General features: G+C 67.4%; 51 protein-coding genes, 2 tRNA genes, 1 other RNA gene and 1 pseudogene. 19 read left to right on the top strand and 36 right to left on the bottom strand.

Translation table 11 applies throughout. From position 1 onward, the window contains the following. The first annotated feature begins 65 nt into the window (after nt 1–65). On the top strand, nt 66–1361 hold the full coding sequence (locus tag NC4_RS02705) for an ammonium transporter (RefSeq protein ID WP_067531818.1): 1296 nt from the start codon (nt 66–68) through the stop codon (nt 1359–1361). 63 nt (nt 1362–1424) lie between these two features. Here NC4_RS02705 and NC4_RS02710 read toward each other — a convergent pair whose 3' ends face one another. After that, the gene (locus tag NC4_RS02710) at nt 1425–2357 is read right to left on the bottom strand and encodes a neutral zinc metallopeptidase (protein WP_067531820.1); all 933 of its coding nucleotides are present in this window, start codon (nt 2355–2357) and stop codon (nt 1425–1427) included. Between the two features lie 437 nt (nt 2358–2794). Here NC4_RS02710 and NC4_RS02715 point away from each other — a divergent pair, with 437 nt between their 5' ends. After that, nucleotides 2795–4381, top strand: a complete 1587-nt coding sequence (locus NC4_RS02715) for a DUF2207 family protein (RefSeq protein ID WP_067531822.1) — start codon at nt 2795–2797, stop codon at nt 4379–4381. Between the two features lie 363 nt (nt 4382–4744). Next, nucleotides 4745–6040: an ROK family protein gene (locus NC4_RS02720; protein ID WP_084528373.1), complete on the top strand. Its 1296-nt coding sequence runs from the start codon at nt 4745–4747 to the stop codon at nt 6038–6040. A gap of 189 nt (nt 6041–6229) precedes the next feature. On the opposite strand, the pseudogene NC4_RS02725 reads toward NC4_RS02720, so the two are convergent. From NC4_RS02725 to NC4_RS02815, 20 genes and pseudogenes are all read right to left on the bottom strand, one after another. Continuing rightward, nucleotides 6230–7363 (bottom strand): annotated as a pseudogene (locus tag NC4_RS02725) (LLM class flavin-dependent oxidoreductase). Then, a complete protein-coding gene (locus tag NC4_RS02730; protein WP_067531824.1) occupies nt 7360–8181 on the bottom strand; it encodes a DUF1684 domain-containing protein in 822 nt (273 codons plus the stop codon). Before NC4_RS02730 ends, NC4_RS02725 begins: the two are co-directional and overlap by 4 nt. Then, complete coding sequence (locus NC4_RS02735) at nt 8178–9542, bottom strand: NtaA/DmoA family FMN-dependent monooxygenase (RefSeq protein ID WP_067531826.1); 1365 nt, start codon at nt 9540–9542, stop codon at nt 8178–8180. The genes NC4_RS02730 and NC4_RS02735 overlap by 4 nt, the downstream gene beginning before the upstream one ends. An 8-nt stretch (nt 9543–9550) precedes the next feature. After that, the gene (locus tag NC4_RS02740; RefSeq protein WP_067531828.1) at nt 9551–10624 is read right to left on the bottom strand and encodes an LLM class flavin-dependent oxidoreductase; all 1074 of its coding nucleotides are present in this window, start codon (nt 10622–10624) and stop codon (nt 9551–9553) included. Next, nucleotides 10624–12225: a dipeptide ABC transporter ATP-binding protein gene (locus NC4_RS02745; protein WP_067531830.1), complete on the bottom strand. Its 1602-nt coding sequence runs from the start codon at nt 12223–12225 to the stop codon at nt 10624–10626. The genes NC4_RS02740 and NC4_RS02745 overlap by 1 nt, the downstream gene beginning before the upstream one ends. Next, nucleotides 12222–13265: an ABC transporter permease gene (locus NC4_RS02750; protein ID WP_084528375.1), complete on the bottom strand. Its 1044-nt coding sequence runs from the start codon at nt 13263–13265 to the stop codon at nt 12222–12224. Before NC4_RS02750 ends, NC4_RS02745 begins: the two co-directional genes overlap by 4 nt. After that, nucleotides 13258–13593, bottom strand: a complete 336-nt coding sequence (locus NC4_RS02755) for a hypothetical protein (protein WP_157554174.1) — start codon at nt 13591–13593, stop codon at nt 13258–13260. Before NC4_RS02755 ends, NC4_RS02750 begins: the two co-directional genes overlap by 8 nt. Continuing rightward, on the bottom strand, nt 13586–14539 hold the full coding sequence (locus NC4_RS02760) for an ABC transporter permease (protein ID WP_067531833.1): 954 nt from the start codon (nt 14537–14539) through the stop codon (nt 13586–13588). The genes NC4_RS02755 and NC4_RS02760 overlap by 8 nt, the downstream gene beginning before the upstream one ends. A gap of 4 nt (nt 14540–14543) precedes the next feature. Beyond that, complete coding sequence (locus tag NC4_RS02765; RefSeq protein ID WP_067531835.1) at nt 14544–16145, bottom strand: ABC transporter substrate-binding protein; 1602 nt, start codon at nt 16143–16145, stop codon at nt 14544–14546. After that, a complete protein-coding gene (locus NC4_RS02770; RefSeq protein WP_067531837.1) occupies nt 16142–17212 on the bottom strand; it encodes an LLM class flavin-dependent oxidoreductase in 1071 nt (356 codons plus the stop codon). Before NC4_RS02770 ends, NC4_RS02765 begins: the two co-directional genes overlap by 4 nt. Then, nucleotides 17209–17712, bottom strand: a complete 504-nt coding sequence (locus NC4_RS02775; RefSeq protein WP_067531839.1) for a GNAT family N-acetyltransferase — start codon at nt 17710–17712, stop codon at nt 17209–17211. Before NC4_RS02775 ends, NC4_RS02770 begins: the two co-directional genes overlap by 4 nt. After that, nucleotides 17709–18686 carry an ABC transporter substrate-binding protein gene (locus tag NC4_RS02780; RefSeq protein WP_084528377.1) on the bottom strand — a complete coding sequence of 326 codons (978 nt, stop codon included), beginning with the start codon at nt 18684–18686 and terminating at the stop codon, nt 17709–17711. The genes NC4_RS02775 and NC4_RS02780 overlap by 4 nt, the downstream gene beginning before the upstream one ends. 28 nt (nt 18687–18714) lie before the next feature. Next, a complete protein-coding gene (locus NC4_RS02785) occupies nt 18715–19479 on the bottom strand; it encodes an amino acid ABC transporter ATP-binding protein (protein ID WP_067531841.1) in 765 nt (254 codons plus the stop codon). Further along, complete coding sequence (locus NC4_RS02790; RefSeq protein WP_067531843.1) at nt 19476–20426, bottom strand: amino acid ABC transporter permease; 951 nt, start codon at nt 20424–20426, stop codon at nt 19476–19478. Before NC4_RS02790 ends, NC4_RS02785 begins: the two co-directional genes overlap by 4 nt. Nucleotides 20427–20602: 176 nt before the next feature. Then, on the bottom strand, nt 20603–21763 hold the full coding sequence (locus NC4_RS02795) for a YeiH family protein (RefSeq protein ID WP_067531919.1): 1161 nt from the start codon (nt 21761–21763) through the stop codon (nt 20603–20605). Next, nucleotides 21763–21909 carry a hypothetical protein gene (locus NC4_RS40920; RefSeq protein ID WP_169814715.1) on the bottom strand — a complete coding sequence of 49 codons (147 nt, stop codon included), beginning with the start codon at nt 21907–21909 and terminating at the stop codon, nt 21763–21765. The genes NC4_RS02795 and NC4_RS40920 overlap by 1 nt, the downstream gene beginning before the upstream one ends. Nucleotides 21910–22020: 111 nt before the next feature. Further along, nucleotides 22021–23565: an FAD-dependent monooxygenase gene (locus NC4_RS02800; protein ID WP_067531845.1), complete on the bottom strand. Its 1545-nt coding sequence runs from the start codon at nt 23563–23565 to the stop codon at nt 22021–22023. 167 nt (nt 23566–23732) lie between these two features. Further along, nucleotides 23733–24440, bottom strand: a complete 708-nt coding sequence (locus NC4_RS02805; protein ID WP_067531848.1) for a DUF8020 domain-containing protein — start codon at nt 24438–24440, stop codon at nt 23733–23735. 132 nt (nt 24441–24572) lie between these two features. Further along, a complete protein-coding gene (locus tag NC4_RS02810; protein ID WP_067531849.1) occupies nt 24573–25271 on the bottom strand; it encodes a DUF8020 domain-containing protein in 699 nt (232 codons plus the stop codon). 219 nt (nt 25272–25490) lie between these two features. Further along, a complete protein-coding gene (locus tag NC4_RS02815) occupies nt 25491–26081 on the bottom strand; it encodes an HhH-GPD-type base excision DNA repair protein (protein ID WP_245721454.1) in 591 nt (196 codons plus the stop codon). 62 nt (nt 26082–26143) lie between these two features. Between NC4_RS02815 and NC4_RS02820 the strand changes: the two genes are divergently transcribed. Continuing rightward, nucleotides 26144–26986 carry a methyltransferase domain-containing protein gene (locus tag NC4_RS02820; RefSeq protein WP_067531923.1) on the top strand — a complete coding sequence of 281 codons (843 nt, stop codon included), beginning with the start codon at nt 26144–26146 and terminating at the stop codon, nt 26984–26986. A gap of 54 nt (nt 26987–27040) precedes the next feature. On the opposite strand, the gene NC4_RS02825 is transcribed toward NC4_RS02820, so the two are convergent. Further along, entirely contained in the window at nt 27041–28330 is a 1290-nt protein-coding gene (locus tag NC4_RS02825; RefSeq protein ID WP_067531852.1) for an aspartate aminotransferase type Ic, read from the bottom strand. A gap of 107 nt (nt 28331–28437) precedes the next feature. Next, nucleotides 28438–28532, bottom strand: an RNA gene (gene ffs, locus NC4_RS02830) — signal recognition particle sRNA small type. Between the two features lie 100 nt (nt 28533–28632). On the opposite strand from ffs, the gene NC4_RS02835 reads away from it, so the two are divergent. Continuing rightward, complete coding sequence (locus NC4_RS02835; protein ID WP_067531855.1) at nt 28633–29643, top strand: hypothetical protein; 1011 nt, start codon at nt 28633–28635, stop codon at nt 29641–29643. A 54-nt stretch (nt 29644–29697) separates the two neighbouring features. After that, nucleotides 29698–29783 (top strand) — tRNA-Ser (locus tag NC4_RS02840). Nucleotides 29784–29805: 22 nt separating this feature from the next. Here NC4_RS02840 and NC4_RS02845 read toward each other — a convergent pair. Continuing rightward, nucleotides 29806–31188, bottom strand: a complete 1383-nt coding sequence (locus NC4_RS02845) for a WS/DGAT/MGAT family O-acyltransferase (RefSeq protein ID WP_067531857.1) — start codon at nt 31186–31188, stop codon at nt 29806–29808. Nucleotides 31189–31285: 97 nt separating this feature from the next. Between NC4_RS02845 and qcrB the strand changes: the two genes are divergently transcribed. After that, on the top strand, nt 31286–32899 hold the full coding sequence (gene qcrB / locus NC4_RS02850; protein WP_067531858.1) for a cytochrome bc1 complex cytochrome b subunit: 1614 nt from the start codon (nt 31286–31288) through the stop codon (nt 32897–32899). A gap of 81 nt (nt 32900–32980) precedes the next feature. Here qcrB and NC4_RS02855 read toward each other — a convergent pair whose 3' ends face one another. After that, the gene (locus NC4_RS02855; protein WP_067531859.1) at nt 32981–33190 is read right to left on the bottom strand and encodes a DUF397 domain-containing protein; all 210 of its coding nucleotides are present in this window, start codon (nt 33188–33190) and stop codon (nt 32981–32983) included. 392 nt (nt 33191–33582) lie between these two features. Between NC4_RS02855 and NC4_RS02860 the strand changes: the two genes are divergently transcribed. The 3 genes from NC4_RS02860 to NC4_RS02870 all read left to right on the top strand — a co-directional run bounded on the left by NC4_RS02860 (nt 33583) and on the right by NC4_RS02870 (nt 35915). Beyond that, the gene (locus NC4_RS02860; protein ID WP_067531861.1) at nt 33583–34077 is read left to right on the top strand and encodes a DUF309 domain-containing protein; all 495 of its coding nucleotides are present in this window, start codon (nt 33583–33585) and stop codon (nt 34075–34077) included. Between the two features lie 158 nt (nt 34078–34235). Beyond that, nucleotides 34236–35150 (top strand): tRNA glutamyl-Q(34) synthetase GluQRS, encoded by a 915-nt coding sequence (gene gluQRS / locus NC4_RS02865; RefSeq protein ID WP_067531863.1) that lies wholly within the window; start codon nt 34236–34238, stop codon nt 35148–35150. A 57-nt stretch (nt 35151–35207) separates the two neighbouring features. After that, on the top strand, nt 35208–35915 hold the full coding sequence (locus NC4_RS02870; RefSeq protein WP_067531865.1) for an RDD family protein: 708 nt from the start codon (nt 35208–35210) through the stop codon (nt 35913–35915). A gap of 78 nt (nt 35916–35993) precedes the next feature. Here NC4_RS02870 and NC4_RS02875 read toward each other — a convergent pair whose 3' ends face one another. Continuing rightward, nucleotides 35994–36641 carry a DUF4190 domain-containing protein gene (locus NC4_RS02875; protein ID WP_067531867.1) on the bottom strand — a complete coding sequence of 216 codons (648 nt, stop codon included), beginning with the start codon at nt 36639–36641 and terminating at the stop codon, nt 35994–35996. A 49-nt stretch (nt 36642–36690) separates the two neighbouring features. Between NC4_RS02875 and NC4_RS02880 the strand changes: the two genes are divergently transcribed. Further along, nucleotides 36691–37464, top strand: a complete 774-nt coding sequence (locus NC4_RS02880; RefSeq protein ID WP_067531869.1) for a queuosine precursor transporter — start codon at nt 36691–36693, stop codon at nt 37462–37464. 46 nt (nt 37465–37510) lie between these two features. On the opposite strand, the gene tgt is transcribed toward NC4_RS02880, so the two are convergent. The 5 genes from tgt to NC4_RS02905 all read right to left on the bottom strand — a co-directional run bounded on the left by tgt (nt 37511) and on the right by NC4_RS02905 (nt 43832). Beyond that, nucleotides 37511–38758, bottom strand: a complete 1248-nt coding sequence (gene tgt, locus NC4_RS02885) for a tRNA guanosine(34) transglycosylase Tgt (protein ID WP_439957472.1) — start codon at nt 38756–38758, stop codon at nt 37511–37513. 70 nt (nt 38759–38828) lie between these two features. Beyond that, a complete protein-coding gene (locus NC4_RS02890; protein ID WP_067531873.1) occupies nt 38829–40796 on the bottom strand; it encodes an ABC transporter ATP-binding protein in 1968 nt (655 codons plus the stop codon). Between the two features lie 70 nt (nt 40797–40866). Further along, the gene (locus tag NC4_RS02895) at nt 40867–42600 is read right to left on the bottom strand and encodes an ABC transporter ATP-binding protein (RefSeq protein ID WP_067531876.1); all 1734 of its coding nucleotides are present in this window, start codon (nt 42598–42600) and stop codon (nt 40867–40869) included. Between the two features lie 69 nt (nt 42601–42669). After that, on the bottom strand, nt 42670–43206 hold the full coding sequence (locus NC4_RS02900; RefSeq protein ID WP_067531878.1) for an RrF2 family transcriptional regulator: 537 nt from the start codon (nt 43204–43206) through the stop codon (nt 42670–42672). 38 nt (nt 43207–43244) lie between these two features. Continuing rightward, nucleotides 43245–43832, bottom strand: a complete 588-nt coding sequence (locus NC4_RS02905) for a TetR/AcrR family transcriptional regulator (protein ID WP_067531880.1) — start codon at nt 43830–43832, stop codon at nt 43245–43247. A 213-nt stretch (nt 43833–44045) separates the two neighbouring features. On the opposite strand from NC4_RS02905, the gene NC4_RS02910 reads away from it, so the two are divergent. Together NC4_RS02910 and NC4_RS02915 are read left to right on the top strand one after the other, a co-directional pair. After that, nucleotides 44046–46349 carry an MMPL family transporter gene (locus tag NC4_RS02910; RefSeq protein ID WP_067531882.1) on the top strand — a complete coding sequence of 768 codons (2304 nt, stop codon included), beginning with the start codon at nt 44046–44048 and terminating at the stop codon, nt 46347–46349. A gap of 129 nt (nt 46350–46478) precedes the next feature. Next, nucleotides 46479–46940: a hypothetical protein gene (locus NC4_RS02915; RefSeq protein WP_067531884.1), complete on the top strand. Its 462-nt coding sequence runs from the start codon at nt 46479–46481 to the stop codon at nt 46938–46940. Between the two features lie 49 nt (nt 46941–46989). Here NC4_RS02915 and NC4_RS02920 read toward each other — a convergent pair. The 3 genes from NC4_RS02920 to NC4_RS02930 all read right to left on the bottom strand — a co-directional run bounded on the left by NC4_RS02920 (nt 46990) and on the right by NC4_RS02930 (nt 48192). Then, a tRNA-Ser gene (locus NC4_RS02920) sits at nt 46990–47080 on the bottom strand. 55 nt (nt 47081–47135) lie between these two features. Further along, nucleotides 47136–47648 (bottom strand): nucleoside deaminase, encoded by a 513-nt coding sequence (locus tag NC4_RS02925; protein ID WP_084528381.1) that lies wholly within the window; start codon nt 47646–47648, stop codon nt 47136–47138. A 4-nt stretch (nt 47649–47652) separates the two neighbouring features. Continuing rightward, nucleotides 47653–48192: a tRNA adenosine deaminase-associated protein gene (locus NC4_RS02930; RefSeq protein WP_067531886.1), complete on the bottom strand. Its 540-nt coding sequence runs from the start codon at nt 48190–48192 to the stop codon at nt 47653–47655. Between the two features lie 58 nt (nt 48193–48250). Between NC4_RS02930 and NC4_RS02935 the strand changes: the two genes are divergently transcribed. Then, nucleotides 48251–49198, top strand: coding sequence for a prephenate dehydrogenase (locus NC4_RS02935; protein WP_067531888.1), 948 nt, complete (start codon nt 48251–48253; stop codon nt 49196–49198). Nucleotides 49199–49237: 39 nt separating this feature from the next. On the opposite strand, the gene NC4_RS02940 is transcribed toward NC4_RS02935, so the two are convergent. Continuing rightward, entirely contained in the window at nt 49238–49840 is a 603-nt protein-coding gene (locus tag NC4_RS02940) for a putative glycolipid-binding domain-containing protein (protein ID WP_281186218.1), read from the bottom strand. 194 nt (nt 49841–50034) lie between these two features. Between NC4_RS02940 and NC4_RS02945 the strand changes: the two genes are divergently transcribed. The 5 genes from NC4_RS02945 to NC4_RS39895 all read left to right on the top strand — a co-directional run bounded on the left by NC4_RS02945 (nt 50035) and on the right by NC4_RS39895 (nt 55364). Next, on the top strand, nt 50035–51177 hold the full coding sequence (locus NC4_RS02945) for a DNA cytosine methyltransferase (protein WP_174566820.1): 1143 nt from the start codon (nt 50035–50037) through the stop codon (nt 51175–51177). A gap of 69 nt (nt 51178–51246) precedes the next feature. Then, the gene (locus tag NC4_RS02950) at nt 51247–51663 is read left to right on the top strand and encodes a very short patch repair endonuclease (RefSeq protein ID WP_281186219.1); all 417 of its coding nucleotides are present in this window, start codon (nt 51247–51249) and stop codon (nt 51661–51663) included. A gap of 137 nt (nt 51664–51800) precedes the next feature. Then, nucleotides 51801–52499: a DUF998 domain-containing protein gene (locus tag NC4_RS02955; RefSeq protein WP_084528385.1), complete on the top strand. Its 699-nt coding sequence runs from the start codon at nt 51801–51803 to the stop codon at nt 52497–52499. Continuing rightward, a complete protein-coding gene (locus NC4_RS02960) occupies nt 52496–53209 on the top strand; it encodes a maleylpyruvate isomerase family mycothiol-dependent enzyme (protein WP_067531892.1) in 714 nt (237 codons plus the stop codon). Before NC4_RS02955 ends, NC4_RS02960 begins: the two co-directional genes overlap by 4 nt. A gap of 583 nt (nt 53210–53792) precedes the next feature. Beyond that, a complete protein-coding gene (locus NC4_RS39895) occupies nt 53793–55364 on the top strand; it encodes a hypothetical protein (protein ID WP_157554177.1) in 1572 nt (523 codons plus the stop codon). On the opposite strand, the gene NC4_RS02965 is transcribed toward NC4_RS39895, so the two are convergent. Next, the gene (locus NC4_RS02965; RefSeq protein ID WP_157554180.1) at nt 55255–56118 is read right to left on the bottom strand and encodes a hypothetical protein; all 864 of its coding nucleotides are present in this window, start codon (nt 56116–56118) and stop codon (nt 55255–55257) included. The genes NC4_RS39895 and NC4_RS02965 overlap by 110 nt on opposite strands. Nucleotides 56119–56525 lie beyond the last annotated feature (407 nt).

Raw genomic sequence — 56525 nt, forward strand, 5'->3', positions numbered from 1 at the left:
CCGAAACGTGAGGAAAAGGTAACTTCCGTGCAACGCGATCACGCGCGGAAGGAGTTCCCCCCAACATGACCTTTACCATCGATCCGGCAGCGACCGCCTGGCTGCTCGCGGCCACGGCCATGGTGCTGCTCATGACGCCGGGACTGGCCATCTTCTACGGCGGCATGGTGCGCTCCAGCGGTGTGCTCAACATGCTCATGATGAGCTTCATCTCCATTCCGCTGGTGACGGTGGTGTGGCTGCTCGCCGGGTACAGCTTCGCCTTCGGCGAGGACGCGGGCGGCGGGCTCATCGGCAATGTCGAGTTCTTCGGGCTGTCAGGCATCGACCCGAGCACCGTGCGGGAGAACACCGCCATCCCGGAACTGCTGTATGTCACCTTCCAGCTGACCTTCGCGATTCTGACCATCGCCCTGGTGAGCGGCGCCATTGCCGATCGCGCCAAGTTCGCGGCGTGGATGATCTTCGTGCCGGTGTGGGCACTGATCGTGTACGCGCCCATCGCGCACTGGGTGTGGACGCCGGACGGCTGGCTGGCGCGGTTCGGCGCGCTGGACTACGCGGGCGGGCTGGTCGTCGAGATCGCTTCCGGCGCTTCGGCGCTGGCGCTGGCACTGGTGCTGGGTCCGCGCATCGGGTTCAAGACCGATGCCATGCGCCCGCACAATCTGCCGTTCGTGCTGCTGGGCGCGGGCCTGCTGTGGTTCGGCTGGTTCGGCTTCAATGCCGGTTCGGCCTTGTCGGCCAATGGAACCGCGGCGGCGGTATTCCTGAACACCTTGGTCGCGGGCTGCCTCGGCATGCTGGGCTGGCTGGTCGTGGAGCAGGTGCGCGACGGCAAGCCGACCACCTTCGGCGCGGCCTCCGGCGCGGTGGCGGGCCTGGTGGCGATCACGCCGTCCTGCGGTTATGTGAACACCTTCGGCGCGCTGCTCGTGGGTCTGGCGGCGGGCGTGTTGTGTTCGTTCGAGGTGGGCTGGAAGTTCAAGGGCGGCTACGACGATTCGCTCGATGTGGTGGGCGTGCACTTCGTCGGCGGCGTGGTCGGCACGCTGCTGATCGGCCTGCTGGCCAATCGGGCCATGACGGGCGAGGACGGCGTGGAGGGCCTGCTCTACGGCGGCGGGCTCACGCAGCTGGGCAAGCAGGCGGTGGGCGTGATCGCGGTGGCGGCCTTCGCATTCTGCGTGTCGTTCGCGCTGGGCAAGGTCATCGACCGGCTGATCGGTTTCCGGGTCAGCAAGGAGGACGAGGTTTCCGGTATCGACTTCGCGCTGCACGCGGAGACGGCGTACGCGGAAGGTGTGAGCGGGCACGGCCACGGGCCGCGCAAGCTCGGTGAGGGGCCGTTCGGGCACTGAGCTCGAACGGACGGATGCCGCGGGGCGGTGGGTCGGAAGACCCGCCGCCCCGCCGCTTTTCGCCTACTTCACCTTGGCGGCGGGTGCGTTGAAGGTATTGCACTCGAAGGTGCGGTTCTCGTCGTAGCCGATCTCGAACCAGGCCCCGCCGTTCTGCGAGGTGCCGTGATCGCGCATATCGCCGGGGGCGTCGCCGCGGCCGTAGGCGTCGTTGCGGGCCACATTGATCTGGGCCGAGGTCAGCGAGCCGCCGCCGGACGAGGACGACAGGTACATGCCGTCGAAGCAGTTGGCCTGCAGTTCGGTGCGGCGGGACATTTCCAGGCCGAGATCGCTACGCGCACCGGCCTGTCGGCGTTCGCTGTGCACCTTGCCGAGAATGCCGGATTGGGCCTGAACGTGATGGCCGTATTCGTGGGCGAAGACCGAGAGGTAGACGACCCAGTTGTCACCGAACAGGTCGGTCTGCAGCTGGCTGATCGGCATGTAGATGGTCTTGTCGGCCGAGCAGTAGAAGGCGGCGAAATTGCTGCTGTTGCCGGTGCACAGCGTGGTGATGCCGCTGGTGTCGGCGGAGACCATGAGCTTCGGCGGTTCGAAAGCCAGTCCGGCCGCGTCGAATGCCGGTTTCCAGGCGCTCTCCAGACACCCCGCGGCGGTTTCGAAGAAGGTGCGCGCGGTGCTCACGTCGGTGCTCCACGTGGAGTAGTCGCAGCGCGCGGGCAGCAGGGTGAGATCGGAATCGGTGACCAGCGGGTTGTTCGCGGTATCGGCCACGCCGAGGGTGGCGCCGCCCGGTTCCGGATCGTAAGTGGTCTGGACGGAATCGCCCGAACCCAGTGCGTCCAGTCCGTTTTTGAATGCGGCGCGCAGCACCACGGTGGACACCAGGATGACCAGTATGAGCACCAGCGTGCCCCAGCGCCGTCGCCGCGGCGGCGCGGGCCGGACATAGGTCGCCGCGCCCACCGGAGTGGCGGCGGCGGGCGGGGGCATGGGTGGGCGGTAGCCGGGTTGCCGGGGCTGGGCGTGCGCCGGGGCCCCGTAACCGGACGGCGGCCGGTAGCCGGGCGGCGGATAGCCCTGGCGCTGGGGATATGCGGGTACCTGCGGAAAGCCTTGTGCGGGTGACGGTCCGGACCGCTGGGGATAGCCCTGCGCCGGGGGCTGCTGGGGCGGACGCGGCTGCCCGGGGTCCGGCGGCTGCCATGGCCGTTGCGGCTGACCCGGGCCCTGGGGATGGCCGGGGCCCTGTGCCTGGCGGGGTGATTGCGGTGGCGGCGCGGGCCATTGGCCCGGCTGCGGTGGCAGTCCACCGGCTGAATTCGGTCCTTGTCCGGACGGTGGTCGAGTCATCCCCCCGCACCCCCTCGTTCTCAGAGACAACCGACAGCCGCTTCGGAAGGATAGCAAGCTGTCTAAAGTAGCCTTCCATGCGGATTTTTCGGGGGTCTGCCCTCGTCGCGTTGCTCCTCGCGGTACTAGGGCTGGCCGCGCCGAACGCCTGGGCGCAACCGGACGGGGTGCGGATCATCGCCGAGGTGGATCTCGGTGATGACGGGCTGTTGCGTGTCACCGAAACCGTGGAAGTGCCCGAGGGCGGGGAATTCCGGCAGGTGCTGCCGCTGCGCGTGCAGATCGCCGAAGGGGTGCAGCGCAGCTTCGAGGTCAGCGATGTGTCGGCCGCGGGCGATGGCGAGGCGACGCTTGGCGACGACCGGTTCACCATTGTGGCGCGACCCGGTTCGGTGACCGTCAAGTACACGGTGCACAACACGGTCAGCAATGCCTCGGGCGCGCAGGTATTCCATTGGACCGGCGTGCTGAACACCGATGTGGCGTCGATCAGCGCCACGGTGACCGGTCCCGATTTCCGGATGGGCGTCACCGAGTGCACCATCGGCCCGCCGGGAGATCCCCAGGACTGCGCGGACATTCGGGTCGAACCGGATGGAGTCGCGCATCTGGAGAAGACCGATCTGCGCAAGGGTGATGTGCTCGATGTGACCCTGCAACTCCCGCCCGGCACCGTCGAGGCCAATGCCGATATCCAGGACGACAATGCGCCCGGGCCGTTCTCGGTGACGGGTCCGGTGCTGGCGGCCTTCGGAGTGCTGCTGGCCGGGCTGGCGGCCGCGGCGGGCTATGTGGTGTGGGCGCGGCGGGTCCGGCCGGGCGACGACGATGTGCTGGATCCGCTGCAGCGCGAGGGCGATCGGGCGCAGTTCGCCTCACCGGACGGTGTCACCCCGGGCATGGCCGGGCTGCTGGTGGACGGCTACGTGGACTCCTGGGATATGGCCGCCACCGTCGTGGATCTGGCTGTGCGCAGCTATATCTGGATGGCGGTGGCCGGGGAGTCGGATTGGCGGTTCTCCCGCATGAACCCGCCGGACGAGCACCTCAGCGGGTACGAACGAGCCGTCTACTCGGCCTTGCTGCCCGACGGCGCCGATGCCGTGCTGCTGTCCGAACTGCGCGGGAAGATGCCCGTGGCGCGGGTGCGCGAGGCTCTGATCGACGATGCCACCACGCGCGGGGCCTTCATCGATCGCACCCGGCGCGGTTTCGAATTCTGGCTCGGCGTCGGCCTCATCGCGGCCGGTGCGATCGCGACCGTGGTCCTGGCGCTCGGTCCCGGGCACGCGCTGGTGGGTGTGGCCATCGCGCTGGGCGGCGTGGCCGCACTGCTGCTCCCCCGCTATCTGCCCTCGCGCACCGCGCTCGGCCGGGATATGGCGACGCGCGTACAGGGCATGGTGCGCGCCCTGGACGGCACCGTTCCGCATCGTGTCCCCGAGGCGTATCAGGAGCTCATGTTCTCGCGCGGGCTGCCGTTCATGGTGGCCGGGCGGCGGGGCGATCACTGGGTGCGGGTGTGGCGTGATCTGAATCCCAGTGACGACGGCGTGCCCGGTCTGTATTGGTTCGGCGGTTTCGACGGCGATGCCGATCTGCACCGGTTCGCGAGCCACTTCCCGTACTTCATCACGGCCGTCGAGGGCCTGTTCGCCGACTGACCGGCCTCGGTCGCGCCCATTCCGATCACGGTGAACGGAATGGGTGCGCACCAGGCATTTCCCGAGTGTTCTGAGTCTCGAAAAGCCACCGGCGGGCGCTCATGGCTTCCTATCGGGCTGACCCGGGTGTTAACTTTGATCCCATGTCTTCCAGTCGCCCCAAGGCCGCACGGGTCACCTATGTGACCGTTGCGCTGGGTGTGCGGCTGCCGCGGCAGCGGGAACTGTGTTGTTCCTGCCGTCGCGCAGCCGAGTACTGATCCCGTCCTGCCCGGATCCGGGTTCCTCGCTGCACCGCTGAAATCCTCATGTAGGCCTTCGTCCCCTGTAGCCGCAGTCGGGACCGCAGCAAGGACTTCTATCTTGTCTTCCCCCACGCTTGATCGACCGCAGCAGACCGCCGGTGTGAAGAAATCGCCGGTCGTCACCACCGCGCGGCTGGCTCCGGCTCGTCCGGCCGTGCCGCCGGAGTTGCGGATCACCGACAATCCGGCGGCCGCCGTGCTGCGCGCCGCCACCCGGGACCCACTGTTCCGCGATGTCGCCGCCCAGACCACCGGGTTGAGTATCGCGACCGTGAATCGCCAAGTGTCGGCGCTGCTTTCGGCGGGGCTGCTGCGGGAGCGGGCCGATCTCACCGCCTCCGGCGCGGTCGGCCGACCGCGCGTGCCGTTCGAGGTCGACACCGATTCCTACGCCACCCTCGGGGTGCACATCGGGTCCACGGTCACCCGCATCGTGGCCGCCAATCTGTCCGGCCGGATTCTCGGCGGGCTCGAAATCGCCACGCCGCAAACGGGTCAGGACGCGGCGCGGACCATAGTGGCGCGCAGCGCCAAGGCCTTCCTGGATCGGCTGCCGCGTCGCAAGCCGCTGTGGACCGGCGTCGCGCTGGCCGGGCGGGTGGATTCCACCGCCGGTCAGGTCGATCATCCGCGGCTGGGCTGGCAGGCGGCGCCGGTGGCGGCCGTGTTCAGCAGTGTGCTGGATCTGCCGGTCTCGGTATCCGCCCATGTGGAGGCCATGGAGGCGGCCGAATTGCTGCTCGCTGCACGGGATTCGGGTGAGGAGACCCGACCGGGGAGCAGCCTCTACATCTATGCCCGGGAGACCGCGGGCGTGGCGGTCACGCTGCACGATCGGGTGCACACACCCGCGAACGGACCGGGTTCCATCGCGCATCTGCCGACCGGTTCGGACGTGGAGTGCGGCTGCGGTCGTCGCGGCTGCTTGGAGGCGGCCGTCGGTGAGCGGGCGCTGCTGGAACGGGCCGTGCGCAAGGGCATTCTGCCCCGGCCGGAGGCGCCGCGCCGACCGCTCGTGGCCGATCTGTACCGGGCCGCCGACGGCGGCCATGCCGGGGCCCGGGAGCTGCTGCTGGAACGGGCCGAAATCCTCGGGCGCGCAGCGGCTCTGGTGCGCGATATGTTCAATCCGGAGCGGGTGATCCTGGGCGGGCAGGCTTTCACCGGTTACCGGCCCGGTATGGAGCGGGTGGCGCAGGCGTTCGCCGAGAGCACCACGCTGCCCGCCGCGGATCTGCGCATCAGCCGCTTCGGTGGCCGGGTGCAGGAGTTCGCGGCCGCGGTGACCTCGCTGAGCGTGTTCTACGCGGATCCGCTGTCGGCCATGCGCCGGGCTACTCGCACCACTCGCTGAGCACACGAGAATCCCCGCCGGACAATCCATCCGGCGGGGATTCTCGTGTGTCGGTGCCCCGCGAGCCGGGTCCGGACGGTCCACGGTCCGGACCCGGCCCTGGGACCGCACCGCGTTCGGCCCGGCCCACGGTGCGGTGCTCCGCCGCTCGTTTCCGGAGTCCCCTTCCCTGACGAGCGGCGGAGCGTCTCAGGCGGCGCGCACGTGGGTCAGGCCCCATTCCCGCGCCAGCAGGCGGTGTGAGTTCACTCGATCCGCGTGATCGTGTGCGACGCTGGTGATGAGCAGTTAGTCAGCGCCGGTGAGCTTTTGGAGCGCGGTGAGCCGTTCGGCGACGGTCGCCGGGGAGCCGACGAACTGCGTGGTCACGCGATCCTCCACCAGCGCGTACTGCTCATCGGAGAGCGGCGGCGCGCTGTCCGGGGCGAGGTATTCGGCGGCGCCCGCCCCGCTGCGGATGCTGTGGACCCAGTGGCCGTAGGTGGAGGCCAGGCGCCGGGCGGTCGCATCGTCCTCGGCGACGACCACATCGGCCGAGACCACCAGATACGGGCGGGGGAAGCGGGCCGACGGACGGAACGCGGCGCGGTACGCCTCCACCGTTTCCACGATGGTGCCCGGGGAAACGTGGTAGTTCGCGGCGAAGGGCAGGCCCAGTTGTCCTGCCAGCTGCGCGCTTTCGCCGCCACTGCTGCCGAACAGCCACAGTTGCACGTCCGCGCCCTCACCGGGAATCGCGTGCAGCGCCACCCCGTCGGCGGAGGTGTAGGTGCCGTCGAGGAGGGCGCGGATTTGCTGCACCTGCCGGGTGTAGGGCAACGGCTGCGCGCCCGGAAGGTACAAGGTCTCCAAACCCGCTGCGACCCTGGTGGTGTCGAGCAGTTGCCCCGGATTGAACGGCGGCGGGATGACTACCCCGTCACGGATTTCGGCGGACCGCGCGGGGGCGGGCGCCGGGGCTGCCGCGGCGGCGCGCACCTGGTCGCCGCGATGGCCGGAGCGGCCGAGGCCGAGATCCAGGCGGCCCGGGTAGAGGGCGTCGACGGTGCCGAAGGCCTCCACCACCGACGCCGAGGTGTGGTGACCCAATTGGACAGCCGCCGTGCCGATGCGAATGGATTCGGTGGCGGCGGCGAGGAGCCCGATGAGTGTGGTGGGCGCGGCGCTGGCGACCGAGACGAAATGGTGTTCGGCGATCCAGAAGCGGTGGTAGCCGAGGCGTTCCGCCTGGCGCGCCAGATCGACGGTATTGCGCAGGGCCTGGCGGGCGGTGGAACCGGAACTGATCGGAGACAGGTCCAGCACCGAGAGGGGAATGGTCATGCGGTGTGCTCCTTACGGGGATCCTGTTCTCCTGCTACGACCGCGACGGCCAATCGGTTCTCGGCGGGTGCGACGGGGCAGGTGGCGTGATCGGTGAAGGCGCAGGGCAGATTCGCGGCCCGATTGAAGTCGAGCAGGACGGCGCCATCGGTCCCGGGGCGCGGCAGGTCGAGGCGGCGGGCGCCGCCGTAGCTGGTGACGCCGCTGGTGGCGTCGGTGAACAGCAGGTGCAGGCCGGTGGTGTGGCTGCCGAAGACGACGAGTTCGTAATCGGCGTCACCGAGCCGGAAGGCGACGGTGCCGATGGCCGGGTGATGGTGCACCAGACCTGCCACCACCGCCCCGGTGGTGACGACCTGCGCCACCTCGTACGGCGTGAAGACGCCCGTAACCGCCCAGCGCGGATCCGCCGGATAGGCGGGGATTTCCGTGAACGCCGCCAGGGTCGGCGCTTCCGGATCGTGCACGCGGAGCGCGAATCGCCCACTGCGGCGGATGACTTCGATGAGCCGCTGGCCGATCTTGACCTCGAGTCCGGGCTTGCCCTCACCCGGGGTCAGGATGGTCGTGCCCGACAGCACCCGCCCGTCGAACCACAGTTCACCCTCACCCAGCCGCGCTTCGGATTCGACTGTGACATAAACGTTCTCGCCATCGGCGCGCCACTCGCCGGGTAGGCCGTCGATGGTCTCGCCCGCCTCGCCGAGCCAGTGCAGTCCGGTCAGGCTCAACCAGCCCAGTGGCTGCCGTGCCCAGCGGTCGCGCTCGCTGCGCCATTGCGCCCACTGCTGGTCGAATTCGGTGACGGTTGCGGTCATGATGCGCGTACTCCTTCGGTGCCGTGGTGGGGATGGCGCAGACCCAGGTGCTCACGCAGGGTCGGGCCGGTGTACTCGGTGCGGAAGCTGCCGAGCGCTTGGAGCTCCGGAATCACCTTGTCGACGAATTCGTCGAGGCCGGTGGGGGTGAGATGCGGGACGAGGACGAAACCGTCGGCGGCATCGCTCTGCACGTAGTGGTCGATATCGGCGGCGACCTGGCGGGGCGTGCCGATGAACTGCTGGCGCGCGGTGGTCTCGATAATGAGCTCGCGAATACTGAGCTTCCCGGCCTCGGCCTTGGCGCGCCACGCATTCGCCACGGCGAGTGGATCTTTGGCGTGGCGGACCCGGCCGCGGGTGATGGTCGCATTGTCGACCGGATCGATATCCGGCAGCGGGCCGTCCGGATCGTAGGCGGACAGATCACGGCCCCACACCTGCTCCAGGAAGGCGATGGCCGTCTGCGGCGTCACCTGCTGGCGGCGGATGTGGCGGGCGTTCTCCTCGGCCTCGGCGGGCGTATCGCCGAGCACGAAACCGGCGGCGGGCAGGATCTTCAGATCGTCGCGGCGGCGGCCGTATTTGGCGAGCCGGTCCTTGACGTCGCGGTAGAACTGCCGCCCGTCCTCCAGTTCGCCGTGCGCGCTGAAGATGACATCGGCCTTGGCGGCGGCGAATTCGCGGCCGTCGTCGGAATCACCGGCCTGGATCTGCACCGGATAGCCCTGCGGGCTGCGCGGCAGCACGAATTCACCGTCGATGTCGAACTGATCGCTGGTGAAGCGGACGGCCGGAGCGGGCTGTGCGAATACGCCACGCTCACGGTCGACCAGCAGGGCGTCCGCGGGCCAGCTGTCCCACAGGGCGCGGGTGGCGTCCACGACCTCGGCGGCGCGGGTGTAGCGCTTGGCGTGGTCGAGATAGCCGCCGCGGCGGAAGTTCTCGCTGGTGAAGGCATCGGAGGAGGTGACGGCGTTCCAGGCGGCGCGACCGCCGGAGAGGTGGTCGAGGGAAGCGAATTGCTTGGCCAGCTCGAAGGGTTCGTTGAAGGTGGTGTTGATGGTGCCCGCCAGGCCCAGGTGGGTGGTGACCCCGGCGAGGGCATTGAGCACGGCCAGGGTGTCGGGGCGGCCGACAACGTCCAGATCGTGGATGCGGCCGCGGTGCTCGCGCAGCCGCAGGCCCTCGGCCAGGAAGAAGAAGTCGAACAACCCGCGTTCGGCGGTGCGGGCCAGATGCACGAAGGAGTCGAAATCGATCTGGCTGCCCGAGTCCGGATCGGTCCACACGGTGTGGTGGTTGACGCCCGGGAAGTGCGCGGCGAGGTGAATCTGCTTGCGTATCGGCTGGTTCGGCATGGCGCTCCTCAGGCGTGGGCGTAGCGGTTGACGGGGCGGGGCAGGCCGAGGCGTTCGCGCAGGGTGGGGGTGAGCGCGGACAGGTGCGGCAGTGCGGCGGGCAGGGCCAGGGGGCGTAGCACCACACCGTCGGCGGCGGTGCCGGTTTCGATCTGCCGCAACAGCTCTCGCAGTTCGGCGGGGGTGCCGATGTGGAAGACGGTGCCGGGGGCGGGGCTGGCGGTCCAGTCCTCGAGTTGGGCGACCTCGGCGGCCGCGCGGTCGGCGGTGGGGGCGAGGTGGACATCCACGTCGAGCAGGATTCGTACGCGGTCGGCCTCGCGTCCGGCGGCAGTGATGGCGGCCCGCAGGTCGGCGCGGGCGGCGGCGGAGGTGTCGAGATCGGGTGCGGTAATTCGAATGAGGTCGGCGCGCCGCACGGCCACCTCGGTGCTGTGCGGTCCGGCGGCGCGCACGGCCACCAGCGGCTGCCCCTGCGGTGGACGCGGGGTGATGGACGGGCCTTTGACGGAGAAGTTGTCACCCTCGAAATCGATGTAGTGCAGCTTGTTCCGGTCGATGAAGCAGCCTGTGGACTGATCGCGGATCTCGGCGTCGTCCTCCCAGCTGTCCCACAGCCGGGCGACCACCTCGGCGGCCTCCGCCGCCTCGTGCCAGCGCGATTGCTCGTCCTGCTCGGGCTTGCGGCCGAACAGCGCCGCCTGGCCTTCCGACGAGACGGTCACCTCCCAGCCCGCGCGGCCGGACGTGGCGAAATCGAGGCTGGCAATGGCCTTGGACAGGTGGAACGGCTCGGTGTGGGTGACCGGGGCCTGCGGTACGAGACCGATGCGCCGGGTGGCGGCCGCGGCCCGCGCGGCCACGGCAATGGCATCCAGGCGGCCCTTGGGGCCCTCGGCTTGCAGGGCGAAAGAGTCCGGTAGGAAGGCGAAGTCGAAGCCTGCCGTATCGGCGGCCCGCAGCGCGTCCAGCCAATAGTCGGCGGTGAACAGCTCCTCGGCGCGGGAATCCGGGCGACGCCAGGAGGCCGGGTGGGCGCCGGTACCGGACAGTTCCAAGCCGAGCAGCGGCGGTGTGGGCATCAGGCGGTCCTTTCGAAGGCGGGTACGGCGGCGAGCAGATCGCGCGTGTAGTCGTGCTGCGGGGAGTCGAAAATGTTTGCGGTGGAGGATGTTTCTACGATCAACCCTTGACGCATGACGGCCACTCGGTCGGCCAGGCGGCGCACCACGGCGAGATCATGGGAGATGAACAAGTAGGCCAGATTCAGTTCGGATTGCAGGCGCTCCAGCAGATCCAGGATCTGGGCCTGCACCGAGGCGTCCAGAGCGGAGACGGGTTCGTCGAGAACGAGGGGTTCCGGGCGCAGCGCGAGGGCGCGCGCAATGGTCACTCGCTGGCGCTGACCGCCGGAGAGTTCGGCTGGTCGGCGGTCCAGATAACCGGTCGGCAACGCGACCTGGTCCAGCAGCTCGGCGACGGTCTCGCGGCGGCTGCTCCGGTCGCCGATGCCGAAAGCCTGCAAGGGTTCCGAAACAATCTGGGCGATGGTGAGTTTCGGATTCAGCGAGACGTACGGGTTCTGATAGACGACCTGGATCCGGCGGCGCAGTTCGCGCAGCTTCGCCCCGCGCAGGCCCGCGATGTCCTGCCCGTCGAAGGTGACAGTGCCGGTGTCCGGTGTTTCCAGGCGGGCGAGAATGCGTGCGGTGGTGGACTTCCCGGAGCCGGATTCGCCGACTACCGCTAGGGTTTCGCCCCGTGCGATGGTGAGCGAGACATCGTCCACAGCGACGAGCGCGACCCCGCGCGCGATGCGGAAGGTCTTGCGCAGACCGTGCGCCGACAGCAGCGGTTCGCCGCCGCGTGCTGCGGCGGGCCGGGGCTGCCAGTCCTGCTCGAGGCCGGGCGCGGCGGCCAGCAGGCGCTTGGTGTACTCGTGCCGGGGATTGCCGAGAACCTCGGCAGCCGTACCGGTTTCGACGACCTCTCCGCCGCGCATGACTACGATGCGGTCCGCGCGTTCTGCGGCGACCGCCAGATCGTGGGTGATGAGCAGCACCGAGGTTCCCGATTCCCGGGTGCGTGCTGCCAGGTGGTCCAGAATGCGGCGCTGCACGGTCACATCGAGGGCGCTGGTGGGTTCGTCCGCGATGACCAGTTCCGGCGTGCAGGCCAGCGCAATCCCGATGAGCACCCGCTGCCGCTGACCGCCGGACAGATCCTGCGGGAACTGGCGCGCCCGCACCTCGGGCCGATCCAGTCCGGCGGTCTCGAGAATCCGGACGGCCTCGGCGCGCGCCGTGCGCCGGTCCGCCCGGCCGTGAATGCGCAGCACCTCGGCCACCTGGTCCCCGATCCGCAGCACCGGGTTGAGCGACGTGCCCGGATCCTGCGGGACCAAGCCGATGCGCGCACCCCGAATGTGTTGCAGCACGCGCTGTGACGCACGGTCGAGACGCTCGCCCGCGAAGCTGATCTCGCCCCCGGTGACGACTCCGCCATTGAGCAGGCCGATCACGGCGTGCGCGAGAGTCGACTTCCCCGAACCGGATTCACCCACGAGGGCGACCGTCTCGCCCCGTTCGACGGACAGGGACGCGCCCGCGACGGCGGTGGTCACACCGGTGCTCCCCCGGTACTCGACCCGCAAGTTCTCGATTGTCAGCAACGGTTCGCTCATCGGGCATTGTCCTTGTGGATAGCGCGGGCAATACGCTGCGTGGCGAGCACCAGCGCGATGATCACCAGACCGGGCAGGGTGGTGAGCCACCAGGCCGTGGCGAGATAGTTACGGCCCTCGGCAATGAGCGAACCCCATTCGGGCGTGGGCGGAACCGCGCCATAGCCGAGGAAGCTCAGCGCGGCCACGGCCAGCACCGCAACACCGAACTCGATGGCGGCCAGCGCCGCGACGGGGCCGTAGGCATTGCGCAGCACATGGCGGAACAGGACGGTGTGCCACCGGACGCCGGAAGCGAAGGCCGCCGGCGCATTCCGCACCCGCAGCACTTCCGCCCGCATGACGCGAGCGAAGCGCGCGATCAGGCCCACTCCGACGGCTATTGCCACGTTCCGCGTACCGACCCCGAGCACCGTGACGAGAGCCAGCGAGATCAACAGCTCCGGAATCGACAGCAGCACATCGACAATCCGGGAGATGGCGGTGTCCACGAAGCCACCGGTGGTGCCCACGACCAGACCGATCAGCGACCCGGCCACCAGCCCCAGCAGCACCGCGAAAACAGTGGCGCTCAACGACAATCCGGCCGCGTGCACCACCCGCGTGTAAAGATCCCGCCCCAACCGGTCGGTCCCGAACCAATGCTCGGCACTCGGCCCCTGGAACTTCTGCGTGGGCACCCCCGACAACGGATCCCCACTCGCGAACAACGACGGCACGGCCGCCCAGCCCAGGACGAGTATCACGATCGCGCTCGCCATTACCAGCCTGACATTGCCGCGCACCCACCGGGCCGCACCCCTCACCGAATCAGCCTGGCGTGCAGCGCTTTCGCGCGGACTCACCACCTCGGACACGGCGCTGTCAGCAACATTGGGCACTACCAGGTCGGTCGCGCCGGGAGAGGTCACATCGGGCGCATCGAGCTCGGCCGTGCCGGGTGCGCCAGGTGCGTCCGACACCGCCGTACCGACAGCATCGGACACGCGCGCCGCCGACGCCGCCGCTGGACGGGCGAGTGCCGCTCGAGCTCTAGTCATCGGCCATACCGTCCTGGTCGAACACATAGGCCAGGCCCGGATCGACCAGCGCATGCGAGAACATCAGCAGGCGCCGCCGCGAGCGAAATCCGGTATCGGCCGAGGCGACGGCCACGGGCGGTTCCGCCCCGTCCGATTCCGCATGGCTACCGGTCACGGCCGCAGGCGACATCGTCCCGCTCGGACCCGCGAGGTCGGCAGCCGCAGTTGCGAGAAGTTGCGCCTCTTCCAATTCGGTGGGCGCGGCGAGCATCGTGTGTCCCGCCGCGTGCGGATCGCGGGCGAGGACGGCGGCCATTGCGGTGGAAGTCCTGGCGATTTCAGGCATGTGCGCGCTCCTTGGTCGGGCGGCTGTGGGCGACTCGGGGGTCCAGGAGTGGGAGGACGAGGTCGATGAGCAGGTTCACGGTCACGAAGACCAGGGCGGCGAAGGTGACGATGCCCTGGACTACGGGGATGTCCTGGGTGAGGACGGATTCGTGGGTGAGGCGGCCGATTCCGTTGCGGGCGAAGACCGTTTCGACCACCACGAAGCCCGCGAGCACGGTGCCGACACAGAGGCCGGTCACGGTGAGCGCCGCACCGGAGGCCGGGCGCAGGACGTGGCGGAGCTGGACCCACCAGCGGGAGGCGCCCTTGGCGAAGGCGACTTCCACGAACGGCTGGCGCCAGGTGGTGACGAGGCTGGAGTACAGGACCTGGGAGATGACCGCGCCGACCGGGAGGGCCAGGGTGATGGCGGGCAGGATGACGCCGCTGAAGCCGTCGCCGCCGAAGGCGGGGGTCAGGCGTAGACGGAACGAGAACACCTGCAGGAGGAGCAATCCCACCCAGAACGTCGGCATGGACGCGCCGATCGGCGGCAGTGCGGTGAGGATGGCGCGCAATCTCGGACGCTGGGTGTAGGCGGCGGCGACGGCCAGTGCGCCACCGCCCGCCACCGCCAGCAGCAGGGACAGGGAGGCCAGGGTGGAGGGCAGGGCCTCGGCCAGGGCTTCGGTCACGGGCTGGCCGGTGCCGATGGAGCGGCCGAGATCGCCGTGCACCGCGTGGGTGAGGGCGGTCCAGTACTGCTCCCAGATCGGTTGATCCAAGCCGTATCTGGCGCGCATCTCGGCTATGGCGGCGGGGTCGACGGGTGCGCCCTCGGCGCGATTGACCGCCAGCTCTACCGGGTCGGCGGGCAGCAGGTAGAGCACGACGAAGGACAGCGTGAAGGCCGTCCACAGGACGCCCGCCGCTTGCAGGAGTCGTCCGATCACGTACCGGCGCATGGGATTACCGCCGTAGCCAGGTGTCGTGGAATTGCAGGCGGGCGGACGCTTCGAACTTCACGTCGGCGACGGTGTCCGCGACGCCGATGGCTTGGGACAACTCCACGGTGGGAATCCACAGGCCCTCGTCGAGCACGGCGTGCTGTGCCTGGCCGAGAATGCTCGCGCGGGCGGCGGCATCGGTGGCGGACAGCTGGGCGGTGAGCAGGGCGTCCAGCTTTTCGCTGGGTCCGCGAGCATTGAGATTGCGCTGATCGACGCCGAAGGTGGTGCGCAGGATATCGCCGTCGGCGCGGGTGGTGTTGTAGTAGTTGAGGTCGAAATCCTGGGCGTTCTGCCGGGTCGTCCACTCCGCCACCGAGACCGGATCCAGCGTCAGCTCGATGCCCACGGCGCGCAGCTGCTGCTGGGCGAGTTCGAGAATGGCCTGATTACCCGCGAACACGGGGGCGAACAGCACGGCCACCGTGAGGCGCTGACCGTCCTTGCTGCGGATGCCGTCCGATCCGGGAGCACAACCGGCTTGATCCAGTACCTTTTTCGCGGCTTCCGGATCGAAGGTGACCCGCGCCGAGAGATCCGCGTAGCCGGGGGTGCGGGAGGCCAGCACGCTCTTGGCGGTCTTGAACTCGGGGCCGAGCACGGTGTCCACCAGCTGCTGCCGGTCGATGGCGGTCAGGAATGCGGCCCGCACCGCCGGATCGCGCAGCGCCCCGCGGGTCACATTCGGCTGTAGCCCGAAGGGCACGCCCGGGTTCGAGGTGAACTGCACCCGGCCGCCGCTGCCCTCGATCTGCGGAACATCCTGCGGCAGTGCGTCACTGATGGCGTCGAGCTGCCCGGAGCCGAGGCTGCCGGTACGCACCCCGGACTCCGGGACGACGGTGAAATCGATCCGGTCGAGGTACGCCTCGCCCTGGTGCGCGAAAACGGCCGAGCCCCAGGTGTATCCGGTGCGCTTGGCCAGGACCGCCGAGGCACCCTGCTTCCACTCGGCATAGGTGAACGGCCCGCTGCCGATATTGCCGCCGAGGCAGCGATCGTCGGCCGGTTTCGCGACGGTGGCCGCGGATTGGATGCCGAGCTGCACGGTCGAGGCCGCCTGCAGGAATTGGGCATTGGGCGTGCTGAATTCCACCCGCACCGTCTGCGGATCCACCACGGTGGTACCGGCATAACCGGCCAGATAGCTGGCGGCGAGCGGCGCTTTGGCCCCGCCCACGGCGACCACGGCATCGAGGTTCTTGCGCACCACCTCCGCATCGAGCGGTGTGCCGTCGCTGAAGGTGATGCCGGTCTTCACATGGAAGACGAACTGCTTGGCATCGGCGCTGACGAACCAGCTGTCCGCCAGCCACGGCCGGATCTGCCCGGTCTCGGGATCCTGATCGACCAGCGAATCCACGACCTGCCGGGTCACGTAGATGGTCTGATTCGTCATGGACTGCACCGGATCCGAGCAGGTCGGCGCGACCGACAGGCCGTAGCGCAGGGTGCCGCCGGGCCGGGGCGGCCCGGTGGTCTCGCTCGCGCCGGTGTCACCGCCGCAGGCGGCGAGCGACAGGGTGGCGGCGAGCGCGCCCGCCAGGGCCAGGGGACGTTTCATCGGGGATCTCCGGAGGGATAGCGCTGTGCGCCGAGCGGGCGGCTCGGGATGCGGCGGCGGAGTTCGGGGGCCACCTCCGCCTGGAACAGTTCGAGACTTTCGCGGTGCTGCTTATCGGTGAGGCCGTCACCGTCGGCACTGAGGTGGACCACCTCGTGGCCGAGCCGCTCGTGGTAGCGGTGCAGTTTGTCGAGGACCTGCTGCGGGCTGCCGATCAGGGCGGAGGAGCGGGCGGCGAAATCCTCGATGGAATCGAAGACGACGGGTACGCCGAACTTCCGGGCCACCGCCTGGCGGGCCTCGAAGATGGGCCGGTAGGCGTCAAGGGCCTGCTGGGAGTCGCGGGTGACGAGGAAACCCGCGGTGCCCGCGCCGACGAGGGCCTCGGCCGGATCATGGCCGTAGGCCGCCCAGCGCTCGCGATAGTGCGCGACCAGGTCCGCGTAGGGCTCGATGGGATTGGTGACATTCGCCGAGAACAGCGGATCACCGTGCCGCGCCGCGTAATCCGCGGATTCGCGGCTGGTGGCGCTGCCGTGCCAGATGCGCAGCCGCGGTTGCAGCGGACGGGGCAGCGCCTTGGCCTCGGTCAGCGAGGGCCGGAACTGCCCGAGCCAGGTGACATTGTCGCTGTCCCACAGCCGCCGGAACAGTTCGTAGCCTTCGCGATTGCGGTCCCACTGATCGTCGGTGGTGACCTGGAACAGCTTCGCCTGCGCCGCGCCATTGCCCTTGCCGATAATGAGCTCCAGGCGGCCGTCGGAGAGGTTGTCCAGGGTGGAGTAGTCCTCGAAGGCGCGCACCGGATCCAGCAGGCTGAGCGTGGTCACGCCGGTGAACAGGGCGATACGCGAGGTGACGGCCGCGATATGGCTGAGCACCACGGGCGGGGCGGAGGAGATGAACGGGTCCTCGTGCCGCTCACCCACCGCGAAGCCGTCGTAGCCGAGTTCCTCGGCGAGCTTGGCGCTGTCGATCACCCGGCGCAGGCGCCGCTGCGCGGTCTCGGTCGCGCCGGTGACCGGATCGGGGGTGTGGGTGATGAGGGTGATCTGCAGGAATTTCATGCCGGGATCGCCTCCGAATCGTCGGCCACGTACTTCTCGAACGGATGCAGATAGCCGACCGGGGCCTCGATATCGCGCGGCAGGGCGGTGTATCCGGCGGCGGTGTAGAGCCCGACGGCCTCGGGCTGGCGCGGGCCGGTGGTCAGATAGATGCGGCGGTATCCCCGCCGGGCGATCTCGGCCTCGAGTTCCTCCAGCACGAACCGGCCCAAACCCTGTCGGCGATGCGTGGCGGCGGTCCAGATGCGCTTCAGCTCGGCGGTTTCCGCGTCATAACGCTGAAATGCGCCGCCCGCCACCGGTTCTCCACCATCGACCACGACCAGCAGATCGCCGTCCGACGGCGCGAACTGGCTCGCCGGATAGCCGAGCAGATCCGCGTGCACCTCCCCGGGCGTCCCGCCGTAGCGGCTGCTGTATTCGATGGCCAGCTCCGCCAGCAGCGGTGCGGCCAGCGGATCGTCCTGTCCGACGTGGAATACGGTGCGCGTCACGCTCATCCCTTCTTCTTGGGCAGGCCGGGCGGATTGATCCGGGAGTCCTTGACGGCTTCGCTGGCCAGGCCCCAGCGGTCGATGACCTTCTGGTAGTCGCCATTGGCCAGGGCGTGCTGCAGGGCCTGGTGCACCGGCCCGATGAGGCCGTTGTCCTTGCGGGTGAGGACGGCGATCTCGGCTTGCAGGGCATCGCCCGCACCGGAGAAGGTGGCGATCACCTTGGTCTGACCGGCGACCGCCACGTGGTACTGGGCGGCCGGGTTCGGCCCGAGGAAGCCGTCGAGACGGTTGGAGGACAGGGCCAGGTAGTAATCGGTGGTCTGCTGGAAGTAGGCGAGATCGATCTTGGGCAGGCCCTCGGCCAGGTTCTCCTCGTTCCACTTGACCAGCAGCTGCTCCTGATTGGTGCCCGAGCCCACGCCGATCTGCTTGCCCGCCAAGGACTTCCGGTAGGTGAAGGTCAGGGTCGAATCCTTGGGAACCTCCAGGGCGAGATTGTCCAGGCGGTAGGTGGCGAAGTCGTACTTCTCCTTGCGCTCCTCGGTGACGGTCACATTGGAGATGAAGGCGTCCACCTCGCCGGAGTCCACCTTCACGAAGTTCTGCGCCCAGTCGGCGGCGCGGATCTCCACCTTCAGACCGAGAATGTCGGCCACCAGATAGGCGAAGTCCACCTCCGAGCCGATGAGCGTGCGGTCATCGGTGGCGTACGCGCGCAGCGGCGGGCCGGTGCCCGACGAACCGGTGACGACGAGGGTGCCGCGATCGCGAATCGCGGCGGGCACCTGCGCGGCAATCGAATCCACCTTGGCGGCGCGCACCCGGCCGGGCTGTTCCGGCGACAGATCGTAGGTCTGGCCGTTGGCGGTGCTGACGGTATCGGCGGCATCGCCATTGCCGCAGCCGCTCGCGAACAGGCTCAGGACGGCGAGAGCGGCGACGGCGGAGAGCCGTCTGCGGCGGGTCGACAGAGACATGGGATTCCTCAGGTGTTCGGGCGATGCGTCAGAGCGCGTGCGAGAGAAAAGCTTTGGTGCGTGGATGCGAGGGAGTGTCGAAGACCTGATCCGGTGGCCCCTGCTCGACGATGGTTCCGGCGTCCATGAGCACCACGGTGTCGGCCACCTCGCGGGCGAAACCCAGTTCGTGGGTGACGATCACGAGCGTGGCGCCGCCGCGGGCCAGATCGCGGATGACATCGAGGACCTCGCCAACGAGTTCCGGATCGAGGGCGGAGGTCGGCTCGTCGAACAGCACCACCTGCGGCCGCAGGGCCAGGGCCCGGGCAATGGCGACGCGCTGCTGCTGACCGCCGGAGAGGCGGCGCGGGTACTGGTCGGCCTTGTCGGCCAAGCCGACCCGCGCCAGCAGCTCGGCGGCCTCGGTGCGCGCCTCGGCCTTCGGGCGTCCCTGAGCGGCAATGGGAGCCAGCGCGACATTCTCCAGCGCGGTCAGATGCGGGAAGAGGTTGAAATTCTGGAATACGAACCCGATCCGGGAGCGCTGCCGCAGAATCTCCCGCTCAGCCAGTTCGTACAGCCGGTCGCCCTTGCGCCGGTAGCCGACCAGCTCGCCGCCGACCCGGACCGTGCCCGCATCCACCTGCTCCAGATGATTGATGGTCCGCAGCAGCGTGGACTTGCCCGAGCCGCTCGGCCCGAGCACCACGGTGACCTCGCCCGGACGCACGGCCAGATCGATTCCGGCCAGCACCTCGTGCGCGCCGAAGGACTTCCGGATGCCGCGCAGTTCGACCGCGTACTCGCTCATCGCGCCGCCGCCTTCGCTCGAATATCGGCGTAGGCGCCACGCGCCCGCTGCCACGGCGTCGGCGGGAGTTCGCGGACGCTGCCCTGCGCGTAGTGCCGTTCGACGTAGTACTGCACGACATTGAGGACGGTGGTGAGCACGATGTACCAGACCGTGGCCACCATGAGCAGCGGCACCACCCGGCCATTGCGGCCGAAGATCACCTGGACCTGGTAGAAGAGTTCGGCGATGGCCATGGTGGAGACGATCGAGGTGCCCTTGAACAGGCTGATGACCTCATTGGCGGCATTGGGCAGGATGCCGCGCATGGCCTGCGGCCCGATGACGGTGAAGAACTGCCGCCGCCACGGCAGGCCCAGCGCCTTGGCCGCCTCCCACTGCCCCTGGTCCACCGAGATGATGCCCGCGCGAATGATCTCCGCGGAGTATGCCGCCTGATGCAGCGCCAGCCCGATGACGGCGGCGGTGAATCCGCTGATCACATTGTTGGTGTCGAACCGCACGAACTCCGGTCCGAACGGAATGCCCAGGGACACGGACTGATACAGGTAGGCCAGGTTGAACCAGAACAGCAACTGCACGATGAGCGGAATGGACCGGAAGGCCCAGATGTAGGTCCACGAAATCACCTGCAGCACCGGGCTCTTCGACAGGCGGCCGGCGGCCAGCCAGATGCCGAGGAAGAAGCCGAGCAGGGTGCCCCACATCGTCAGTTCCAGGGTGACCTTCAGCGCGGCCAGGACCGAGGCGGCGGTCAGGTAGTCGGCGAAGGTGGACCAGTCCCAGCCCGGATTGGTCGCCAGGCCGTGCACGAACTGGGCGACCAGCACCAGTGCGATACCGCCGGTCACCCAGCGCCACGGATGACGGGTGCGGACGACGGTCAGCGTGCCGTCGTCGTCGGTGACCGCTTCCGGTTTCCCGGGAGGCGCGGCGAGGATGCTCATGGGACGAATCTATGGAGCGCGGGGGATCGTGTCGCCGGTCACGATCAGTGTGAATTCAATTGTTTCTCAATACTTTTGCTATGCGCAGGAATACAGCGCACCCGCTCGGTCGAGCTGACCGAGCGGGTTCGCCGTTATTCCCAGCCGACCGGCATCGGCCGGGCGCGGTGCTGGTCTCAGGGCTGGAAACTGTGGAACAACAACACCGAGAGTCCCAGGCCCACCAGCAGATTCACCACCGTGGCCGCGCCGAACACCACGATCGGGCGCGGACCGGCTTCCCGGATGCCCTTGGCGGAGAAGCCGAGACCGATGGACACGAAAGCGAAGATGAGGAACCAGGTGCGCAGATCGTTCACCGTGGCAATGGCCGCCTTGCCATTGTCGGCGTACTGCACATACAGCGTGCCGATGACCGAGGCGGCGACGAAGCCGAGCACGAATTTCGGGAATCGGGCCCAGAATTCGCCGATGGTCGGGCGCTGCGCCGTCCCGGTGCGATCCACCTTCAGCGCGAAATACGCGGTGAGCGCAATGGCGACCAGGCCGATCAGGGCGTTCTGCGTGGTCTTCACAATGGTCGCGATCTGCAGCGCGTCCTCGCCCGCCAGGGCACCGGAGGCCGCCACGGCAGCGGTGGTGTCGATATTGCCGCCGATCCACGCACCGGCCACCGCATCGGAGAGCCCGAACAGCTCGGCCGCCCAGGGCAGGATAAAGATGGACGGCAGGGCGAACACGATCACCATGGATGCGGCATAGGCGAGCTGTTCCTTCTTGGCCTGCACCGCACCCGCCGCGGCAATGGCGGCGCTCACACCGCAGATTGACACCGCCGAGGCTAGCAGCGCGCGCAGCCTATCGTCGATTCCGAGGAAGCCGCCGAACCACCAGGTGAACCCGAAGACCGCCGTGATCAGCAGCAGCGCCTGCACGATGGCGGGCCCGGCGGCCGTGACGAGAATCTTCAGATTGACCGAGGCGCCCAGCAGCACCACGCCGGTCTTGATGAAGAACTCGGTCCGGAATCCGGCCGAAATGCGCTCCCGCAGGCCGAGTTTCCACAATGCGACATTGCCCAGTAGGCCGAGCACAATGGCGTAGATCGGGAACTCGACGGTCTTGGCGACCTTCGCGAACGAGGTGCCCGCCGCCCACTGGGGCACGTGCACGTCCAGGTACCGGGTGGCCGCGCCGAGCGCGATCACCACGGCGACGCCCGCGACGGCCAGCGCCACCGGATTGCCGCCGGGCGCCGACGTGCCGGTAGCTACCGGCTTGCCCGTATCCTCCGAGACAGGCTCCCGCGCAGCGGTATTCACAATGCCGTCGCTCATCACGGCACCCACTTGTCCGGCACGATGCCGGTCAGCACCAGGGCGATCAGGGTCAGCCCGGCGATGACCGCCAGCCAATCCTCGGTCACCCAGGACCATTTCCCGGTCGCCGCCGCGACCTGCTCTCCGGCGGATTCCTCTGACATGACCGGTTTCTCGCTTTCCGAACTGGCTTGGACCGGGCGACACGATCGCTCACCCGGCCCATCCAGTCCAGCAGCGCGGTCAGCGGCGCGACAGGATTGCGCTCACCGGGATCACAAGGGCGCGCCGAACCAGTGCGCCAGCGCTTCCCGCCGCTCGGCCGCGGCGGTCTCGGCCGGTTCGTCGATGGTCGCCGCCCAGGCGATGCACGCGTCCGGGCGGATGAGCAGGGCATCGGCCGGGCGATCCGCGGTCTTGGCGGTGACGATCTCGACCCGCGGCTCCCAGGCCCGCGCCGCCTCGCGCAGCTCCGCACTGTCGGCGAGATCGAGCAGAATCGGCCGGGCCGGATGCATGAGCTCGGCGACGCTGGTCGTGCCCGCCTCGGTGTGCAGCGCCAGATCGGGCGCGAAGGTGCCGGTCAGGGCGTGCTCGTTCGGATTAGGCAGGGCGTAGCGGATATTGGTGCCCGCGATCCAGGAGCCGAGGCGGCGGGCGGCGGGCTCGTCGGCGACCATTTCCTGGAAGACCGTGCGCAGCGCGTCGGCCGCCGCGTCCTGCCCGCGCCGCAGCGCCACCTGCGCCTGGGTGTGCACCAGCGTGCGCGCCCCGGCGTAGTGGCGTTCCTCGTGATAGGTGTCCAGCAGCCCGGCCGGGGCCCAGCCCTGGATTTCGGCGCCCAGCTTCCAGACCAGGTTGACCGTGTCGAGCATGCCCGCATTCAGCGCCACGCCGGTGGCGGGGAACTGATGGGCCGCGTCACCGGCCACCAGCACCCGGCCCGCCCGGTAGCGGTCGGCTTGCCGGGCCTGGAAGATGTAGCGCGACAGCCGAGTCGGGTTCTCCACCGGCAGTTCGACCCCGAGCACGCGGCGAATGCTGTCCCGGATTTCGTCCAGGGTCATGGGCTCGTCGGTGTTGTAATCGTCGGCGGCGGATTCCGCCTCGGTGGTGAAGACGCTGATCGGTTCGCCGGGAATGGCCGTGCCGAAGGCGAACAGACCGCGCTCGGTCCGGGTGAAACCGGCATGGACCGTGCCGAGACCGGGCACATCGAGATCGCCGTTGTCGAGCACCGTCACCGCCTCGCCCACGGTGACGGTCGCGAATCGGTTGATCTCCGGATAGGTGGTGCCGTCGAAGGAGATTCCGGCCAGCTCGCGGATCCGGCTGCGGCCACCGTCACAAGCCACCAGGTAGCGAGCGGTCACCCGGTACTCGCCGTCCGGCCCGCGCACCTCCGCGGTCACCGACTCCGCGTCCTGGGTGAACCCCAGAACCTCGTGTCCGCGCTGGATTTCCGCGCCGAGCGCACCGGCACGCTCGGCGAGCAGCTCCTCGAGCCGCGCCTGTGCGAGCGGCATGGCCCGCATCGGCGGATCCATCAGCTGGGTGAAGTCCAGATGCACACCGCCGAAGGGGAATCGGGCCGCCGGATGGAAGCCACCGCTGGCCGTCATGATCGGTTCCAGCGCACCGCGGTAGTGCAGCAGATCCACGATCTGCCCGCCGAGCCCGCTGGCCTTCGGCACATTGTGCTGCTGTAGTCGCCGCTCCAGCACCAGCGGTCGCACCCCGGCCAGCCGCAGCTCGGCCGCCAGCATCAGACCGGTCGGGCCAGCACCCACGATGACGACGTCGGTGTTCAGTACACGCATTCAGGCAACTCCAATTCGCAGGTTCTGGCTTAGGGCAGTGATTCTGCGGCATAGCCGGGGGGTTGCCGCAAGGCCCCGGGTGCGCTATACATTGAGAAGGAGCAAACGAACCCGCTCGGTCGTATCGGCCGAGCGGGTTCGTTTTTTTGGATTCGCGCCCGCGAGAACTACTTCGCCGGAGCCACGAACGGCTGGTTGATCGTGACGAAGTAGTTGTAGGCGGCCATGATCGCGACCGGAGCGGTCACGAAGATCTGACCCGCGAGGGTGCCCAGGAAGCCGACCAGGCTGGCACCGACAATGCAGCCGCCCAGCGGACCGGCGCCGAACATGAGCAGCAGCGGGGTCGTGGCCGCGAAGGCGACACCGGCGCCGATGACGCAGCCCAGGGCCGCGCCGCCGATACCGCCGGTGAGAGTGCCGATGGTGGCGCCCATGGCAATGGTGTCCTTCAGGCGGTTGAACGCGGCCTGCTCCCGGTCGTATTCGGACTTCCAGGGGGCCTGGTTCTCGAACGGCAGATTGATCGGCTTGTAGACGGCCTTCTCCTCGGTGAATTCGGGAGTCAGCGTGGCGGTGCGATCGGAAATCTCGGCGGCGATGGGGAATTCGAACTCGTCCACCCGGAACTTCAATTCGGTACCGGCGACCACGGTGCCGTCGGCGGCCTTGATTTTGAAGACGCCGTCCTCGACGACCATGGAACCGGCATCGGTCCGGATGATCGTGGACTTCTCGGTGTTGGTGGCCGCGTAGTTGATGACACCGCTATCGGCGGCCTCGGGGGCCTCGGGGGCCGCACCCGCGGTCCCGGCGCTGATGCCCAGCGCGGCGATCAACAGGGCCGCGGTGGTGGCGAATTTCTTCGACAGCATTCGTGTGGTTCCTCATCAGGCAATCCGCAGGGTGAACGGAGAGATCGAATCCTGTTGCCACGAACGCCGGATTGCCCGAGGGTGCCGCAATGATGAACATTGCGGCACCCTCGGGCTCTACCCGTACCGGAATTACTTGGCGGGCGGGGTGAAAGGCTGGTTGATGGTGGTGAAGTACTGCACCGCAGCCAGAATGGCGACCGGGGCGGTCACGAAGACCTGACCCGCGAGGGTGCCCAGGAAGCCGACCAGGCTGGCTCCCACGAGGCAGCCGCCCAGCGGGCCCGCACCGAACATGAGCAGCAGCGGGGTGGTCGCGGCGAAGGCGACACCGGCGCCGATGACACAGCCCAGGGCCGCACCGGCGATACCGCCGCCCAGGGTGCCGATGGTGGCGCCCATGGAGATGGTGCTGGTCAGGCGGGACCAGGCGGCGACCTCACGGTCGTACTCGGACTTCCACAGCGCGACGTTCTCGTAGGGCAGCGCGACCAGCTTGTAGACGGCCTTCTCCTGAGTGAACTCCGGAGTCAGGGTGGCGGTCCGATCGGTGATCTCCGCGGCGATCGGGAACTCGAAATCGTCCACGCGGAACTTCAGCTCGGTGCCCGCGACCGTGGCGCCATTGGCAGCCTTGATCTTGAAGACACCATCCTCGACGACCATCGAACCGGCATCGCTCCGGATGATCGTGGAGGTCTCGGTCGTGGTAGCGGCGTAGTTGATCGCGTCGGCCTCGGCGGCAGCGGGCGCCGCATTGACGGTGCCGGCCGTGATGCCCATGGCAGCGATCAGCAGCGCCGACGTCGCGGCGAATTTCCTCATCAGCATTTCTTCGGTTCTCTCATCAGTTGTTTCGGACGCCCCTGCCGGGACGAAGAGATCGAAACCGGACGTTGCTAACGCCGGATGTCGTCAAGGTGCCCGAGCGGTGAACTTTGCCCGCTGATTGCTGATCAGCGGTCCAGGTCACACAACGGGGCGCCCGATCACTACACCGGAAATGCCTCGGCAATCGGAGGTTAAAAACCAGCTTGATTCGATCCCGCGCTACTTCGCTTTCGGTGCGGCCTTCGCCTGCTTTTTGAATTCCCGTACCTGCGTGAGGGATTCGGCATCGGTCACATCGGCGACCGAACGGCGGGAACCGTCCTCGCCATAGGCCCCGGCGGCCTCGCGCCAGCCCTTGGCGGTGAGCCCGTCCTGTTTACCCAACAGCGCCAAGAAGATTCGGGCTTTCTGGTCACCGAATCCGGGCAGCGCTTTCAGCCGCCGCAATACTTCCTTGCCGTCCGGATCGCCGTCGGTCCACAGCCCCGAGGTTTTCCCGTCGTAGTTGTCGATGATGTAGCGGGCCAGTTCCTGCACCCGCCGGGCCATGGACCGCCCGTAGCGGTGAATGGCGGGCGGGGTGGCGGCCAACTCCTCGAATTCGGCCGGATCGGCGGCGGCGATGGTCCGGATATCGAACCCGCCCATCCGGTCGGCGAGTTTCTGCGGACCGCGGAATGCGTGTTCCATGGGGTACTGCTGATCGAGGGTCATTCCCACCAGAAGGGCGAAATCATCCGTCGAGAGGAGTTCGTCGGCGGCGGGGTCCTGGGCGATCATCAGCTTGCGACTCACCATGTACTGAATCATCGCATCCATCCTCGGTTGTGGTGACGCGGGTCACGACTAGGCTCGGCGCCATGCCCGACACCATGGCAATTTCTTCAGTGGGAACCGCGCCGCACCCAGGCGTAGGGTCCGGACTGCGACCGGACCGTTTCGACCGCGACGGCCAGGATCAACTGGTCGATGTCCATGATCTGCAAGCCGCGCTACCCGGTATCAAGCGGCTGCGGAACTGGGCGCACGAGGCGCTCGCGCTACAACCCGGCGAGAGCGCCGTGAATATCGGATCCGGATCCGGGTCGGAGGTGATGGCCTTCGCCGAACTGGTCGGGCCCACCGGCGCCGCCCTGGGCGTGGAGCCCGATCCGCACCTGCTGGCGGCCGCCGAGCGCCGCGCCGCACAGGCCGGATCGACCGCCAAATTCGTGACCGGCGACGCCTACGGGCTGCCGTTCGGCAGCGACAGCTTCGACGCGGCGCTCTGCGAGCGCGTCTTCCAGCACCTGACCTCCCCGGCCCGCGCGGTCGGCGAGATCGCCCGCGTGCTGAAGCCGGGCGGGCGCGTGGTGGTCATGGACAGCGACTGGGGCACCGCCATCGTGCATCCGGGCGACCGGCACGTGGTGCACGAGGTCATCGAGACCATGATCGCGGGCACCACCAATCCATTCGCGGGCCGCAAGCTGGCCGGGCAGCTCACCGCCGCCGGGCTGGTCGTGGACGGCGTCGGCTCGCACGCCCTCATCCAGGACGGCAGCATCGGCGCGGGCGCGCTGGTGGCGCGCATCGCCGATCGGGCGGTGGCGCGGCACGCCATTACCGAGCAGCAGCGCGATCAGCTGCTGGCCGATCTCGAGGCCGGTGCGCGCAGCGGGGACATCCATCTGTCGGTGACAATCTTCGCGGTGCTGGCGCACAGGCCCGCCTAGCCGAAACGAGCGAAGGGGCGCGCACCGGCCGGTGCGTGCCCCTCGTCGTCGGTCCTACTGGTTCAGCAACTTCTCGGTGGCGGCCAGCAGCACGCAGGTGGCCACGCCGTCCATGGCCTTCTCCAGCTCCGCCAGCGACGGGAAGCTGGGCGCGAGGCGAATGTTCTTGTCCTCCGGGTCGTTTCCGTACGGATACGACGAACCCGCCGGGGTCAGCGCGATACCCGCGTCCTTGGCCAGGGCCACCACGCGGCTCGCGGTGCCCTCCAGCACGTCCAGGCTGATGAAGTAGCCGCCCTTGGGCTCGGTCCAGGACGCCACCTTGGACGCGCCCAGGCGATCCTCCAAGATCTTCAGCACCAGTTTGAATTTCGGCTCCAGGATGGCGCGGTGCTTCTGCATATGCGCGCGCACGCCCTCGGCGTCCTTGAAGAAGCGCAGATGCCGCAGCTGGTTGACCTTTTCCGGGCCGATGCTCTGCTTGCCCGCGTGCTTCAGGTACCAATCCAGGTTGGCGGTGGACGATCCGAAGAAGCTGACGCCCGAACCCGCGAAGGTGATCTTCGAGGTGGAGGCGAAAACGTAGGGGCGGTTGGGGTTTCCGGCCGTATCGGCCATGCCGAGCACATCCAGGACCGGGTCGGCGGTCTCGGTGAGCGGGTGCACGGCGTAGGCGTTGTCCCAGAACAGGCGGAAGTCCGGCGCGGCGGTCGGCATCGAAACCAGTTCGCGGGTAACGGCTTCGGAGAAGGTGACGCCGGTGGGGTTGGAATAGTTCGGCACCGCCCACAGGCCCTTGATGCTGGGATCGGCGACCACCAGCTGGGCGATGGCGTGCACATCCGGCCCGTCGTGGCCCATGGGGATCGGGATCATCTCGAAGCCCAGCGACTGGGTGATGGCGAAGTGCCGGTCGTAACCCGGTGCGGGACACAGGAATTTGAGCACCGGCTCGTCCACCCAGCGGCGCGGGGAGTCGGCATTGCCGTGCAGCATGGAGAACACGATCACGTCGTGCATGAGCTGCAGACTGGCATTGTTGCCGGACAGCAGATTCGACACCGGGATGCCGAGCAGTTCACCGAAGATGGCGCGCAGTTCCGGGAGACCGTGCAGGCCGCCGTAATTGCGGACATCGGTGCCGTTGGCGTCGCGGTAGTCGTCATTGCCCGGCAGCGAGAGCAGGTCCAGCGACAGGTCCAGCTGCTCGAGCGCGGGCTTGCCGCGCGTAATGTCCAGCGTCAGCTTCTCGGTCTTGAGCTTCGCGTAGTTCGCGTTCTGCGTCTCGTGTTCCGTCACGAGTTCCGCATGGCTCATCAAACCGATCTGCGTTTGCCGGGGCATCAGGCAGCCTTTCCAAGGGCTAGGGGGTTGTTTGTCCGGGTCCGTGACCCAACCGCCCACGTTACTCGGCAGCCCTGCCTGGATGGGAGCCATATTGCTCCACAAATAAAAGGGGACCCAGCGCACCCGGCAGAGCCCGTTGACCCTTGCTGCCTTCCGGCCCTGGGGGAGTTCACAGGATGCGCGCCGCGCTGGATCCGTCGGCCAGTGTAGCGGCTCACCGAGACCCGCGCCGCCCCGGGTCGTTACGATGCTCCCGACATGGCGGGGTCACCCGCTCAGTACCGGAGGGGAATCCAGTAGTGACTAGCTCCAATCCAGGTCCGGGCGGACCGCAGGACCCGGCCGAGCACCAGGGAACCGCGCAGTGGTGGTCCACGCCGCCCGCCGGAACCGATTCGTCCGCACCGGTCGCCGATCCGACCATGCTCAACTACAACGCCGGAGCGGTGCCGCCGTACACCGCGCCCCCACAGCCGCTTCCGCCGCAGCAGACGTATCCGCCGATGCAGCAGCCCGCGTACACCGAGCCGCCGCAGCCCGCCTACACCGGCCAGCAGCCGTATGCGCAGCAGCCGCAGCAGCAGTTCGCGCCCGCCGGGGCGGGCTACAACTATCCGGCCCCGCCGCCCCCGTCCGGTGGCGGCGGCAAGACCGGCTGGATCATCGGCGGCGTGCTGGGCCTGGTGGTGCTGGTCGGCATCGGTATCGGCGCGATCGCGCTGACCCAGGAGGACAAGCCCTCGATCACCAGCGGGCTGGGCGGTGACAAGGAAGCCATGGACGGCAACTACTCCATGGACAAGGTCACCAATGCCTGCAGCCTGATCGATCCGTCGGTGCTCACCAAGTGGGCCTCCACCTCGTCTGGCAGTCCGGAGCATTCCGAGACCCAGCCCACCGACTACAGCGGCGGCAGCCTGAACTGCCAGGCGGGCTACGAAAGCCAGTCGACCACGAACAAGTACCACACCAATGAGGCCGACATCACCCTCGAAGTGTCGTTCAACGGCGCCTACGGTGATCCGTCCTACAAGAGCTGGAAGCAGTACGACACCGGCACCACCGGCACCGGCCTGTCCTCCGGCGATGTCACCGGCATCGGCGAGGAGGGCTACTGGCACGCCGAGGTCCGCGACTACTCCTCTTTCACCGTGCTCGACTACACCGTGGCCGTGCGCGACAGCAATGTCTCGGTCAAGGCGGAGATCAGCGTCGACCGCGGCGAGGGCGAGACGGTGAGCAAGGAAGAAGTCGCTCAGGTGGCCAAGGCTCAGGTCCAGAAAGCCCTCGACGGCCTCCGCAAGAAGTAGCCCCCGACTACCCGATTTGGTCGAACCCGGGGGGCAGCCGGTATATTGCTCGACGGAGGATTCGCCTAGTGGCCTATGGCGCTCGCCTGGAACGCGGGTTGGGTTAACAGCCCTCAGGGGTTCAAATCCCCTATCCTCCGCTCACGAAGGCCCCGGCCGGACTCAGTCCGCCGGGGCCTTCGCTCGTTCCGTGGTGGTTCGCAGGGCGGAAGCTGCCTCCGACAAGGCGGAATCCAGCAAACCGGCGTAGGCGTCGAGATCCGGTAGGACGGCCGGGTCGGCGTGGACGGAGACGGTGACGGTGTCGCCCAGGCCGTGCACGCCATGGGTCAGGTGCATGACGGAGCCGAGGGCCGGGAAGCCCGCGGTGAAGTGGACGCGGCCGCCCCCGAAGGTGAGGTCGGCGGGGCCGCGGTGGACGCTGGAGACGACGGTGTGACCCGAAACTCGTTCGGGGAGTGAGTCGATCGGATAGTGAGTCACATCACGGTGCAGCAGGGGGGCGGGGAGGTCGTCGTTCGCATGGGCGCGGACGTCTTGGAGCGGGTGGGCGGCGCGTTGGCGAGCCGCGGCGAGATTCGCGGCGATGCGGGCCGCGCGGTGGGGCAGGACCGGTTCGCGGACGGACAGATCGATGGACAGATCGCGGTAGCTGTTGCGGGTGTGGCCCGCTTCGGCAATCGACATGGGAACTTGGGCCAGGAGGGATTCCGCGGGTTCGGCGCGCTGCGCCAGGTAGCGCTGCAGGGCGAGGGAGACGGCGGTCAGGACGACCACGGTGACGGTGTGGCCCGGAACGCGCAGGCGCTCCGCCTCGTTCACGAGCATGCGGACCGCGTGGCCGGAGGGTGTGTGGCCGTCGCCATTGAGGAGATTGGGGGCGGCGCCCGGGGTGGCGGGCGGAATCGCGCCCGCGGTCGTCAGTTCCGCCAGGCGCTGTTCGGCGCGGTAGGCGGACAGGCCGCGAGCAATGGTGCGTGCCAGGCCGATCGGGAGGTCCGGGAGTGCCGCCAGGGTCGCGCGCAGCCGGGACGCCGAGGGGGCGCGGGACGAGGCGGCCGGTTCGGGTGCGGTCTCGGTGAAGAGCGCGCGGGCCAGGGCGCTCGCGCGGCGGCCGTCGGCCAAGGCGTGCGACAGTTGCAGCACCGCGACCAGGGCGGGCGCATCGGGGGCGAAGCCGGGGGCGTCCCGGACTCCGCGGAATACGTGCAGCCGCCACGGGCGATCCTGCGCACGCACTCCTGTGCCCAGCAGATTGCCGAGTGCCGCCGTCACATTTACCCAGGTGTCATCGGGCAGTGGATGGTCGGTGAACTGGTCGTCCATGAATTCGCAAGGCGCCCAAATCGGATACGCAATGTTTGCAGGAGTATCCAGCACGTGTACCAGCAAATCCGGAATGCCCGCGGCCCGCGCGGCGACGGCGCGACGGAGTTCAGCGGGGGCGGCGCCGGTGTCGGCGAAGCAGTACAGCAGGAACAGATCGTTGCGGGTGCGGGCGGACAACCAGTACACGGCGGCGTCGCGCGGCGCCAGGGAATTCACGCGATGACCTTATCGAAAGACCGTACGACGCAGGCCGTCTGGGTGCTACCGTGTGTAGTAGAAGCCTTACCACTCTCTCCAGGGGCGGGTGACCGCGATGGCAACCAGAAATCGACTGGCCGAACAAGCCGATTCGATGGATGAGCGGTATCAGGCCGCGAACTTCGTGAAAAGATCCATAAACAAGATCTTTCCGACTCATTGGTCGTTTCTGCTCGGCGAAATCGCGCTGTACAGCTTCATCATTCTGCTGCTCTCCGGCGTGTATTTGACCTTGTTCTTCGACCCCTCCATGACCGAGGTGGTCTACAACGGGTCCTATCAGCCGCTGCGCGGGGTCACCATGTCCCGCTCCTACGAGATCGCCCTGGACATCTCCTTCGATGTCCGCGGCGGACTGTTCGTGCGGCAGGTGCACCATTGGGCCGCACTGCTGTTCACCGCGGCCATGATCGTGCACCTGTGCCGCGTGTTCTTCACCGGCGCCTTCCGCCGACCGCGCGAGGCCAACTGGGTGATCGGCTCGATCCTGCTCATCATCGCCATGTTCGAGGGCTTCTTCGGCTACTCGCTGCCCGACGATCTGCTCTCCGGCACCGGGCTGCGGGCCGCCTTCGCGGGCATCACTATGGGTACCCCGGTCATCGGCACCTGGCTGCACTGGCTCATGTTCGGCGGCGACTTCCCGGGCACCATCATCCTGCCGCGGCTCTATATCGCGCACGTGCTGCTGTTCCCGGGCATCATGCTGGCGCTCATCGCCGTGCACATCGCGCTGGTCTGGTACCAGAAGCACACCCAGTACCCCGGCCCCGGGCGCAGTGAGCGCAATGTCATCGGCGCGCGCATCGTGCCGGTGTTCTCCCTCGACCAGGGCGCGTTCTTCGCCTTCACCCTCGGCGTGCTGGCCATCATGGGCGGGCTGCTGCAGATCAATCCCATCTGGAATCTGGGGCCCTACAACCCCTCCCAGGTCTCCGCGGGCACCCAGCCCGACTTCTACCTGATGTGGACCGACGGCTTCCTGCGGCTCTTCCCGGCCTGGGAGCTCTACATCTTCGGCCACACCGTGCCCGGCGCCTTCGCCGTGGGCATCGTCATGCCGCTGATCTTCGTGCTTCTCATCGTCTATCCGTGGATCGAGAAGCGGCTCACCGGCGATCGCGCCCACCACAATCTGCTGCAGCGCCCGCGGGATGTGCCGGTGCGTACGGCCATCGGGGCCATGTCGCTGACCTTCTACATCGTGCTCACCCTGGCCTGCGTCAACGACATCATCGCGCTGCAGTTCGACATCTCCCTCAATGCCACCACGTGGTTCTTCCGCATCGCCCTGCTGCTCGCCCCGCCGCTGGCCTACTACGCCGCCTACCGGTTGTGCCTGGGCCTGCAGCGCAGCGACCGCGCGGTGCTCGAGCACGGCATCGAAACCGGTGTGGTGCGGCGGCTTCCGCACGGTGAGTACATCGAGCTGCATCAGCCGCTCGGGCCGGTGGACGAGCACGGGCACCCCATTCCGCTGGAATACCAAGGGGCTCGCGTACCCAAGAAGATGAACGAACTCGGTATTGCCGGACGCCCGGGCACCGGCAGTTTCTTCCTCGCCGATCCGCCCGCCGAGCGGGAGCAGAACCGGGACGTCGAACAGGAGGCGGAGCATCAGCAGCTGGCTGTGCTGCGCCGGGCGCAGGACAACGGCCACCGTCACTAGGGGCCACCGTCACCAGAAGCGAAAAGCCCCGAGTCCACATCGACTCGGGGCCCCTGTTTTCTGATTCAGGCGCGTCTGAGCTCAGGCTCGCTTGAACTCCCCATCGGATACGCCCGACATGAACGCATCCCACTCGCCCGGGGTGAACGCCAAGATCGGCCCGTAGCCGTGGTCCTTGCTGTCGCGGACCGCGACGTTGCCGTCTTTGAGAAACGCGACCTCTACGCAGTTACCGTTCGGGCCGCTGTATTTGCTCTTACGCCAAACCGCACCTGTGTAATACACGTTCACAGTTCTAGCTCCTTTCTTGCGTCAAGCACGAGATCTTGCTGGCATCGATCTTGAAGGGGTTGAGATCCATGGAGATTCGCGGATCCCTGGTACGCCTGGGTCCGCACGCAACCTCTCCGTACAACCCACTCTCTGCACTTCACGATGGGAATGCACCCCCGATGGCCGTTCCCGCGCTAAACACTAGCAGGGTTCGTCATAAGGAGATCGCATTCTTTCGTTTTCAATCAGCAAACATGCGGCAAGGTTAGCCAGCTAATTAGTTGCACAAAAATAGCCGCTATTCGATGCGCACCGAATTTGAAAGTCGCAGAATTGTTGTCGGTGGATTAGCGGACCTTCCGGCAAACTCCGACCGGCCGGTCCGAGATGCCATCCGGGATCATGGACATATGACCGACGATGCGCCGGACGATATCGAACGGGATCGCGACGAGACCGGGCGTGCCCGGAATGCCCGACCCCGTGACCGATTCGGCCGACCCCTCCCCTTCGGCAGCACCGGAGTTCCTCGCATACCGGATGATTTGGACCTGCCGCCCGAGCAGACGCTCGAGTACGCTCAGCGCCTGCTCGACGACGGCCTGCCTTTCTTCGCGCACGAGGTATTGGAGGCAGCGTGGAAGAACGGCCCGTTCGCCGAGCGGATGCTGTGGCAAGGGCTGGCGCAGTATGCCGTTGGCCTGACCCACATTCAGCGCGGCAATTCGAAGGGTGCAAGGACCCTTCTCGACCGCGCGGTCCACCGGCTGGAGACCTTCGGGCAGGCGCCGTACGACATCGACTCCCCCGGATTGGCGGCCCACGCTCGCCATATTCTCGCCCCTCTGGCGGCGAACGAACCGATTGCCGAGATCGATCTCCGTCCCCACCTGCGCATTCGCTGAACTCGCAGATCCGCTGTCACTTCACACCTTTTGTGTGCACCCGCAAGAATGCGAAGGACCGGCGGCGGTGCGAAGCGTGCGAACGTCGCACGCATCGCTCCCCCGGCGCGGACACGCCATGGTCGCGGACGCGGACACGCCGCCTAGCATGGGCGGACGTGAAGGGATACGGGCGATTCGCACCCAGCCCGTCCGGCGACCTGCATCTGGGGAATCTGCGGACGGCGCTGCTGGCGTGGCTGTTCGCGTGGTCGACCGGCCGCGGATTCCGCATGCGCGTCGAGGATCTGGACCGCGTCAAGGCGGGTGCGGCCGAGCGGCAGCTGGCGGATCTCGCCGCCATCGGCCTGGACTGGGATCCGCCGGTGGTGTGGCAATCGCAACGGCTCGAGCGCTATGCCGCCGCCATCGAGCGGCTCGACGCCGCCGGGCTCACCTACGAATGCTTCTGCACCCGCAGGGAAATCCAGCAGGCCGCCACCGCGCCGCACGGGCCCATGGGCGCCTATCCGGGCACCTGCCGCGACCTCACCGCGGCCGAACGCGCCGAGCGGCAGGCCGCCGGACGCCCGGCCGCGCTCCGACTGCGGGCCGCCGTCACCGAATTCGAGATCACCGACGAGCTGCACGGCAGCTATCGCAGCGCGGTCGACGATCTGGTGCTGCGCCGCGGCGACGGCCTGCCCGCCTACAACCTCGCGGTCGTGGTGGACGATGCCGCGCAGGACATCGACCAGGTGGTGCGCGGCGACGATCTACTGCCCTCCACCCCACGTCAGGCTTATCTCGCCACACTGCTCGAACTGCCCGTCCCGCAGTACGCACATGTGCCACTGGCCCTCAATGCCGCCGGGCAGCGGCTGGCCAAACGCGACGGCGCGGTCACCCTGCACGACCGGATCGCGCTAGGCGAGACCCCGGCGCAGGTGTTCACGCTGCTCGCGGATTCGCTGGGCTATCCCGCCGTTACGACTCCGGCGGACTTGCTCGCGCGATTCCGGCCGGAAAAACTGCCGCGCGAACCATGGACACTCGATCCCAACGGCTTGTTGCAACCCAGTTCGTATCCGTAACGTACGCACTCGACCAGATCCCGACACGAACCACTTCCGAACGAGGACGGCGACACCATGACAAGCGGTGGGTACGACCCCAACCAGTATCCGCAGGGCGGCCAGCCGTACGGGCAGCAGCAGCCCTACGGTCAGCAGTCCGATCCGTACGGGCAGCAGCAGCCGCAGCAGCCGTACGGTCAGCAGCCCTACGGCCAGTCCGATCCGTACGCCCAGCAGCAGCCGCAGTTCGGCCAGCAGCCCGGCTACGGTCAGCAACAGCCGTACGGCCAGCAGCCCTATCAGCCGTTCCCGGGTCAGCCCGGCGGCTACGGTGCGCCCGGCTCCGGCGGCGCGCAGCCCGGTGACCTGTGGACGCGCTTCGGCGCCCGCATCATCGACTTCCTGATCGCGGGCATTCCGGCCAGCATCATCAGCTGGTTCATCCAGTCCGCGATCGGCGGCATCGTGGGCAGCATCATCGGTGCGGTCATCACCTACGCCGTCATCACCGGCTACTTCGTCGCCATGGAGACCTCGCAGGGCACCACCCTCGGCAAGAAGCTGCTCGGCCTGCGGATCGTGGCGCCGGGCGGCGCGGCCAAGCTGGACCCGAAGCAGTCGCTCATGCGCAATCTGTTCATCCCGATCGGCATGGTCTACTGCATCGGCAACCTGGTGAGCCTCGGCATGATGATCTACATCGCCGTCACCATCGAGCAGGACCCGAACAAGCAGGGCTGGCACGACAAGCTGGCCGGCGGCACCCAGGTCATCAAGGGCTGATCCATCAAGGGCCGATGACGAAAAACCGAAGCGGGGCACATCCTTTCGGATGTGCCCCGCTTTCGTGCGCGCGTGCGGCTATGCGCTGCCCCCGATGATGGCCGCGCCGACGAACACCCACAGCACCACGCCGATGGCCAGCCCGGCGGCGCCGACCCAGATACCGCCCAGCGCCAGACCGCGGCCGTCCTGACCGGACTGCTTCACCTGATTCAGCCCCACCGCACCGAGAATCAGGCCCACCAGCGAGCCGATCGGCAGGAAGCAGAACAGCATGGTGCTCAAACCGAGGATCGAGACGATCAGCGAGGCGATGGCCATGCCATTGGTGCCCATGGGCTGCTGCTGGTAGCCGTAGGGCTGATAGGCGCCCGGCTGCGGATACGCGCCCGGCTGCTGATAACCCGGCTGTTGATAACCCGGCTGTTGATAACCCGGCGTTTGGTAGCCACCGGCGGGCTGGCCGTACGCGGGGGCCGGGGCGGGCGGCGGATATCCACCGGCCGGATTCTGCTGCACCGGATTCGGTTGCGACGGCGGATAATTCGGATACTGCGGCTGCGGCGGCGGAGTATGCGGGTGCTTCTGCAGATCCGGAGCGGAGGAATAACCCGTCGGCGGCGGGGTCGGCTGGATCGGATTCGATCCGGAGGACGGGGAATCCGGCGAGACGCCTTCACCGCCGTACTGCTTCCACCACTCGTCGGAGTCCCCGGGATTCGTCATTGGACCAGCCTATTCCACCTGGCGACCACGCGGGTATCCTGTTCTCTTCGTGAGTGATGCACTATCACCGGCGGACACCGCCGGAACTGGACGCCCCGCCACCGAACACGCGGCATTCGCGAAGGCGGCGGGGGGCTACTACACACCGGTCGTGGCGCTGTTCACGGCAGTACTGATCATTTCGAATATCTGCGCCACCAAAGGCGTTCAGTTCTTCACCGATCGATCACTGAAACTCGGGCCCGTCGAAGTCCTGCCCCTGACCCTCGACGGCGCATTCTTCCTTTTCCCGCTCGCCTACATCATCGGCGATGTGCTCAGCGAGGTATACGGCTTCAAGGCCGCGCGCCGGGCCATCTACATGGGCTTCGCCATCCTGCTGCTGATACTCGGCTGCTTCTGGATCGCCATCGAGCTCCCGGCGGCGTCGTTCTATCCGAACCAGGACTCGTTCGCCGCCGTGCTCGGCACCACCTGGCAACTGGTGCTCGCCGGACTGTGCGGGTACTTCGTCGGCGAGATGCTGAACTCGGCGACGCTGGTCGCCATCAAGGAGCGGACCAAGGAGAAGCACCTGTGGGCGCGGCTCATCGGCTCCACCGTGGTCGGCGAACTGGGCGATACGCTGATCTTCTGTGCCATCGCGGCCTCGGCCATCGGCATCAGCACGTGGGGGTCGTTCGTCAACTACGTCGTCGTCGGATTCGCCTGGAAGACGCTCGCCGAGGTGCTGGTGCTGCCCGTGACCTATCGGGTGATCGCCTTCCTGAAGAAGCACGAGCCCAGCTACGCGCCCCGCGTGGAGCCCGCGCTCGCCAGCTGACGGATCGGGTGCGGGGGCGGCGCGCCCCCGCATCCGCACGCCGGAATCAGAGGCCGGGAGCCTTGATCCGGCCCTTCCACTGACCGAGGAATTCGGTCTTGTAAGCGTCGAAATACCCGCCGTCGATGCTCTCGCGAATGCGGTCGACCAGGCGCACGGTGAAACGCTCGTTGTGAATCGTGCACAGGGTCGACGCCAGCATTTCCTTCGCCTTGAACAGGTGGTGCAGGTAGGCGCGGGTGTAGTGCTGACAGGTATAGCAGTCGCAGTTCTCGTCGATGGGCGTGAAATCGCGCTTGAAGCGGGCCTGATCGATATTGAAACGGCCCGCGTCGACATAGATGGCGGCATTGCGCGCCACCCGTGAGGGATTCACGCAGTCGAAGGTGTCCGCGCCGTTCTCCACGGCGACGAAGACGTCCTCGGGCTCGCTGATGCCGAGCATATGGCGCGGCTTGTGTTCGGGCAGCTCGTCACAGCACCAGCCGACGATGGTGCCGAGATTGTGCTTCTCCAGCGCCCCGCCGATGCCGTATCCGTCGAATTCCGTTCCGGCCGTGCCGCGCAGCGCTTCCAGATCGCGACAGGCCTTGCGGCGCAGGTCTTCGTACTGCGCGCCCTGGATCACGCCGAACAGCGCCTGGTACGGGCGGTGCGACCGGGCTTCGGTCAGCCGCTCGTGCTCGTCGAGGCAGCGCTGTGCCCAGCGCCGCGTGCGCTCAAGCGATTCCTCTTGGTAGCCACGGGTATTCAGCAGCGTGGTGAGTTCGTCGAAGGCGAACATGATGTCCGCGCCCAGCTGATGCTGGATGCCCATGGACACCTCGGGGGTGAAGCGGTGCTTCGAACCGTCCAGGTGCGAGCGGAAGGTGACGCCGTCCTCGTCCACATGGGCGAGGCGCTCCTTGCCCTTGGCGATCACATCGTCGTTCTGCACGCCGACGGCCTCCATGGCGAGGACCTTCTTGAAGCCCACGCCGAGCGACATGACCTGGAAGCCGCCGCTGTCGGTGAAGGTCGGTCCGGGCCAGTTCATGAACTTCGACAGCCCGCCCGCCTCGTCCACGATGTCGGACCCCGGCTGTAGGTACAGGTGATAGGCATTGGCCAGCAGCGCCTGCGAGCCCAGTTCCTTCATGGTCTCCGGCAGCACCGCTTTCACGGTCGCCTTGGTCCCCACCGGAATGAACGCCGGGGTGGCGATATCACCGTGCGGGGTGCTGATCAGCCCGGACCGGCCGTGACGACCGTTGTCGAGCCTGGTACCGACCTTGAAGGAGAACTCAGCAGACACGACGTCCATCCTCCCAGACCGAGCCCGGCGGCTCACGGGCGCATCCGCGCGACCGTGAGCCGGGCCACCATCAGCCGCCGGTCTTCGTCAGTTCGACCGCGTCGGGATCCTCGTCGTCCGCGTTCAGGGCGGCGGCGAACTGGGCCCGGTAGAGGTTGTAGTACGGGCCGTGCGCGGCGAGCAGTTGCTCGTGGGTGCCCTGTTCGACAATGTGGCCCTTCTCCATGACCACGATGGTGTCGGCGTCGCGTATGGTCGAAAGCCGGTGTGCGATGACGAAACTCGTGCGGTCCCGGCGCAGGGCGGCCATGGCGTGCTGGACCAGCAGTTCGGTGCGGGTGTCGACCGAACTGGTGGCCTCGTCCAGGATGAGGATGGAGGGTTTGGCCAGGAAGGCGCGGGCAATGGTGATGAGCTGCTTCTCACCGGCGCTGACGCCGGAGCCCTCCTCGTCGATGACGGTGTCGTAGCCGTGCGGCAGCGCGTGCACGAACCGGTCCACATAGGCGGCGCGGGCGGCCTCGAGGATCTCGTCCTCGGAGGCTTTCGGATTGCCGTAGGCGATGTTCTCCCGAATGGTGCCGCCGAAGAGCCAGGTGTCCTGCAGCACCATGCCCATGCGGGCGCGCAGCCGATCGCGGGTGATGCGGGTGATGTCGACATCGTCGATGGTGATGGCGCCCGCGTCCACCTCGTAGAAGCGCATGAGGAGATTGACCAGCGTGGTCTTGCCCGCGCCGGTCGGGCCGACGATGGCGACCACGTGACCGGGCTCGGCGACCAGCGAGAGCTCCTCGATGATCGGGGTGTCGGGCTCGTAGCGGAAGGACACCTTGTCGAAGGCGACCCGGCCGCGGTCCACCGGGCGGTCGTCCTCCACCGCCGGATCGGGCACCTGCTCGTCGGCGTCCAGAATCTCGAAAATCCGTTCCGCCGAAGCGACTCCGGACTGCAGCAGGTTGATCACGGAGCCGATCTGGGTGAGCGGCTGGGTGAATCCGCGCGAGTACTGGATGAACGCCTGCACCTCGCCCAGCGACAGCTGACCCGAGGCCACGCGCAGGCCGCCGACCACGGCGATGAGCACATAGTTCAGGTTCCCCAGGAACATGATGGCGGGCATGATCAGGCCGGAGATGAACTGCGATTTGAACGATGCCTGATACAGCTGCTCGTTGGTCTCGTCGAAGCGCTCGCCGACCTCGCGGCCACGGCCGAAGGCGGTCACCACCTCGTGGCCGGTGAAGGCCTCCTCGACCTGGGCGTTGACCTCGCCGGTGGTCTTCCACTGATCCACGAAATGCGGTTTGGACCGTTTGGCGATCTGCGCGGTGACAACGACGGCCAAAGGCACGGTGAGCAGGGCGATCAGCGCCAGCATGGGCGAGATCCAGAACATCATGCCCAGGGTGCCGAAGACCGTCAGCACCGAGATGAGCAGCTGGCTCAGCGTCTGGTTCAGCGACTGCGCCATATTGTCGACGTCATTGGTGACGCGGGACAGCACATCGCCGCGCGCCTGAGAGTCGAAGTAGCTCAGCGGAAGTCGATGGATCTTGGCTTCGATCTCGTTGCGCAGCCGCATGACGGTGCGGTTGATGACGATATTGAGCAGGAACGATCCGAGCCAGCCGAAGATCGAGGCGGCGACATAGAGCGCGAGCACCATGGCCAGTACCCGGCCGACGGCCGAGAAGTCCACGCCCACACCGGGAATCACGTCCATGCTGGCGAGCATGTCGGCGAAGGTGTTGTCACCGGCGGCGCGCAGGGCCGCGACGGCGTCCGCCTTGGTCGTGCCCGGCGGCAGCGACTGCCCGATCTCCTTGCCGACCACCCCGTTGAAAATCAGATTGGTGGCGTCGCCGAGCAGCTGCGGGCCCAGCGTATTGAGCACCACCGAGGCCACCGCCAGGGCGAAAACAATGGTCAGATAGAGGCGTTCGGGCGCCAACCGGCGTAGCAACCGTTTCAGGGACGGACCGAAGGACTTGGCCTTCGCATCCGGCGCGCCGGGATTCGGTGCTCCGGGCCTCATCGAACCTCCAGCTGTGTCATGCGGGACACCCGCACCCGGTCGGCGCAATGAACGGCTGCGCAATGGTAATTCATCGCGCCTCCTCGACGCTGAACTGCGACTCCACGATCTCCCGGTATTCGGGGCAGTCCCGCAGCAGTTGGTCATGGGTGCCGATACCGGCCATCGCGCCGTCCTCGAGCACCACGATCTGATCGGCCTCGCGGATGGTCGAAATACGTTGCGCGACAATGATGACCGCGGCATTCGCGGTCTCGGGCGCGAGGGCCTCGCGGACCCGGGCGTCGGTGGCGACGTCGAGGGCGGAGAAGCAGTCGTCGAACAGGTAGACCCGGGGTTTGCGCACCAGGGCGCGGGCAATGGCCAGGCGCTGGCGCTGACCGCCCGAGACCGTCGTACCGCCTTGTGCGACAGGGGTTTCCAGACCCTGCGGCATTTCGCGCACGAAATCGGCGGCCTGCGCGACCTCCAGGGCCGCCCACAGCTGTTCGTCGGTGGCGTCCGGCTTGCCGTAGCGCAGGTTCGAGCCGATGGTGCCGGAGAACAGGTACGCCTTCTGCGGCACCAGGCCGATGTGATCGCGCAGCAGTTCCAGATCCACGTGCCGCACATCGGTGCCGCCCACGTGGACCGCGCCGTCGGTGACATCGATGAGCCGCGGGACCAGGTTGATCAGCGTGGTCTTGCCCGAACCGGTGGAACCCACGATGGCGGTGGTGGTACCGGGGTCCACCCGGAACCGGATCGCCCGCAGCACCGGCTTTTCCGCGCCCGGGAACTTGAATTCGGCGAAGGCGAAATCCACCGAGCCCGGATCGCCGGTGAACTCCTGCGGCAGGCGCGGCGGCTGTACCGAGGTCTCGGTGGCCAGCACCGCGCTGATCCGCTCCCCCGACACCGCGGCGCGCGGGGCCATCATGGCCAGGAACGAGGCCATCATGACCGCGGTCAGGATCTGCAGAATGTAGGACAGCATGGCGGTGAGCGAACCCACCTGCATGGTCCCGTCGTCGACCAGATGCCCGCCGAACCAGATCACGCCGACGGCGGTCACATTGGAGATGAGCATGACCAGCGGGAACATCAGCGCCATATAGCGGCCGACATACAGCGAGGTCTCGGTCAGCTCCTTGTTGGCCATGCCGAAGCGCCAGGTCTCCTGCCGCTCCCGCACGAAGGCGCGGACCACGCGAATGCCCGTGATCTGTTCGCGCAGAACGCGGTTCACCGAGTCGATGCGCTCCTGCATCTGCCGGAAGCCGGGCACCATGCGGGTGATGATGAAGGCCATCGACAGCCCGAGCGCGGGTACCGCGATGAGCAGCAGCCAGGACAGGCCGAAATCCTCGCGCAACGCCATGATGATGCCGCCCACGCACATGATCGGGGCCATCACCAGGATGGTCGCGCTCATGAGCACGAGCAGCTGCACCTGTTGCACGTCATTGGTATTGCGCGTGATGAGCGAGGGCGCGCCGAACATGCCGACCTCGCGCGCGGAGAAGGTGCTCACCCGGTGCAGCAGCGCGGCGCGCATATCGCGGCCCGCGCCCATGGCCGCCTGCGCGCCCAGGTAGACCGAGGCGGACTGGGCCAGGATCTGCACGGCGGTAATGGCGAGCATCCATCCGCCGGTGGTCCAGATATAGCCGATATCGCCCTTGGTGATGCCGTCGTCGATGATGTCGGCATTCAGACTGGGCAGGTAGAGCATGGCGATGACCGCTATCAGCTGAAGCACTACGACCCCGGCCAGCTGGGTGCGGTAGGGCGCCAAGAAGGTGCGGAGAAGTCTGATCAACATGATGTTCGCAGGCTACCGTCTGGCCCCGAGGGCCGCCGGAACGTTTACCGATCAGATGTCCGACTTGTACTAGATGTCTGGTTGATCCAAATCTCGCCATTCGGTGGCGGGACGGCTCTCGCAGACCTCGGCCGGACCGCTCACCGGCCGCGCGCGGCGCGTCCACGCATCCGGATCGTGCAGCAGTTCGTCCAGGAACGGCGGCAGCAGATCATTGGCGATATCGGCGATGGTCACGCGCTCCAGGACCGCGCGGATATTCACCCGCAGCCCGATCCACACCCGCTGCAACGGTTCCGCCGCGCCGGTGTAGCCGACATCCTCCGGGCGCTGCCCGCGCACCGAGGCGAGCGGGTCCTCCACGGCGCGGATGACATCGGCAATGCTGATCTGCGGGGCCGGACGGGCCAGGCGATAGCCCCCGTCCGGACCGCGGCGGCTGGTGACCAATCCGCCTTTGCGCAGATCCGCCGCCACCGATTCCAATACCTTCGGCGGAATGTCCTGTGCGAGCACAATGGCATCGGCTTTCACCGAATCCTGTTGCGCTTTCGCGATTTCGACGAGCGTGCGCACCGCGTAGTCGACTTTCGCGGTGATATGCACGGGGTACTCCTGATCTCGGTAAGTGACGAAGCGAAACTTTATCGCCTCGGATCGAGAACGCCGAGCGCGGATTCCAGCAGCACGCTTTCGATGAGTTCCTCGGAGGCCTCGGGCACCGCCTCCTGCGACATGAAGGCCACGCTGAGCACCTGCATGGCGGCCGCGGCCCGCATGATCGCCTCGTCATCGGCATCGGGACCGGCGAGCCATTCGACCATGCGGTGGTGCAAATCGATCATGTCCGGATAGCGATTGCCGAGCGCGTTGACGATGGCGACGGTATCGCGCATACACAGCACGCCCGCGGTGCGGTGGCCGAGCATGTCGTGTAGGTGATCGTGCAAAACCTCGCGCACGGCTTCGGGCGAATGCGGTTTGCCCTCCAGGCTTTCCACCGTGGAGCGCATGCCGTCGAAGATCGGTTCGATGATGGCGACGAGCAGATCGACCTTGGACGCGTAGTGATAGTAGAGCGAAGCCTTTGTGATTCCCACCGCATCGGCGACCTCGCGCAGGCTGCTCTGCTCGAAACCTTTGCTGGTAAATAACCGGATGGCGGCGTCCCGAATCGCGTCTTTAGCGCTTCTACCTGCGACGACACTCTCTGAGACGGCATGTCCACCCATGATCCCATCCTTTCACCTCGCGTCGCGGTGCGAGTAACGCCAGAAAAATTGAGGTTGTTCCTCCGCTTTCCGGGTCGGTAGTCTACCTACCGCACGGTAGGCAGATTTATCACGTGGAGGCGGACAGAGCCGGGCAGGGCTCCCGCGGCAATTGCTGTCTACGCGCCCGTAACCCGAGCATTGCCTCGAAAAATCACGCCAGGAGAACCTCTCGTGTCCGTATACCTCTATCGGTGGGGCAAGTTCGCCTTCCGCCGCAAGTGGATCGTCCTACCAGTCTGGCTCCTGCTGTTCCTGCTGCTCGGCGGCCTGGGCGCACAGCTCAAGGAGCCGATGAGCAATGACTTCAGCATGCCGGAGCTGCCGTCCGCGCGTGCCAACGAAATCCTCGACAAGCACTTCCCGGGCGCCTCGGAAGCCTTCAAGTTCGAGGCCGTCACCGGCACGTACGTCATCGCCGCCAACGAGGGGAAGCTGACCGACGATCACAATAAGAAGGCCATCGACGCCCTCATCGTCAAGCTCGGTGACCTGGGCATCGTCAACCACGACAAGCCGCTGGCCAATCCGGTGGACGTCGCCACCGAGATGGGCTGCCTCGGCGCCGATCGCGATGTCTCGAAATGCTCCGAGGCGCCGCTGAACGTGCTGGGCAAGACCGATCCCGATACGGTCGCGGTGCTCAATGTGCCGTTCACCATCACCAACTTCACCGATATCAAGGCCGAGGACCGCAAGGCCGCCTACGACATCGCCAATGTGGCCCGCGACGCCGGGCTGACCGTGGAGCTGAGCGGTTCCATCGCCATGGAGCAGGAGCAGCCCAGCGGTAAGGCCGAGCTGATCGGCATGGCGGTGGCGCTGGTCGTCATGATGGTGGCCTTCGGCGCCATCGTCGCGGCCTTCGTGCCCATCGTGACCGCCATCGTGGGTCTCGGCGCGGCCACCTCGGTGATCTTCCTCGGCACCGCCGTCATCGAGGTGCCCAGCTTCACCACCTTCCTGGCCTCCATGATCGGCATCGCGCTGTCCATCGACTACGCGCTGTTCATCGTGTCCCGGTACAAATCCGAACTGGCCGTGCAGAAGTCGCCCGAGGAGGCGGCGGGCGTGGCGCTCGGCACCGCGGGCTCGGCGGTGTTGTTCGCCGGTCTGACCGTCATCATCGCGCTGGTCGGGCTGAGCATCGTCGGCGTGGAATTCCTGACCTTCCTGGGTCTGGGCGGCGCCATCGCGGCGGCCTTCGCCGTGCTCACCGCCATCACGCTCATGCCCGCGCTCATGGGCGCCTTCGGCCGGTTCCTGTTCAAGCCGAAGCTGCCGCTGGTCGCCAAGCACGATCCCGCGGACGACACCTCGGTCACCAATGGCGAGCGCTTCGCCCGCCTCATCGGCAAGGCGCCCGCGGTGACCCTGCTGCTGAGCGTGCTCGTGCTCGGTGCGCTGGCCGCGCCCGCGGCCGGGCTGGAACTGGGTCTGCCCGGTGACGACAGCATGCCCAAGACCTCCACGGTCCGGAAGGCGTACGAGCTGCGCACCGAGGGCTTCGGCGAGGGCAGCAATGGCGTCCTCATGGTCGCCACCGATCTGAGCGGGGTCCCGGCGGAGCGGCGCGAGGAAGCCGCCAACGCACTGCGCGAGGAGCTGGCCTCCTACTCCGGCATGGACTACGTGACCGCGCCGGTGTTCAGCAAGGACGGCCAGGGCGCCATGCTCAATGCCGTTCCGGAATCCGGCCCGAACAACCAGGCCACCAAGGATCTGGTGCGGGACGCGCGCGATGCCGAAGGAAAGCTGAAGTCCGAGTACGGCATCGAGTACGGCATCACCGGCACCACCGCCATCTACGCCGATGTCGACCACGCCCTGCTCAGCAAGATCGTGCCCTACCTGGCGATCGTCGCTGGCGCGGCCTTCATCCTGCTCATCCTGGTGTTCCGGTCGATCCTGGTGCCGCTGACCGCCGCCCTGGGCTTCCTGCTCTCCATGGCGGCCACCTTCGGCGCGACGGTGCTGATCTTCCAGAAGGGCGCCTTCGGGCTCATCGACGATCCGCGCCCGCTGGTCAGCTTCCTGCCGATCATGTTGATCGGCTTGGTCTTCGGCCTGGCCATGGATTACCAGGTGTTCCTGGTGACCCGCATGCGTGAGGAGTTCGTGCACGGCAAGTCCGCCAAGCACGCCATGATGAGCGGCTACCACCACGGCGCGCGCGTCGTGACCTCCGCCGCCATCATCATGATCTCGGTCTTCGGATCCTTCCTGCTGGAATCCGACGCCACCGCGAAGTCCTTCGGCTTCGCCCTGGCCGCCGGTGTCCTGCTCGACGCGTTCCTGGTCCGCATGGTCCTGATCCCCTCCCTGCTCGTCCTGATGGGCCCCTGGTCCTGGTGGATGCCCAAGTGGCTGGACCGCATCCTCCCCGATATCGACGTGGAGGGCACCAAGCTGCGCGAGCTCCAGGAAGCCGCCACCGCGGTCGACCTGTCGAAGCAGGAACCGGTCGGCGTCGGCTGATCCCCGCATGACCGCGATCGCCCCCATCCGAACCCGGATGGGGGCGATCGTCGTTCGCGGCGCGTACGATTCCCTGAGCTCGGCCGTTGCCACGTGATCGGACCAACCGACCCACCGAGGAGCCGCCACATGAAGCTCTCCCCCACCCGGCTAGCCCTGACCGCCGCGTCCGCCGCCGCCTTGATCCTGTCCCTCCCCCAGGCCACCGCCGCCGCCTACGTGGGCGGCCCCACCGTCATGTACACCGGTTCCCAAGGCCCCGTCATGGGCTGCGCCCACAAGGTGGGCGTCAGCATCCGGGACCGCGACGTAGCCTCCGCCACCATCTGGATCGACGGCGCTCCCTACCCGGTCCTCCCCGACTACTCCGTAGACGCGGGGCCCTACGGCGGCTACGTCTCCTGGACACCCACCAGCCTCGGCTGGCACGCCCTCGACGTCATCTACTCCCCGCCGGGCGGCCCCGAAGAATTCGGCTACCTGAACATAGAAGTCCACCGAGTAGGCATCAATGCGGGCAGCTCCTGCATAGCCAACGGCGTCCCCCTACCGATCGACCCCAGCACCGGCACCCTCGCCCGCTACCTCTGACCCCCGAAATGAGTTGAGCCCCTCACCTGTTGGACAAGTGAGGGGCTCATGGCGGTGGCGGAGGGATTTGAACCCTCGGAGGGGGGTTACCCCTCACACGCTTTCGAGGCGTGCTCCTTAGGCCGCTCGGACACGCCACCGCCGGTGACTTTACCGGATGGGGTGGTGAATACCGAAATCGGCTGAAGCAGGATGCTAGGGGCGCTGGGACTTGAAGAAATCGTCCAGGAGAGCGGCGCATTCGGATTCGAGGACGACGCCGCGGACTTGGGGGCGGTGGTTGAGACGTCGGTCACGGACGACGTCCCAGAGGGAGCCGACGGCGCCGGTTTTGGGTTCCCATGCGCCGAAGACGAGTTTGCCTACGCGGGCCAGTACCAGGGCGCCCGCGCACATGGTGCACGGTTCGAGGGTGACTGCGAGGGTGGCGCCTTCCAGGCGCCAGCCGTCGCCCATGACTTGCGCGGCGGCGCGCAGGGCCAGGACTTCGGCGTGGGCGGTGGGGTCGCCGGTGGCTTCGCGGGCATTGGCGGCGCGGGCCAGCTCGCGGCCGTCGGCGTCGAAGACGACCGCGCCCACGGGGACGTCACGGCCGTCGGCGGCGGCCGCCGCGTCGATGGCGGCGCGGATCATGGCCTCGTCGGATAGCAGGGCGGCACCGCCGAGCCGGGGGGCCGAGGCGGTGCCGCGGGGGAGGTCAGTGGTCATGCGCTCAGCGCGGGAGTTTGTCCAGGACAGCGGCGAATTCGGTGGCGAAGCCCAGGCGCTGGGCGATCATGCCGAGCTGTTCGTCGGGGTAGAGGTCGGTCTCGGCGAGGATGACCGACAGCACGGGTTCGGGGAGGCCGAGATCGGCCAGGACGCCGAGGTCGCCTTCCTCCCAGGGCTCGATATCGTCGATATCGTCCGGATCGATATCCGGAATTTCGATATTCAGCTCTTCGAGCACATCCGCCGCGATGTCGTAGTCGATCGCCGCGGTCGCGTCGGACAGCAGGATGCAGCTACCGGTCGGGCCGGGCCGCAGGATGATGAAGAATTCGTCGTCCACGTCGAGCAGGCCGAAGGTCGCGCCGGAACTTCTCAGATCGCGCAGTTCCTGCTCGGCCGCCGACAAACTGTTCAGCGCCGCCGCGGACAGCGGCGTGCATTTCCACGTTGTTTCTTCGCGGACAACCGCCACTGCGAACCCTTCCACGTCGTCGTAATCGTCCGACGCCGCCCTGTTCGTGCTCGAGCGTTGTGCTGCCATGACCGCAACGGTAGTCCGCTTCGGGGGAAATGTTGAAGTCGTATGCGAATCTGATCGCATGACGGGCGATCCGAAAGCAGCGGTCTGTGTCCTCGGCACCGGGTTGATCGGCGGTTCGGTGCTGCGCGCCGCGGCCGCCGCGGGCTATCGGGCATGGGGATACAACCGATCCGAGCCGGGTGCGGCGGCCGCGCGCGCCGACGGATACGACGTGATCAGCGATATCGAAGAGGCCCTGCGCCGCGCGGCGGAACGCGATGCGCTGATCGTCATCGCCGTGCCGATGCCCGCCCTGGACGCGGTGCTCTCCGATATCCGGCTGTTCGCGCCGGACTGCGCGCTCACCGATGTGATCAGCGTGAAGGGCCCGGTCAAGGAATCCGTGCACCGGCACGAACTGTCCGCGCGTTTCGTCGGCGGGCACCCCATGGCCAGTACGAACGAATCCGGTTGGGCCGCATCCACTCCCGACCTGTTCCAGGGCGCGTCCTGGGCGGTGAGCGTGGATCCGGGCGTGCACGCCGATCCCTGGCGGCGCGTCGCCGCGCTGGCACTGGACTGCGGAGCGGTCGTGGTGCCGGTGCTGTCGGAGGAACACGACAGCGCGGTCGCCCGCATTTCGCATCTGCCGCATGTGCTGGCCGAGGCGCTGGCCATTCAGGGCGCGAACGGCGGCCCGCTCGCCCTCGGCCTGGCCGCCGGATCCTTCCGGGACGGCACCCGCGTCGCCGCGACCGCACCGGATCTGGTCCGCGCCATCTGCGAACCGAGCGCGACGGCTCTCGTCGACGTCCTCGACGACACGCTGCGCCTGCTCACCGCGGCCCGCGACGCCCTGCGCGATACCGACTCCCTCGCCGATCTCACCGCCGCCGGGCACGACGCCCGCACCGACTACGAGGACGCGGCGCGCACGCAGATCACCGATATCGCGCCGGGCGACCATGATTGGCAGGCCCGCCTGGCCGAGGCCGGTCGCAAGGGCGGCGTCATCGCGGCGCTCTGAACTTCGGGTTCGCTCAGCGCTTCGGATTCGCTCAGCGCGTCAGATGCGCTCGGCCAGCCCCGGATAGTCGAGCAGGAATCCGTCGGCGTCGACGGTGACGGTCGCACTGGACACCGGCGACAGCACGTGGATCCCGTCCACGCCGCTGCTGTAGGTGAGGCTCGCTTCGCCTACGAGCAGATCGGGTAGCCGCACATAGACGACGGGCACCTGCACGTCCTCACTGTTGTGCGCCAGCCCGTAGCGGCGAATCGGCAGCGTATTGAAGAACGGGCTGAGCACGACATCGACATCGAAGGCCCCACCGAACGTCGACCGCACATGCGTACCGCCCGCGTCGATGAGCCAGTAATTCTCTTCGTCCCGGGCGATCGAGGCGTGCCGTTCTCCGGTCGCGAGGGTGCTGCGGAGCGAGAGTCGCCTGGTTACGCCGTTCTCGTCCGTCACGAGATCGTAGGACGCGCTGAAGGCCGGATGATCCTCGCATTCACCGGCGATTATGCGCCCCGCCGCGCGAATCCGATTGCCACTCAGCACCACCCGAACGGACTCCATCCGCGATGCATTGTGCGCCCGCCAGGTCAGCACCGCGGGCCATCGCGGCGCCGCCGCCTTCGAATCCTCGCTCCCGCTGTCCGTCACACCCAATACCGTACGTCCAGCACCTCGGGGACTTCCGTTCAGCAGGTAATGGCGCGAGCCACTTCCCGGCGTTTGCCTGCACGATTGCATGCTCGCCGGGGTGGCGCGGGGGGTGGGGGTGGTGGGACTCGAGTAACGTGCTTGCAGGCATCGGGGACTTCGGGGTGAAAGGGACTGTTGTGACGGGCGCGCGGATGGTTGGGCTGTTCGCCGGGATCGGCGGGCTCGAGCTCGGGCTGTCCGCGCATGGGTTCGGTAGTGAACTGCTCTGTGAGATCGATGCGGGGGCGCAGGCGGTGCTGGCCGCGCATTTTCGGGACGTTCCGCTGCATTCGGATGTGACGCGGCTGCGGGCGCTGCCGGGCGGGACCGAGCTCGTCGCGGCGGGATTCCCGTGCCAGGACTTGTCGCAGGCGGGGCGGACGGCCGGAATTACCGGGGTCCGTTCGGGATTGGTGGACGAAGTATTCCGGCTGGTGCGGCGCAAGAAGGGGCCGCGCTGGCTATTGATCGAGAATGTGCCGTTCATGCTGCAGCTCGGCGGCGGAGCGGCCATGCGGCACATTACGTCCGCGCTCGAGGAGCTCGGATATCTCTGGGCGTACCGGGTGGTCGATGCGCGCGCGTTCGGGCTGCCGCAGCGGCGGGAGCGGGTGCTCATGCTGGCCTCGCGGACAGAAGATCCGCGGCCGATTCTGTTCGGCGCGGACGCCGGGCCGCGCGAGGTCGGCGATCCGGCGCACGATCCGTGCGGGTTCTACTGGACCGAGGGGACGCGCGGGCTGGGCTGGGCGGTGAATGCGGTGCCGACCCTGAAAGGCGGTTCGGGGCTGGGCATTGCGAGCCCGCCCGCGGTCCGGCTGCCGTCCGGCGAGATCGTCACGCCGGGTATTACCGACGCCGAGCGACTGCAAGGCTTCGACCGCGATTGGACCGCACCGGCACTCGGGGTGCCGAGCGTGCACGCGGGGCATCGCTGGAAGCTGGTCGGCAATGCGGTGAGCGTGCGCATGGCGACCTGGATCGGCGGACGGCTCGCCGAACCCGCCGATGACCCGTTCCCGGAGGGGGAACCGCACACCCGCCGCAGCTGGCCCACCGCCGCCTGGGGGCGCGACGGGGTCGTGCATCGAGTTCCGGTGTCCACCTGGCCCGTTCACGCCCCGTACGAGGATCTGCGCTGGTTCCTCGACGATGTCCGGCTGCTCTCGGCCCGCGCCACCGCCGGATTCCTGCGCCGCACCCGCATGGGCACACTGCGCTTCCCGCCCGGATTCCTCGACGATGTGGAGAACCACCTCGATCGAATGGGAGGATTTCCGCGCGAGGCCGCCTGAGCCGTGCGCGCGGCGGCTGGAACCAGCAGCAGGAGCCGGAATGAGTCATCGCAGCCATCGGGGACGCCGGTGAGCGCGCGCCCGGCCGCCGACGCCGCCACGAGCGCCCGGATGTCGCGGCAGCGGCGCGCGGATACGAAACCCGAGATCGCCCTGCGCAAGGAGCTGCATCGCCGCGGCGCGCGGTACTTCGTGGATCGCGCACCGCTGCCGGGCCTGCGCCGCCGCGCCGACCTCGTGTTCCCGCGCCGGAAGGTGGCGGTATACGTGGACGGCTGCTTCTGGCACAGCTGCCCGCAGCACGCCACCTTCCCGAAGCACAATGCCGAATGGTGGGCGGCGAAGCTGGCCGGGAATGTGACGCGGGACCGGGATACCGACGCGCGCCTGCGGGCCGCCGGGTGGACGGCGGTGCGGGTCTGGGAACACGAGCCCGCCGAGGCGGCCGCCGAGGCCGTCTTGCGGGCCCTGACCGGCACACGCTGAGGATCGGACCGCGCGGTGCGCGGGCGAGCGGCGCTGATGCGCGACAATGGCGGAAGCAACGGACCGTCCAGTCCGGGAAGATCGACTGCGGGCAGGCAGCAACAGCAAGCGAGGCAAGCGAAAGCGAGCACTGCGATATGCCAACCGAGCAGACCGCGACGACCGCGGCTTCCAGCGAATCCGCCGGGGCGCGACGCCCGCTCCGCTACGGCGTCGCCTTCCTCACCGCGCTCGCGGGCATCTGCTATTCGTCGTGGGTCCTGGAGTTCGTGCTCCCGATCGACAGCGATCCGACCGATACCTTCCTCAGCCAGCTCGCCGAGGACGGGGCGCCCTATCGGTGGCTGTTCGTCACCGGTGACACCGTGACCGGCGCACTCCTGCTGGTCGCCGGTATCGGCGGACTGCTGCTGTTCGCGCGACGGCGCTACTCCACCATTGCCTGGACCGCCCTGGCCTGCTTCGGCGCGGCCACCATCGCCGATGCGCAGTGGCCGTTGAAACCGGGCGCCGACAGCGGTGACAGCGGGCTGTTCCCGCAGCTGCACCAGGTGCACGCGCTCACCAGCACGCTCGCGGTGTTCTCCATCTTCATCGCGATGGTGGCCTTCACCGTGGCGGCGTTCAAATACCGGCACTGGCCGGTCCTGCGGCACACCGGGCTGTGGATTCTGATCTTCGGCTCGATCGTCACCGCGTGGATGCTGATCGCGGACAATCTGTCCGGCAACTACGGTCTCGGCATCGCCCAGCGCATCCAGGTGGGCGCCATGTCGCTCTGGTTGCTCGCACTGGCGGTGCAAATCGTCGTGGCCGAACGTAGGGTCGGAATGTGACCAGCGACGCAACGGAATTCACCCTCACCCGCCAGCTCGACACTGTCGCCACCGCGACCGGTCGCCTGCTCGATACCGTCACCAAGCTCTCCGACACCGATCTGGTCGAGCCGTCGTTACTGCCCGGGTGGACCCGCGGGCATGTGCTGGCGCATCTGTCCCGCAATGCCGACAGCCTCGTCAATCTACTGCTGTGGGCCCGCACCGGTATCGAAACCCCGCAGTACGCAAGCGCTTTCCTGCGCAACGCCGATATCGAGGCCGGGGCTCCGCGGCCGCTGCGCGAACAGCTGGACGACCTCACCGCCTCCGCGGAGCGCTGGCTGGCGCTAGCCCGCGTCATGCCGCAGGACCGCTGGGAGGCCGTCGTCCGCAATCGCCAGGGCGGTGAGATCCCGGCCACGCGCGTGGTGTGGATGCGCATGCTGGAGGTCGAGATCCACCATGTGGACCTGAATTTCGGCTACACCCAGCAGGATTGGCCCGCCGAGTTCGTGGCCCGCCTGCTGCCCCAGTCGGTGGCAGATCAGGCCGCCGAGGGCGCCACCGGCTTCACCGTCACCGCCACCGATACCGGCTACACCGAAACCCTCGGCACCCCGGCCACCACCGTCAGCGGCCCGGCCACCGCCCTCGCCGCCTGGCTCATCGGCCGCACCCCCGGCACCGACCTCACCGGCGATCTGCCCGACCTCGCCGCCTGGAAGTGAGCCGGAACACCGGCCGTCCGCACCATACGAAAGAGGCCCCGCACCTGCTGGTGCGGGGCCTCTTGCTGCGCGCCCGGAGAGACTCGAACTCCCAACCTTCTGCTGGGAGCTCCAGTCAATGTACTGGTCACGCCCAGGATTTCGTGTGCGGTGTTTCTTCTTCGTTCGAGTGGGACGAACGGCGTAGCTGGACGACCTCCATGCTGGGGGCTCGGAAGTCACACACGGTGCACCCGAATTCTTGGGGAAATCTTGGGGATAGGTCGAATCGGCCCGCCTCGTCGTCGCATGTGTGGCGCCGAGGCGACTGCCGTGTTGCCCATCGGCATCGAGATCAGCCGCGAAGGACTGGCCGGTGCCGGTCGTGGCCAAGCCGACGATGGAGTACGGATGGGAGTATCTACGGATTGTCTTTGCTGACCGCCCAGTGGTCGATGTGGTGTTCTGGACTGCACGAAGTTGAGGTGGCGGCGGAGTTCAGGGCCACTCGGACTGGTACACCGCGCACGAGCCAGATTCCCTGTTCGTCGGTCCGATCGAAACATGCCGCTGACGGCGGACTCTGTGGAAGGCTGGCAACCCCATGGCGGGACGTGCCGATCCGATCAACCGTACCCAGCTGGAGGTTCTCCGGTGGGTGGACGGTGGCTGTCCGGATGGCGTAATGACAGGCAGCTCGTACAAGTTGACGGCGCAGGCCCTCGCATGGCGCGGTTTGGTCGCGGTGTCGAAGAAGCAAGGGATATGGCGGGCCGAAATCACCGAGGCTGGGCGCTACTATCTTCAGCACGGTCGATACCCGGACGGTCACGGGGAACGTAAACCTTTACAGCAGAAGACAACTCGTTCAAAGGTCCGCGGCGAGCAGGGTATTTCGGATGGCCCGTCTGGGACCAACGCGACGAAATTGCCGCCAACGGATGGCGAGCGACCCGTGACAGCACATCGCGCGCCGCCGGATACGACGGCGCGGATCACGGCAGAGAGACGAACGGCCGCCCGTAAGCTGGTCGAAAACCTGATTGCGAATGAGGAATTGGTAATTCACCAGCCCGACGAATCCGAGGTCGCGCGGTGGCGGAAGGTTGTGGACTTTGCCAAGAGGCACAAGATGGTTCCGGAAGGGCAGCGGCTCGAGAAGCAACGTATGTATGGCGGCGATTTGCGGATCAGGCTTTTGAAGGGGGTGCACTTCAACTCTGCGGCAGCGGCCGAGTCGACCCCCACTGCAGTGCTGGACAGCATAGACCAATGCCATCCCTTGCTGGCCGACCTGCGGGATCCGTCAAGTGTTTTCGACGTATCGGAATCGTTGGTTCCGCGTGTGCTTCGGTTCCTCCACGTGCTCCTGACCGAATGCGCTGATCGTAGGTTCAACCTGAGTTGGTCGAGGGATGTCAAGGATGGGATCCGGATCGAGATGGAGGGTCTCGAGTATCGAGTGACGGTTGCCGAGGAGACCGAAAAGCGGGACGTTCTCCCCTCTGCCGAGGAGTTGTCAGGGCGAAAAACCTATGTATGGCAACGGGTTCAGGCCGAATCCCGAACGGTGCCCAATGGGAGGCTGGTGGTTTCGCTGTTCCACGGTCGCTGGACCCATCGCAAGTGGGCAGATCGTAAGCGTTGGACTATCGAGGACAAGATTCCGGCGATGCTGGCGGAGCTCGAAGAGCGGGTGGCTGAGGAACGTGAGCGCCGAGCTGCTGCCGAACGGTATGAGCGGGAGCAGCAACGCGAACGGGATGCTGCGATAGAACGCGCAACCAGCCGCTTTCACGAGGATCGCAGGATCACGGCGCTGGAAGCCCAACTCGCCGACTGGGGTAAAGCAGCGATGATTCGCGAGTTCTGCGATGCATGCGAGGGTAGTTCGATGGCCGGTCGGGACGCCGCACGGACCGCGGCGTGGTTGGCGTGGTGTCGTGACTACGCGGACCGGATCGACCCGGCGATGCAGGGTGTGGCAGCACCTGAGGAGGTCGAACCGAATTCCAAGGACCTGCAGCCCTATCTGCCTCGGCACATGCGGACGTATACGCCAGGAGCTAGCGGCGGGTTTCCTGCTGCTGGATATGCCGGAGAGTTTCCAGCGGGATACCCAGTTCCTTCTCAATGGCATCCGCGTCGGAACTTCTGGCATCGCGGAGCGCGGTGATCGCCCGCTCGATCAGCGAGCCCAGCCGAAGCACCTCGACCCGCAGTGCGATCAGTTCGTCGTGGCGGTCACGGGCCACCGCGCCGCACCACTGCCGGACGAGTTCACGGGCAGGGATCCACCTCGTCCGCGTTTCCGCGCAGATCTCGGGGGATATCCACCGATCCCCGCTGTAGTACCCGTAGCGACTCTCGCGCTGATCCCGTTGTTCGTCTGCGTCGAGCTCCGCCAACAGAATGTCGGCGTGCTTTTCCGCCAGTCGGCGAACGATGGTCTCCGACAGCCGCCACGGAATAACCCAGCGCCCCTCCTCGTCGACGTAGGACACCTCGTCGTCTATCACCGCGTTACGGTCCAGTTCGAGATCGATGACAAGGGCTTCTACGTCCGGGATGATCAGGACACCAGCTATGCCGGAATCGAGTTCCTTGACCGGAGGGACATCGCGGAGGTTGTCGAACACCATATGCCACGCGTCATCTTCAATCTCGGACAAATCCGACGCCGAACACACAGCCGACCATTGCTTTTGACGGCGCTGCCACTCATCGACGCCTGCCCACGGGACCTTGAGCCGAGCAGGTGGAACCCACTCCTGCCGACCTTCATACGCGTTGTCGACGAACTTGACCTGTACTCGCGCGGGTTTGGAGGTACCGATACGGACTACCTCGGCGCAGGTAACCGGGTCCGATTGCCTTTGCCGGTATGCCCAGTGCTCTCCGATGGTCAGATCGCTCAGATCGCGAGGCATGGGGCACTCCCGGAGAAGACAGATTCGATATTGCCACTGTAGGTTTCGGTCGGTGCTCTATCCAGCTTCAGATGTGAACAGAGTAGCCCTCTGATTGCTGCTCTGAGGCTGTCTGGCGAACGCCTGCCCGGCTTCACCTTGCGGCCATCCTGCGCGCGGTCGGACACGAATTCTGCTGCGGCGGGCCCGAAGTCGTCGATGGGGCGACCGGTTGCTGGCGGGTGGCCGTGGTTGTGGGCGGTACCTCTTGGGGAAGGTGGGAAGGATTGTCCGTAGGAGCTCGGCCTCGACCACCTTGTGACCCACTCAGGACGGCGCGCGTAAGCGCTTCGGGGCTCCTGTCGGGGAGTGATCAGATGCTCCGCTCATGGCGCTGATAGTTGCTGACCGGCATCAAGAGCGTGCGG

The organism is Nocardia crassostreae (genome assembly GCF_001613405.1).
GTDB classification, from domain to species: Bacteria; Actinomycetota; Actinomycetes; order Mycobacteriales; family Mycobacteriaceae; genus Nocardia; species Nocardia crassostreae.

Excerpts from the sequence above, each read along its gene's own strand:
- NC4_RS02795 (WP_067531919.1), bottom strand. The coding sequence starts at position 21,763 with ATGAGCGACGGCATTGTGAATACCGCTGCGCGGGAGCCTGTCTCGGAG.
- NC4_RS02935 (WP_067531888.1), top strand. The coding sequence starts at position 48,251 with ATGACGGGCGATCCGAAAGCAGCGGTCTGTGTCCTCGGCACCGGGTTG.
- NC4_RS02810 (WP_067531849.1), bottom strand. The coding sequence starts at position 25,271 with ATGCTGATGAGGAAATTCGCCGCGACGTCGGCGCTGCTGATCGCTGCC.
- NC4_RS02820 (WP_067531923.1), top strand. The coding sequence starts at position 26,144 with ATGGCAATTTCTTCAGTGGGAACCGCGCCGCACCCAGGCGTAGGGTCC.
- NC4_RS02715 (WP_067531822.1), top strand. The coding sequence starts at position 2,795 with ATGCGGATTTTTCGGGGGTCTGCCCTCGTCGCGTTGCTCCTCGCGGTA.
- NC4_RS02925 (WP_084528381.1), bottom strand. The coding sequence starts at position 47,648 with ATGACCACTGACCTCCCCCGCGGCACCGCCTCGGCCCCCCGGCTCGGC.
- NC4_RS02825 (WP_067531852.1), bottom strand. The coding sequence starts at position 28,330 with ATGCCCCGGCAAACGCAGATCGGTTTGATGAGCCATGCGGAACTCGTG.
- NC4_RS02740 (WP_067531828.1), bottom strand. The coding sequence starts at position 10,624 with ATGCCCACACCGCCGCTGCTCGGCTTGGAACTGTCCGGTACCGGCGCC.
- NC4_RS02770 (WP_067531837.1), bottom strand. The coding sequence starts at position 17,212 with ATGAAATTCCTGCAGATCACCCTCATCACCCACACCCCCGATCCGGTC.
- NC4_RS02905 (WP_067531880.1), bottom strand. The coding sequence starts at position 43,832 with ATGGGTGGACATGCCGTCTCAGAGAGTGTCGTCGCAGGTAGAAGCGCT.
- NC4_RS02805 (WP_067531848.1), bottom strand. The coding sequence starts at position 24,440 with ATGCTGTCGAAGAAATTCGCCACCACCGCGGCCCTGTTGATCGCCGCG.
- NC4_RS02785 (WP_067531841.1), bottom strand. The coding sequence starts at position 19,479 with ATGAGCGAGTACGCGGTCGAACTGCGCGGCATCCGGAAGTCCTTCGGC.
- NC4_RS02890 (WP_067531873.1), bottom strand. The coding sequence starts at position 40,796 with ATGAGGCCCGGAGCACCGAATCCCGGCGCGCCGGATGCGAAGGCCAAG.
- NC4_RS02730 (WP_067531824.1), bottom strand. The coding sequence starts at position 8,181 with ATGACCGCAACCGTCACCGAATTCGACCAGCAGTGGGCGCAATGGCGC.
- NC4_RS02775 (WP_067531839.1), bottom strand. The coding sequence starts at position 17,712 with ATGAGCGTGACGCGCACCGTATTCCACGTCGGACAGGACGATCCGCTG.
- NC4_RS02930 (WP_067531886.1), bottom strand. The coding sequence starts at position 48,192 with ATGGCAGCACAACGCTCGAGCACGAACAGGGCGGCGTCGGACGATTAC.
- NC4_RS02750 (WP_084528375.1), bottom strand. The coding sequence starts at position 13,265 with ATGACTAGAGCTCGAGCGGCACTCGCCCGTCCAGCGGCGGCGTCGGCG.
- NC4_RS40920 (WP_169814715.1), bottom strand. The coding sequence starts at position 21,909 with ATGTCAGAGGAATCCGCCGGAGAGCAGGTCGCGGCGGCGACCGGGAAA.
- NC4_RS02710 (WP_067531820.1), bottom strand. The coding sequence starts at position 2,357 with ATGCCCCCGCCCGCCGCCGCCACTCCGGTGGGCGCGGCGACCTATGTC.
- NC4_RS02760 (WP_067531833.1), bottom strand. The coding sequence starts at position 14,539 with ATGCGCCGGTACGTGATCGGACGACTCCTGCAAGCGGCGGGCGTCCTG.
- NC4_RS39895 (WP_157554177.1), top strand. The coding sequence starts at position 53,793 with ATGGCGGGACGTGCCGATCCGATCAACCGTACCCAGCTGGAGGTTCTC.
- NC4_RS02955 (WP_084528385.1), top strand. The coding sequence starts at position 51,801 with ATGCCAACCGAGCAGACCGCGACGACCGCGGCTTCCAGCGAATCCGCC.
- NC4_RS02895 (WP_067531876.1), bottom strand. The coding sequence starts at position 42,600 with ATGTTGATCAGACTTCTCCGCACCTTCTTGGCGCCCTACCGCACCCAG.
- NC4_RS02875 (WP_067531867.1), bottom strand. The coding sequence starts at position 36,641 with ATGACGAATCCCGGGGACTCCGACGAGTGGTGGAAGCAGTACGGCGGT.
- NC4_RS02965 (WP_157554180.1), bottom strand. The coding sequence starts at position 56,118 with ATGCCTCGCGATCTGAGCGATCTGACCATCGGAGAGCACTGGGCATAC.
- NC4_RS02800 (WP_067531845.1), bottom strand. The coding sequence starts at position 23,565 with ATGCGTGTACTGAACACCGACGTCGTCATCGTGGGTGCTGGCCCGACC.
- NC4_RS02790 (WP_067531843.1), bottom strand. The coding sequence starts at position 20,426 with ATGAGCATCCTCGCCGCGCCTCCCGGGAAACCGGAAGCGGTCACCGAC.
- NC4_RS02915 (WP_067531884.1), top strand. The coding sequence starts at position 46,479 with ATGAAGCTCTCCCCCACCCGGCTAGCCCTGACCGCCGCGTCCGCCGCC.
- NC4_RS02735 (WP_067531826.1), bottom strand. The coding sequence starts at position 9,542 with ATGCCGAACCAGCCGATACGCAAGCAGATTCACCTCGCCGCGCACTTC.
- NC4_RS02780 (WP_084528377.1), bottom strand. The coding sequence starts at position 18,686 with ATGTCTCTGTCGACCCGCCGCAGACGGCTCTCCGCCGTCGCCGCTCTC.
- NC4_RS02705 (WP_067531818.1), top strand. The coding sequence starts at position 66 with ATGACCTTTACCATCGATCCGGCAGCGACCGCCTGGCTGCTCGCGGCC.
- NC4_RS02870 (WP_067531865.1), top strand. The coding sequence starts at position 35,208 with ATGACAAGCGGTGGGTACGACCCCAACCAGTATCCGCAGGGCGGCCAG.
- NC4_RS02755 (WP_157554174.1), bottom strand. The coding sequence starts at position 13,593 with ATGCCTGAAATCGCCAGGACTTCCACCGCAATGGCCGCCGTCCTCGCC.
- NC4_RS02745 (WP_067531830.1), bottom strand. The coding sequence starts at position 12,225 with ATGAGCGAACCGTTGCTGACAATCGAGAACTTGCGGGTCGAGTACCGG.
- NC4_RS02815 (WP_245721454.1), bottom strand. The coding sequence starts at position 26,081 with ATGATTCAGTACATGGTGAGTCGCAAGCTGATGATCGCCCAGGACCCC.
- qcrB (WP_067531858.1), top strand. The coding sequence starts at position 31,286 with ATGGCAACCAGAAATCGACTGGCCGAACAAGCCGATTCGATGGATGAG.
- NC4_RS02945 (WP_174566820.1), top strand. The coding sequence starts at position 50,035 with ATGGTTGGGCTGTTCGCCGGGATCGGCGGGCTCGAGCTCGGGCTGTCC.
- NC4_RS02765 (WP_067531835.1), bottom strand. The coding sequence starts at position 16,145 with ATGAAACGTCCCCTGGCCCTGGCGGGCGCGCTCGCCGCCACCCTGTCG.
- NC4_RS02860 (WP_067531861.1), top strand. The coding sequence starts at position 33,583 with ATGACCGACGATGCGCCGGACGATATCGAACGGGATCGCGACGAGACC.